Origin of the sequence: Streptomyces sp. AHA2, assembly GCF_036857595.1 — a bacterium.
Classification (GTDB): domain Bacteria; phylum Actinomycetota; class Actinomycetes; order Streptomycetales; family Streptomycetaceae; genus Streptomyces.
Window position 1 is genome coordinate 339634 of record NZ_JAUQWJ010000003.1, and the last position, 57166, is coordinate 396799.

At 69.5% G+C, this 57166-nt stretch carries 53 protein-coding genes, 3 tRNA genes and 1 pseudogene (2 of these 57 running past the window's edge); 14 read left to right on the forward strand and 43 right to left on the reverse strand.

Translation table 11 applies throughout. The annotated features are described in order from the left end of the window. The 23 genes from Q5694_RS08895 to Q5694_RS09005 all read right to left on the reverse strand — a co-directional run. Positions 1-1600, reverse strand: the 5' portion of a protein-coding gene (locus tag Q5694_RS08895) for a hypothetical protein (protein ID WP_333931964.1). It extends 347 nt beyond the left edge of the window; only the first 1600 of its 1947 coding nucleotides appear in the window; it begins with the start codon at positions 1598-1600; its stop codon lies beyond the left edge, outside the window. A 111-nt stretch (positions 1601-1711) separates the two neighbouring features. Further along, positions 1712-1891 (reverse strand): hypothetical protein, encoded by a 180-nt coding sequence (locus Q5694_RS08900; RefSeq protein WP_333931965.1) that lies wholly within the window; start codon positions 1889-1891, stop codon positions 1712-1714. A 2-nt stretch (positions 1892-1893) separates the two neighbouring features. Continuing rightward, positions 1894-2061 carry a hypothetical protein gene (locus tag Q5694_RS08905; RefSeq protein ID WP_333931966.1) on the reverse strand — a complete coding sequence of 56 codons (168 nt, stop codon included), beginning with the start codon at positions 2059-2061 and terminating at the stop codon, positions 1894-1896. 10 nt (positions 2062-2071) lie between these two features. Continuing rightward, positions 2072-2290: a hypothetical protein gene (locus Q5694_RS08910; protein WP_333931967.1), complete on the reverse strand. Its 219-nt coding sequence runs from the start codon at positions 2288-2290 to the stop codon at positions 2072-2074. A 120-nt stretch (positions 2291-2410) separates the two neighbouring features. Continuing rightward, positions 2411-2995, reverse strand: a complete 585-nt coding sequence (locus tag Q5694_RS08915) for a deoxynucleotide monophosphate kinase family protein (protein ID WP_333931968.1) — start codon at positions 2993-2995, stop codon at positions 2411-2413. A 50-nt stretch (positions 2996-3045) separates the two neighbouring features. Then, positions 3046-3225, reverse strand: a complete 180-nt coding sequence (locus Q5694_RS08920) for a hypothetical protein (RefSeq protein WP_333931969.1) — start codon at positions 3223-3225, stop codon at positions 3046-3048. A gap of 97 nt (positions 3226-3322) precedes the next feature. Next, on the reverse strand, positions 3323-4162 hold the full coding sequence (locus tag Q5694_RS08925) for a peptidoglycan-binding protein (protein ID WP_333931970.1): 840 nt from the start codon (positions 4160-4162) through the stop codon (positions 3323-3325). A 79-nt stretch (positions 4163-4241) separates the two neighbouring features. Then, entirely contained in the window at positions 4242-5585 is a 1344-nt protein-coding gene (locus Q5694_RS08930; RefSeq protein ID WP_333931971.1) for a hypothetical protein, read from the reverse strand. 28 nt (positions 5586-5613) lie between these two features. Beyond that, positions 5614-5907 carry a hypothetical protein gene (locus tag Q5694_RS08935; RefSeq protein ID WP_333931973.1) on the reverse strand — a complete coding sequence of 98 codons (294 nt, stop codon included), beginning with the start codon at positions 5905-5907 and terminating at the stop codon, positions 5614-5616. Then, positions 5898-6488 carry a hypothetical protein gene (locus Q5694_RS08940; protein WP_333931974.1) on the reverse strand — a complete coding sequence of 197 codons (591 nt, stop codon included), beginning with the start codon at positions 6486-6488 and terminating at the stop codon, positions 5898-5900. The genes Q5694_RS08935 and Q5694_RS08940 overlap by 10 nt, the downstream gene beginning before the upstream one ends. 19 nt (positions 6489-6507) lie before the next feature. Continuing rightward, complete coding sequence (locus Q5694_RS08945) at positions 6508-7599, reverse strand: hypothetical protein (protein ID WP_333931975.1); 1092 nt, start codon at positions 7597-7599, stop codon at positions 6508-6510. A gap of 38 nt (positions 7600-7637) precedes the next feature. Further along, positions 7638-8630: a hypothetical protein gene (locus Q5694_RS08950; RefSeq protein WP_333931976.1), complete on the reverse strand. Its 993-nt coding sequence runs from the start codon at positions 8628-8630 to the stop codon at positions 7638-7640. Position 8631: 1 nt separating this feature from the next. Then, the gene (locus tag Q5694_RS08955) at positions 8632-9498 is read right to left on the reverse strand and encodes a hypothetical protein (protein ID WP_333931977.1); all 867 of its coding nucleotides are present in this window, start codon (positions 9496-9498) and stop codon (positions 8632-8634) included. Positions 9499-9544: 46 nt separating this feature from the next. After that, the gene (locus Q5694_RS08960) at positions 9545-11731 is read right to left on the reverse strand and encodes a phage tail tape measure protein (protein WP_333931978.1); all 2187 of its coding nucleotides are present in this window, start codon (positions 11729-11731) and stop codon (positions 9545-9547) included. Positions 11732-11940: 209 nt separating this feature from the next. Further along, positions 11941-12222: a hypothetical protein gene (locus Q5694_RS08965; RefSeq protein WP_333931979.1), complete on the reverse strand. Its 282-nt coding sequence runs from the start codon at positions 12220-12222 to the stop codon at positions 11941-11943. A gap of 1 nt (position 12223) precedes the next feature. Continuing rightward, a complete protein-coding gene (locus tag Q5694_RS08970) occupies positions 12224-12655 on the reverse strand; it encodes a hypothetical protein (RefSeq protein WP_333931980.1) in 432 nt (143 codons plus the stop codon). Further along, the gene (locus tag Q5694_RS08975) at positions 12655-13638 is read right to left on the reverse strand and encodes a phage tail tube protein (RefSeq protein WP_333931981.1); all 984 of its coding nucleotides are present in this window, start codon (positions 13636-13638) and stop codon (positions 12655-12657) included. Before Q5694_RS08975 ends, Q5694_RS08970 begins: the two co-directional genes overlap by 1 nt. Positions 13639-13652: 14 nt before the next feature. After that, entirely contained in the window at positions 13653-14090 is a 438-nt protein-coding gene (locus Q5694_RS08980; RefSeq protein WP_333931982.1) for a hypothetical protein, read from the reverse strand. Positions 14091-14100: 10 nt separating this feature from the next. Beyond that, positions 14101-14469: a hypothetical protein gene (locus Q5694_RS08985; RefSeq protein ID WP_333931983.1), complete on the reverse strand. Its 369-nt coding sequence runs from the start codon at positions 14467-14469 to the stop codon at positions 14101-14103. 84 nt (positions 14470-14553) lie between these two features. Further along, positions 14554-15738, reverse strand: a complete 1185-nt coding sequence (locus Q5694_RS08990) for a phage major capsid protein (protein ID WP_333931984.1) — start codon at positions 15736-15738, stop codon at positions 14554-14556. Between the two features lie 9 nt (positions 15739-15747). After that, the gene (locus tag Q5694_RS08995) at positions 15748-16410 is read right to left on the reverse strand and encodes an HK97 family phage prohead protease (protein WP_333931985.1); all 663 of its coding nucleotides are present in this window, start codon (positions 16408-16410) and stop codon (positions 15748-15750) included. Beyond that, the gene (locus Q5694_RS09000) at positions 16373-17617 is read right to left on the reverse strand and encodes a phage portal protein (protein ID WP_333931987.1); all 1245 of its coding nucleotides are present in this window, start codon (positions 17615-17617) and stop codon (positions 16373-16375) included. Before Q5694_RS09000 ends, Q5694_RS08995 begins: the two co-directional genes overlap by 38 nt. 139 nt (positions 17618-17756) lie before the next feature. Then, a complete protein-coding gene (locus Q5694_RS09005) occupies positions 17757-19340 on the reverse strand; it encodes a terminase large subunit domain-containing protein (protein WP_333931989.1) in 1584 nt (527 codons plus the stop codon). A gap of 97 nt (positions 19341-19437) precedes the next feature. Between Q5694_RS09005 and Q5694_RS09010 the strand changes: the two genes are divergently transcribed. Continuing rightward, on the forward strand, positions 19438-19962 hold the full coding sequence (locus Q5694_RS09010) for a hypothetical protein (RefSeq protein ID WP_333931990.1): 525 nt from the start codon (positions 19438-19440) through the stop codon (positions 19960-19962). A gap of 41 nt (positions 19963-20003) precedes the next feature. Here Q5694_RS09010 and Q5694_RS09015 read toward each other — a convergent pair whose 3' ends face one another. The 6 genes from Q5694_RS09015 to Q5694_RS09040 form a co-directional block, all read right to left on the reverse strand. Beyond that, positions 20004-20372 carry a phage terminase small subunit P27 family gene (locus tag Q5694_RS09015; RefSeq protein ID WP_443040844.1) on the reverse strand — a complete coding sequence of 123 codons (369 nt, stop codon included), beginning with the start codon at positions 20370-20372 and terminating at the stop codon, positions 20004-20006. 269 nt (positions 20373-20641) lie between these two features. Then, positions 20642-21007 carry an HNH endonuclease gene (locus Q5694_RS09020; protein WP_333931992.1) on the reverse strand — a complete coding sequence of 122 codons (366 nt, stop codon included), beginning with the start codon at positions 21005-21007 and terminating at the stop codon, positions 20642-20644. Positions 21008-21080: 73 nt separating this feature from the next. Then, positions 21081-21152: transfer RNA gene (locus tag Q5694_RS09025), tRNA-OTHER, on the reverse strand. Positions 21153-21195: 43 nt separating this feature from the next. Then, positions 21196-21270, reverse strand: a tRNA-Thr gene (locus tag Q5694_RS09030). Between the two features lie 111 nt (positions 21271-21381). Then, positions 21382-21455 (reverse strand) — tRNA-Asp (locus Q5694_RS09035). 419 nt (positions 21456-21874) lie between these two features. After that, the gene (locus tag Q5694_RS09040) at positions 21875-23686 is read right to left on the reverse strand and encodes a recombinase family protein (protein ID WP_333931993.1); all 1812 of its coding nucleotides are present in this window, start codon (positions 23684-23686) and stop codon (positions 21875-21877) included. Between the two features lie 37 nt (positions 23687-23723). On the opposite strand from Q5694_RS09040, the gene Q5694_RS09045 reads away from it, so the two are divergent. Next, a complete protein-coding gene (locus Q5694_RS09045) occupies positions 23724-24491 on the forward strand; it encodes a pirin family protein (RefSeq protein WP_443040834.1) in 768 nt (255 codons plus the stop codon). Between the two features lie 6 nt (positions 24492-24497). On the opposite strand, the gene Q5694_RS09050 is transcribed toward Q5694_RS09045, so the two are convergent. Both Q5694_RS09050 and Q5694_RS09055 read right to left on the reverse strand, forming a co-directional pair. After that, on the reverse strand, positions 24498-25256 hold the full coding sequence (locus Q5694_RS09050) for a hypothetical protein (RefSeq protein ID WP_333931994.1): 759 nt from the start codon (positions 25254-25256) through the stop codon (positions 24498-24500). Positions 25257-25385: 129 nt separating this feature from the next. Then, positions 25386-27524: a SpoIIE family protein phosphatase gene (locus Q5694_RS09055; protein ID WP_333931995.1), complete on the reverse strand. Its 2139-nt coding sequence runs from the start codon at positions 27522-27524 to the stop codon at positions 25386-25388. A 157-nt stretch (positions 27525-27681) separates the two neighbouring features. Here Q5694_RS09055 and aspS point away from each other — a divergent pair, with 157 nt between their 5' ends. Continuing rightward, positions 27682-29445 carry an aspartate--tRNA ligase gene (gene aspS / locus Q5694_RS09060; protein ID WP_333931996.1) on the forward strand — a complete coding sequence of 588 codons (1764 nt, stop codon included), beginning with the start codon at positions 27682-27684 and terminating at the stop codon, positions 29443-29445. A gap of 88 nt (positions 29446-29533) precedes the next feature. Here aspS and Q5694_RS09065 read toward each other — a convergent pair whose 3' ends face one another. From Q5694_RS09065 to Q5694_RS09085, 5 genes are all read right to left on the reverse strand, one after another. Beyond that, entirely contained in the window at positions 29534-30412 is an 879-nt protein-coding gene (locus tag Q5694_RS09065; RefSeq protein ID WP_333931997.1) for a hypothetical protein, read from the reverse strand. A gap of 96 nt (positions 30413-30508) precedes the next feature. Further along, the gene (locus Q5694_RS09070; protein WP_333931998.1) at positions 30509-30874 is read right to left on the reverse strand and encodes a PH domain-containing protein; all 366 of its coding nucleotides are present in this window, start codon (positions 30872-30874) and stop codon (positions 30509-30511) included. A gap of 118 nt (positions 30875-30992) precedes the next feature. Continuing rightward, positions 30993-31370, reverse strand: coding sequence for a hypothetical protein (locus tag Q5694_RS09075; protein WP_333931999.1), 378 nt, complete (start codon positions 31368-31370; stop codon positions 30993-30995). Positions 31371-31873: 503 nt separating this feature from the next. Then, a complete protein-coding gene (gene metG, locus Q5694_RS09080) occupies positions 31874-33589 on the reverse strand; it encodes a methionine--tRNA ligase (protein ID WP_333932000.1) in 1716 nt (571 codons plus the stop codon). 149 nt (positions 33590-33738) lie between these two features. Next, positions 33739-35571: a VWA domain-containing protein gene (locus Q5694_RS09085; RefSeq protein WP_333932001.1), complete on the reverse strand. Its 1833-nt coding sequence runs from the start codon at positions 35569-35571 to the stop codon at positions 33739-33741. Between the two features lie 279 nt (positions 35572-35850). Here Q5694_RS09085 and Q5694_RS09090 point away from each other — a divergent pair, with 279 nt between their 5' ends. Continuing rightward, positions 35851-37938, forward strand: a complete 2088-nt coding sequence (locus Q5694_RS09090) for a PhoX family protein (RefSeq protein ID WP_333932002.1) — start codon at positions 35851-35853, stop codon at positions 37936-37938. Between the two features lie 23 nt (positions 37939-37961). On the opposite strand, the gene Q5694_RS09095 is transcribed toward Q5694_RS09090, so the two are convergent. After that, a complete protein-coding gene (locus Q5694_RS09095; protein WP_333932003.1) occupies positions 37962-38921 on the reverse strand; it encodes a LysR family transcriptional regulator in 960 nt (319 codons plus the stop codon). A 172-nt stretch (positions 38922-39093) separates the two neighbouring features. Between Q5694_RS09095 and snpA the strand changes: the two genes are divergently transcribed. After that, a complete protein-coding gene (gene snpA, locus Q5694_RS09100) occupies positions 39094-39765 on the forward strand; it encodes a snapalysin (RefSeq protein ID WP_333932004.1) in 672 nt (223 codons plus the stop codon). A 145-nt stretch (positions 39766-39910) separates the two neighbouring features. Here snpA and Q5694_RS09105 read toward each other — a convergent pair whose 3' ends face one another. Continuing rightward, positions 39911-40912 carry an endonuclease/exonuclease/phosphatase family protein gene (locus Q5694_RS09105; protein ID WP_333932005.1) on the reverse strand — a complete coding sequence of 334 codons (1002 nt, stop codon included), beginning with the start codon at positions 40910-40912 and terminating at the stop codon, positions 39911-39913. A 46-nt stretch (positions 40913-40958) separates the two neighbouring features. Then, the gene (locus Q5694_RS09110) at positions 40959-41798 is read right to left on the reverse strand and encodes an alpha/beta fold hydrolase (RefSeq protein ID WP_333932006.1); all 840 of its coding nucleotides are present in this window, start codon (positions 41796-41798) and stop codon (positions 40959-40961) included. Between the two features lie 77 nt (positions 41799-41875). Here Q5694_RS09110 and Q5694_RS09115 point away from each other — a divergent pair, with 77 nt between their 5' ends. After that, the gene (locus tag Q5694_RS09115; RefSeq protein ID WP_333932007.1) at positions 41876-43222 is read left to right on the forward strand and encodes an aminotransferase-like domain-containing protein; all 1347 of its coding nucleotides are present in this window, start codon (positions 41876-41878) and stop codon (positions 43220-43222) included. Here the strand turns inward: Q5694_RS09115 and Q5694_RS09120 are convergent. Continuing rightward, positions 43119-44087, reverse strand: coding sequence for a hypothetical protein (locus tag Q5694_RS09120; RefSeq protein ID WP_333932008.1), 969 nt, complete (start codon positions 44085-44087; stop codon positions 43119-43121). The genes Q5694_RS09115 and Q5694_RS09120 overlap by 104 nt on opposite strands. 328 nt (positions 44088-44415) lie before the next feature. Continuing rightward, positions 44416-44856 (reverse strand): hypothetical protein, encoded by a 441-nt coding sequence (locus Q5694_RS09125; protein WP_333932009.1) that lies wholly within the window; start codon positions 44854-44856, stop codon positions 44416-44418. 122 nt (positions 44857-44978) lie between these two features. On the opposite strand from Q5694_RS09125, the pseudogene Q5694_RS09130 reads away from it, so the two are divergent. The 5 genes and pseudogenes from Q5694_RS09130 to Q5694_RS09150 form a co-directional block, all read left to right on the forward strand. Next, positions 44979-46139: pseudogene (locus Q5694_RS09130) on the forward strand (PP2C family protein-serine/threonine phosphatase); the annotation flags it as partial. Positions 46140-47126: 987 nt separating this feature from the next. Further along, positions 47127-48188, forward strand: coding sequence for a hypothetical protein (locus Q5694_RS09135; protein ID WP_333932010.1), 1062 nt, complete (start codon positions 47127-47129; stop codon positions 48186-48188). A 169-nt stretch (positions 48189-48357) separates the two neighbouring features. Beyond that, on the forward strand, positions 48358-48648 hold the full coding sequence (locus Q5694_RS09140) for a hypothetical protein (protein WP_333932011.1): 291 nt from the start codon (positions 48358-48360) through the stop codon (positions 48646-48648). A gap of 4 nt (positions 48649-48652) precedes the next feature. Next, complete coding sequence (locus Q5694_RS09145) at positions 48653-51232, forward strand: vWA domain-containing protein (protein WP_333932012.1); 2580 nt, start codon at positions 48653-48655, stop codon at positions 51230-51232. Continuing rightward, complete coding sequence (locus tag Q5694_RS09150; protein ID WP_333932013.1) at positions 51232-52629, forward strand: extracellular solute-binding protein; 1398 nt, start codon at positions 51232-51234, stop codon at positions 52627-52629. Before Q5694_RS09145 ends, Q5694_RS09150 begins: the two co-directional genes overlap by 1 nt. Positions 52630-52711: 82 nt before the next feature. Here Q5694_RS09150 and Q5694_RS09155 read toward each other — a convergent pair whose 3' ends face one another. Further along, a complete protein-coding gene (locus Q5694_RS09155) occupies positions 52712-52888 on the reverse strand; it encodes a hypothetical protein (RefSeq protein WP_333932014.1) in 177 nt (58 codons plus the stop codon). A gap of 128 nt (positions 52889-53016) precedes the next feature. Here Q5694_RS09155 and Q5694_RS09160 point away from each other — a divergent pair, with 128 nt between their 5' ends. Together Q5694_RS09160 and Q5694_RS09165 are read left to right on the forward strand one after the other, a co-directional pair. Beyond that, positions 53017-54360: a helix-turn-helix domain-containing protein gene (locus tag Q5694_RS09160; protein ID WP_333932015.1), complete on the forward strand. Its 1344-nt coding sequence runs from the start codon at positions 53017-53019 to the stop codon at positions 54358-54360. A gap of 241 nt (positions 54361-54601) precedes the next feature. Beyond that, a complete protein-coding gene (locus Q5694_RS09165; RefSeq protein WP_333932016.1) occupies positions 54602-55381 on the forward strand; it encodes a GAF and ANTAR domain-containing protein in 780 nt (259 codons plus the stop codon). A gap of 73 nt (positions 55382-55454) precedes the next feature. Here Q5694_RS09165 and Q5694_RS09170 read toward each other — a convergent pair whose 3' ends face one another. Next, positions 55455-56243, reverse strand: coding sequence for a hypothetical protein (locus Q5694_RS09170; RefSeq protein WP_333932017.1), 789 nt, complete (start codon positions 56241-56243; stop codon positions 55455-55457). 347 nt (positions 56244-56590) lie between these two features. On the opposite strand from Q5694_RS09170, the gene Q5694_RS09175 reads away from it, so the two are divergent. Beyond that, positions 56591-57166: the 5' portion of a nucleoside hydrolase gene (locus tag Q5694_RS09175; protein WP_333932018.1), read on the forward strand. 399 nt of this gene lie beyond the right edge of the window; 576 of the gene's 975 nt are visible here — the first part of the coding sequence; its start codon is at positions 56591-56593; its stop codon lies off the right edge, out of view.

Below are 57166 nucleotides of genomic sequence, written 5' to 3' on the forward strand. Positions count from 1 at the left end.
CCAGCGCCTTCACGCGCCGGTCGTAGCGGGCAAGCTCCGTGCGGCCGTACCGGGGAAGGGTGATCCCGTGGGAGGCGTACAGCTCCCGAATGGCGTCGCTGATCTTCAGCTCCGGGTCGGCTTCCGCACGCTCAGCCACGCCGGGAAAGAGTCCGCGCGCAACGTCGATGGACGTAAGGCGCTCCGGGCCGTCGAACGACTCCAGCCATTCGACAAGAACGTCACTCATCTTGTTCTGAGAAGCGCGAACGAGGGACGCGTGCGCCGCGAGACGCTCAACGTCATCGTCGGCAATGCCCTTCTTCGCCTGCTCGTAGATCTCGGCGGCGGCGTTCTTCGTGGTCTTCCGGTCCGCCATGAGGTCAGGCAGATCGTTCGCGTCCGGGTTGGGGATGCGGGTGCGGACGTCCAGGATCGTGTGTGCGAGCTTCTGACCGACGTTGCCCAGCTTCAGGCCCAGGTCAAGACCTTCGGTCAGGTACTTCACGCCGTCGGTGACAAGCTTCTTCACGCCGTCGTACTGGTAGAAGTCGTCAGCCACTTCGGCGCTGCCGCGAACGGCTACCTCCGTGGACGGCGCGTCGGCGGGCTTCTGGTCGGCCACGACCTTGAAAGCGGCGTTGAGGTCAGCGCGCAGCGTGTTGCGCTTCGCCGTCGGAAGCTGACGGATCTTGTCCTCAGCCTCAGACTTCAGCTTCGAAGCCTGCGTGAACGCGCCCTCACTGCCCGGCTCAATGGCCTTGATCTGGTCGATGGTCGCGTGTACGTCGCTGATCGTACCGTCGACGTCGTTCGTCTCCGCCGTGTCGGTGGCGGGGGCTTCGGCCTTCTTCGCGGCCGTCTTCTTCGCAGCGGCAGGCATGTTCTCTCCCTTGTTGTGAGCGTCGCGCGCCGCACTGGCGCGGTCAGCGGCTTCGGCGTGGTCAGCGCCCAGGGCACGGGCACTCTCGAAAGCGGCGGTGTACGCGGCTTCGGCGCCGTCCTCAACGGGCGTGATCTTCTTCTGAGTGACCGTCAGGTCAAGGCCGGGAACCTGAACCGGCTCTTCGGTCACGATGACGTCGCCAGTCGGCACGACCTTCGAGCAACCGGCGCACAATTCAAGCTCCGGCTTCTGATCCATGGCCGGGCCCCAGTACTGAATGGGTGCCTTCGTGCGAACCGTGCACATCGGCAGGTTGCGCCCCCGCTCATCCACGTCATTGCGCAGCGCGTGAATCGCGTCAGCTCCCGGCACGGCGCCAATGCGCACGTCGCCCCGAACGTCCTTCAGCTTCAGCTTCTTCGCGGCCATGGTCCGCCCCCTCGTTTCGGTCGTGTTGTCCTGCGCAGGCGACTCTACGGCCTGCGCGCTGTCCGTGTCCAGCTCACTCACGTGAGTAGGCTGGATTTCCTCCGCGCCTTCCGGCGTGACTTCCACCGTGGCGACTCGCTCAGCCTCCCAGCCGTGCGGCAGACGCTTCGCGGCGGCTTCGGGGGACATGCTCCAGCGGGCGTCAATGAACTCGCCGTCCCGTTCAATGACAACGACGTGCGTGTACCTGCGGGCGCTGGTGCGCGTGAAGGTCGTTCCCTTGTACTGCGCAGTCTGCTTCGCCATGCCCGCCCCTTAGTCGCTGTCGTTATCCTGCTCCGCTGACCCTAGCCTACTCACGTGAGTAGGCACAACCCGAACACGCGAAAAGCCCCCAGGTTTCCCCAGGGGCTTCGCTCAGCGCTGGTCTAGCCGCACGTCCCAGTCGGTCCCGGGAAGCCGTGCCAGCCATCGGGCCACACATTCGCGTGCATCCTGCACCGGAACGCCGGTCTCCTGCTCATCCCAGTATTCGATCATCGTTCCGGCGGCGTTCAGCAGGTGCCGCGCCACTTCGCGCTTCTGTTCGTTCGTCACGGCTAGGCCACCCAGCCGCCGTAGTTCGACCACACGGGGCCGAAGTCGTCGTTCATCGGGTCATACGGGCGCGGGTCGTGCTCCGGGTTCAGCGCCCACCACGCTTCAAGCGCGTCATACGTAGTGGGGTAGGTCTCGCCGTCGAGTTCTTCGATGAAGAGCGATGACATGTTCGTCTCCCTAGTTGGTCGGGGTCGCCGGACGGGCAACCCAGTCAGCGATTACACGGTGTCGGCGGGTGCGGTACGTGTACTCGTCCCGCAGGGTCCATTCAACCGTCACCAACCCTTCGCGCTCCAACACGGCGATGGTTGCGCGGCTCACACCGTTGTACGCATAGAGAACGCCGTTGCGCTTGATGGTCTCCAGCGCTGCCGCCTGAGTCTTCGTGAGCTTCACGCCGTTCCCCTTCGTTGGTGCGGAGCTTCAACCTAGCCTACTCACGTGAGTAGGCACAACCCGAACACGAGAAAAGCCCCCTACCGGCCAACCCGAAGGTCAGTCAGTAGGGGGCGTGCGTCAGCGGCGCTGCGCGGAGCGGGGGAGAAGGAGACTGTCAACGATCCGGTTCAGGTCGTCCAGCGTCCCCGTGTTCGCGATGGTCAGCGCCGTCGGGTAGTTGGCAAGCTCCGTTTCGCTCGCGTGCTGCGCACCACCGCCACGGACACCCGCACCCGGGCGTGTGACGCGGATCATATGGAATCCCATGTCTTGCAGCGCGCGGGCTTCGTTCTCGTACCGGACGTCGGTCACCACAACCGGCAGGCTCAGCCGCTCCGCCGCTTCGATGGCAGGCAGCGCCGCGCGAACCCAGAATCCCGGGTCAATCTCGCGAACCGTCTGCCCGATGTGCTGAAGGACGCGCCGCACTTCCGGGTACGTGATCTTCGCGTAGTCCCAGCCGACGCCCTGAACGAGCTTCGACAGACGGCCGTGAACGCCGTAAGACAGGGGAATGAGCGGGTCAACCTTCAGCGCCGCACGCTTCAACGGGTCGGCAAACGCCACGCGCTGGTATCCGTAGCGCTGACCGAGTCTCTTACCAATGGAGTCCTTCCCCGACTGGGCCGGACCGATAAGGCCAATGCTCTTGTAATAGGCCACGAAAAAGCTCCCTTCCTGATCTTCTGAAGACCAGGAAGGGAGTCGGTTACCTACACGCCCAGGACGGAATGCGCGAAGCCCAGGACGGCAGCGGCGGGGAAGTCCGGCCAGATGGCAGAAGCGACGCCGATGACGCCAACAACGACCGCGCTCACGACCTTCGGATGCCGCTTGATCCATCCCGGGACGGCGCCCAGGTACGAGCCGCCCGGCTTGCTGTGCTCACCCATGCTTTTCCTAACTGTCAGTTACGATCTTGGGAAATGCCGGCGTGGGGCACACCAGGGTAAAACCGGACATACCCCACACCGCGGAGCTAACGCAGAGTTAGCTAACCTTCGGCACCTTCAGCGCGTCCCACGTGGACTTGCCCGGCCACCCGTCAGCGTCGGAGCCGGTGAAGTTCCGCTTGCGCTGCCACTTTGCGTAGCTAGCACGGTCGGCGTCCGTCCACTGCGGACCAGGGCCGTCCTTGTAGGCGGAGCACCCCTCAGCCACGAGCCGCTTACCCATGGCCGTGATGACCGGCGACTTCGGCTCACGCTTGAAGAACGCGGCGCCGGGGAACGGCTCGTACTTCGGCTTCACGGGAGCGGACGGCTTCGGCTCAGCGGGCTTGCCGGGCGCTGCCACCTTGCCCGTCTTCGCGTGCTTGTACCCGTACTTCGGGGCGTCCGGGTCAGCAGACACGCCCCCCGCTATGTCCGGGTAGCCGTAGCCGTACACGTACGCGTCACGACGACGCCGCGTCTTCAGGTACACACCGTCGCCCTCAGCCCCGCCGGAAGCGTTCGTGTTCCCCTCAACGGTCGTGATCGTGTCGGCGTCATACGCCACCACAAGACCCGTGTGAGTACCGCCACCGTGGCCGAAGAACACCTGCGCCCCCACGGCCGGGTACTCGCTGAAGCGGCCCTTGTTCTTGAACCACGACACGCCCACGGCACACGAAGCCGTCTTCGGAAACAGCGCCTTCATACCGGCCTGATCGGCGCACCATGCAACGAACGCAGCACACCAGGGGTAGCCGTAGCCGTCGCGCGGGTAACCCGGGATCTTGCCCAGCCAGCGATTGTACTTCGAGTCGTTGACCCAGTGGCCACCCGCCCGCGACTCGTGCGTACCGACTTCCGCCTTCGCGACGGCGACAAGCTTTGCGATGCTCACTCGTGCTCCATTCTGTGCAACACAAAGCCCCCCAGTCGGATTACTGAGGGGCTCAGCCTGCTCACGTGAGTAGGCTGGGTTAGGCAGCGGCAATGGTCGTGACGGTGCCGTTGGAGCCGCGCCACTTCAGCGCGCCACCTTCCGCGTACAGCACTCCTCCGCCCGTGATCGTGGCAGCGTTCGGCACGGTGGTTGCGTTGGCGATGCCTAGCACGCCGGATCCGCCACCGAAGGTCACTGAGGTGGAACCAACCTGAAGGCCCGTACCGGCCGCGTATAGCGTCTCCAGCGTCACGAACTGGGCAAGCGGCGTGATGCGCGTGCGAACGGCTCCGTCAGTGCTCCGCTGCCACTCTGTCAGGTTCGCGCCCGTCGTTCCCGCAGCGCGCACAATCAGGGCAGGCACGGCCGTATCCGGCATGCGAAGGTCAACCATCGCCGTAGGGTTGTAGCCGATGGCTGCACCCATGGACAGGCGTCCGTTACCGGCAAGCTTGAAGTCCTCGAAGCCCTTCCGGTTCCGGACGGTGATCAGGTTGCCGGTCGTGCCCGACTCGCCGTCGAGACGTTCGACCGTGGAGTTGATGAAGATTCCCTGCGCGGCCGTACCGGCGCCCACAAGGTCGATACTTAGCGCCGCCGCACCCGCGTCGTTCTCCGTGCCCGGCTTCGCGTGCGTGACCTTGATAGTGCCCGTGTTCGTTTCCTTGCCGCTGATCTGAACAGCGGAGAAACCAGGGTTGTCCGACACCGCGTTGAGCGCGCTACCCGTGCCGCTCGTCGCTGCCATCCATGCCGTGACAGCGTGCCCGTTCGCCGTGACAGTGGACTTGGCCGTGAAGCCGTGCTGAGCCGTGTCCACCCGCAGCGTGCCCGTGATGGTCCCGCCGGTCAGTGCGAGCGCCCCCACGTCGGCAGCGTTCAACGTCACGGACGACGTTGTCTTGCCGTTCACGGACGTGATGGAACCGGGATCGCCCTTAGCGCCCTTCAGGGACGCGACCCACTCAGACTCGGTGCCAACGAAGCCTTCCTTGACGGCAATCTCGTACGCACTCGCGCCCATGACCGGCACGTAATTCGGCGTGGTCGGGTCCGTCGGGGCGACGTCAGCAAGGTCAACGCTGCCGCCGGGCGTGTCCTGGGGAAGCAGCATGGCGTACGTGCGGGTTCCGGTGACGCCGGTCAGCGACTCCTTCACCGTGTACGCCCAGCCGGTCGGATTCATGTTGGGTGAATCCGTCGCCGGAAGGAGAACGCCCAGGTTCCCCGCCGGGTCGATAAGTCGCCCCTGTTCGTCCAGCGTGCACACGACGGCGCCCGCGATGAACAGATCAGCTTCCGGGAAAGTCAGAAGCGGGGGACCGTTGAACGTGACCGAACCCTTCAGCGGTCGCTTGTCCGGACCCAGGTACGTCGCCATAACGCGCACCGTGGGAATCAGGTCGGGATTACTCATCTCCGCCCCCAATCAGCAAATCAATGTGCGCGCGAAGCTCACGATTCTCGGCGCGGAGAAGCGCCACTTCACCCCGAAGCTTTTCGTTCTCGGCGCGGAGAGCGCGCACTTCGTCGACGAGCGTTTTAACGTCTTCGGCCAACCGGTCGCCGCGCGCCGTCTGGGCTTCAGCCTCCTCGCGCCACGCATCACGAGCACCGGTCTTCACCTGTCGGTAGACCAGCATCAAGAACAGGCAGACGCCGCCCGCAATTTCGGCGGCGCCCACCATGTCGGTCAGACCCATGTCACCGGCCCCCCGTCCGTCGGCGTAAGCCCGCCACCGATGCGCGGGTTTCCGTCCCGAGCCTCTTCTTCGTACGTGTCCGCCGGGACACCCGTGATCAGCAGCGGGTTTCCCATGCCGACGGTTAGCGACTGTCCGCCGAAGTCGGCGCGCTTGTTCACGCGGTACTCGACGGCGAAGCCCTTCCACTCGTTCGTGTCGTCGAAGCTGACCGGCTGAGGGTGCTGCCACGCCCACGTGATCGTGCGCGTATTGCCAGGCGTGGACGCGTCGTCAGCGGCCGTCAGGGTGATTTCGCGCGTCTTCGCGCCGCTGATCATGTCCCGAAGCCACACGGTCACCGACACGTCAAGCGCTGCCGTAGTGCCCTGCGGAATGTGGAAGGGAATGAGCATGATCAGCGTCGGCATGTTCAGGCCGGTCGAATTGATGACGCCCAGCGTGTGAGCCGTCGGACCCGGCGTGCCCTCAAGCGACGGAGACTGAAACGAGCCGTACGGCAAGCGCTCATTCACGCTGCCCAGCTTCGGCTTACGCTCCAGCGCAGCAACCCGCCGCTTCAGCTCTTGCAGCTCAGCCACCAGGGAAGGCGGCCGGGCGTTAGCTTGAATCGTCACTGAGAAAGACCTCTTTGCTTGCGAGTGCCAGAGAAATGGATTCGGTGCCGTTCTCGTTCACGTTCACGTGGCGCTCGGTAAGCACGTAATCGTCACTCAGCCGCACGTAACCCGCGCTGGCCTTCACGTAGCCGACGGCACCCGGCATGAATTGAGAAGGCCGGAACAAGCCCGGATAAACGGTCAGCGTAGGAATGGCGATGGGCGCCCTCCCGGCCGCTGCCATCGCAGACGCTTTCGGCTGAAGCTCCGCCGTCCCCTTCACGTCAGAGAACGTCGTCACCTGATGCAAGGTCGGCGTGTCAAGCGCGTTGTCCCTCGTGGCTATCGGCTTCGACCCTTTGCCGTCGTCAGCACCAAAAGCCCATGCCCGGGTCGCTAGCTTCGTGCCGTCGTAGGAGACCTGCGTAACGTCGGCGTTGCTGCGGTGCGTCAGCGTGGGGAACGAGCGCGACAGGCGGGGGCGCGTGCGGATCCGGTTCGCGATACGAGTGCGCGCCGAATTGCGCCACACAGTCTCGTACCAAAAGTCAAACCCGCTGCCTTCTTCGGCAAGCTCCGCAATGCCTTCCGCCATGTTCTTGAATTCGGAGAACGACCAATCCCGCTTCCGGAAAAAGCCCCGTTCCGTCAGCATCGACGTGTCAGTGTCGATACCGCCCGTGCTCGTCAGTTCGTACCAATCGCGCAGCATTTCGGAGCGCTCTTTACGCGCCGTATAGCCGCGCCACTTTCCCAGCGTGACATTCCCCGGCCGGGGGACCCACCGCACCAGAAAGCGCCGGTCGTAATAGCTGTGCCACCCGGACGCGTTCAGCGTCAGCGTCCCGGCAGCAAGGTCAGCGGTAGCGCCCCACAAAAGCCCGCCCCACACGGGTTCGCCGTCGGCCGTCGGAACGAGTGCGCTCCGGCCCACAAGCAGCGTTGAAGGGTCGGCGGCGTCCAGGGGAATGGTCACGGTGGCCGACCCGGCGCCGTTAAGTGCCTCACTGTAGGAAAGGCCCGTGAACGGCAACGACGCTTCAACGTCGCCCGTACGGGCCTCAACCTGAAGGACTTCGTATTTCGTCGACATGAGTAAACCCCCTACCCTCTATGAAGGGAGTCGGGGACTCACGTGTTCGCCGGACTCTTCGAAAGCTGGGCGTTCACGTACAGGGCGGAGATCGTGCCCCCGCCGTCCGCTCCCATTTCCAGCCCGCCCGACGTCGTGTACGCAAGCCGCGCCGCGTTGATGCCCGACGCCGAACTGTACGACTGACCCACCACCGTGTACGTGTGCGCCGTCGGCCGGGAAATGGTCGACGGAACCGACCCGATGGACGACACAAGCCCGTTCGGAGTGAAGCCGGGGGAGAAGTCCACCCGCCCGGAGATCTCCCACGCAGCGGACGACTCCCGTGCCCACAGCTCACCCGACGTCGTGACGTTTGTCGAACCAACCGTGAAGTTCAACAGCGACACGGCAGCCCACGGCCCGTAGTCGGTCGTGTACCAACTCTGGTTAGCCCGCCGTACCCATCGCTGATTCGTGCCGTAGTCGTACAGCGTGAAGCCCGTAGGAAAGCCCGACGCCGACGGCAGAACGCCCGCCCAGTCGATAGCCGCGAAACCGTCGCACAGCGCCGCCTGATCCGCGTACTGCCCCGTAGTGCGGACCGGCGTCAGCGTCCACGTGGCAGACGACTTCGGCACGTCCAGCACCAGCAGCGCAACGGCGTTATCCGGCCGTGCGGGCGCCACGGGGGCAGCGGCAGGAGTGCCTTCGAGAAGCTCAATGGAAAGGCCGTTCGCGCCCTCAACGGCCGTCGTCGTGAGCCGGGCAATGATCAGGTCCTTACGCGGGTTCAGGTTAGAAGCCGCCGGGACGTTCAGCGTCACGCCACTAGACCACGCCCACGTGGCGCCGCCGGTAGCGCTGCCCACGAGCACGCTGCCCGCAGCAACAGCAACCGTACGAGCCACCGTGTCCGACGTGCCGCGAAACTCCTCCGCCGTACGGAACAGATGACGGAAGGTGCCGCGCGACTGAAGAAGCGCCTGCCACGTGGCAAGCTCCGACGCGCCGTACCCCACGCCGTCCTGAAACCATGCAAGGGACGCCATATCAAACCCACCTATCCGACCATGTAAGAGTTGCCGTCGCTGCCGTGTACTCGTCCCGACTCCGCAGACGAAGCCGATGCTCACCCGGCGCAAACTCCGGCCACGACGAGCCAACCGAAATCCGGCCGCTCATATCCGTACCGGCCGCATTCGTAACCGTCTCCGCAGCGCAATCCACCAGCAACGTGCCGTCGTAATCGACACCGAAGAACAGCCCCGTGACGTCGTCGATAAGCACGGGGGAAGCCGCATTCTCAATGATGATGAACGGGCGCGCAGCGAAAGATCCGTACTGCGTGAAACGCGTAACCGGGTCAACCGGCTGGGCGCCCTGCGTGCTGATATTCCACGGCACCACAGCGGGCGGCACGAAGCCGTTCGGGGAAACCGTGCGCCGATAGCTCCGCGCCGTGATCGTGCGGGGCGAGTCCGCATAGATGTACGGCTGAGTAGCGAACAGCTCAATGACCATGTTGCACGTCAGGTACGCAAAGTTCAGATCCAGCGGAGCACTCCGCCGACGAACCCGGGCGTTCACGTACCCGGCGCGGTCGCCCGCTACGCCAGGAAACAGGAACCGAAACGGGCGCTCATCCTGACCCGGCATGAAAGCCGCCTGAAGGGCGTTCAGCGCCGCCGTGAACTCTTCCCGCGTACTGCCGTAGATCTCCAGCGTCAGCGTGACCGTGCGGCCGTTCAGGTAGTCGTCACCCGGCCATAGCCCGTCCCGCTGCACCAGGACCAGATCCGAAGAACGGACTTCCGGCAGCGACAGAAGGCCATCGACGCCGACGATTGAAATGGCGGAGTCCGGCAGACCCATAACAAGTCCGCCGTACTCGCACGTCCAGTCGCTCAACTCCGCCACTTCAACACCCCTCCCAGCCTACTCACGTGAGTAGGTTGAAACGTCGTCATCCGCTAGTCCGCAGCGCCCACGCCACTTCGCGGCCGATCTGCCACGGGTCCGCGTTCGTCTGCACGTTAACCACCACTCCGGCGTTACCGCTGAGTCGGTGATTCGGCACGACCGTTGAGCCGTTCGGCAAAATGACTTCCTCCGGTCCACGCTCGCCAACGCGCACACGGCCCGACGCCGGACCACCCATGGCGCGAATCTTCGGAATCGGATTAGCGGGAAGATCAATGCTGAGCTTGCCCCAACCCAGCTTGTTCGGAATGGCGAAGTTCAGCAGATCAATGACGCCGTTGATCGCACCCTTCGCTGCCCCCGCCACCGAAGCCGACAGTGACGACGCGAAACCGCCCAGCCGCGAAAGCCCCGACTTGATTCCGTCGATGACGTTGCCGCCGATGTTCCGGCCCGCCTGCACCAGCCGCACCGCAGCGGACGCAAGCCGGGAAGGCAGGCTGCGAACGAAGTTCACAACAGCGTCCAGCGCGTCACTCGCGAACTTCCGCACGTTGTTGAACGTGCTCCGCGTGGCCGACCAGATCTTGTCCCAATGCCTGATCAGGATGCCCGGCCCGGAAAAGTTCAGGAACAGGTCTCGGAGCCACCCGAAGATCTTCTGAACCCAGCCCCACAGCCACCCGAACACCTTCTGCGTGTACTTCCACACGGTGTCCCAGTTGGCGACAATGACGACCACGAGCCCCACAATGGCAGCGATCAGCAGACCAATCGGGCCCATGGCGATAAGCCACGCCCCAGCCATGCGCGCCGCGTTAGCCACTGCCTGAGCGCCCATGAGCACCCATTGGCCGACAATGACGGCACCCGCCCACACGGCACGAGCGGCGGCAGCGATCCACCCGCCGATGGTCGCCCACGACGACGCAACCTGAGTCGCTGCCGAAGTGGTGGACGCCGTTGCCGTGGTCACCCAACCGGCCACGACGCCCGCCGCAGTAACGCCCTGTTGGTACAGCCACGCCACGAGCGCCGGAAGTATCAGCGTCATGATCAGCCCGCCGACCACGCCGAATATCGTGCTGTGCTGAGACACGAAACCGGCAGCCGTAGCGAAGGCCGCGCCCACGGCCCCAAGCTTCCCAATCAGGAACTCGACGGCCGGGATAACCGTGCCGCCCAGGAAATCCGTAAACTCCGACTGAAGAGCGCGCGTGAATTGCTTGACGTTCGTTGCGGCATTGTCGTGCATTGTGTCGCCCGCCTTTTTGGCGGCGCCGTCCACCTTGCCCAGCGCATCAACGGCCGACTTCGGGTCCAACGCAAGAAGGGCATCCTGCATATCCTCTGCCTGCGTACCGAAAAGCTTCACGGCAATGGCGCTGCGCTCGACTGGATCCTTCACCTTACGAAGCCCGTCAAGCGTCTGTTCCAAAGCCTTCGCGGCCTTCGGTCCGCCCTCAGCGACGGCCGCCGTCATTTCCTTACCGGAAAGGCCAATCTGCTTGTACGCGGCGTCAACGTCGTCTCCGCCCGCTCGGACGATAAGACCGAATTCCTTCAGCGAGTCGGCCACGATATCGGCGTCCCGCGCGCCGCCCTGAAGACCCTGGGAGAGCAGACCCATTGCCGTCTTACCGTTCAGGCCCAGCGAACGGAACTGAGTGCCGTACTCATTGAACGTGTCCAACAGGTCTTCCGACTTGTTGGCCCCAAGCTGGGCGCCGCGCACCAGAATGTCGAAGGCTTCGTTGGCGTTAGCGGCAAGGCCGGTCTTGAGCATCTGACCAACGGCGGCAGACGTAGGCCCGACTTCGTCGCCCAGGACCGTAGCTACGTCCATTGCGCGCTTCGAAATGTTGGCCATCTCGTCAGCCGTCGCGTCCGCAGGCACGAGCCCCTGTTGCCAAAGCCCCTTCAGTGCTTCATTGGCATCAGCCACGGACTCTCCGTAACCCGCCGAATAGACCGCTCCGGCCGCTTCCCCCAGCTTCTTAGCCTCAGCGGGAGACGCGCCCAACTGAGCCGCGAGAAGGTCACTACTGACTTCCTTCTCCAGCGCCGAAGCAATGCCCATACCGATGCCGACGGCGATAGCGCCACCCGCAGCAAGGGCAAGCCCCTTCGCCGTCTCACCGAACGCGCTGACTTCTTCCGACGCTTCGTCAAGCGTCTGTGACAACTGGTCAGCGTCGCCCATGATCGTGACCTGAATAGGCTGAGCCACGGCGCCCCCTTACGTCATGACCGGCGTGCGCCGTTCGCCACCCTGGGCGCTTCCGCCCCTTCCACGGGACGCGCGACGAAGTTCCTTCTTCTCCGCCTCAACGTCCTCAGCCATCTGTTCAACCAGCGCGTTGAAGTCGCGAAGCTCCATGCTGCGCACGTCCGACCACGTCAACCCCTTGAAGTGACCGATCAGACGCGCGCACGCAATCACGCGCTGGCTTCGGTAGGGTCCGGCTTTCCCTTGCCCTTCAGGTTCAGCTTCAGCCGACCGACGTCTTCCGGCGTAATCTCCGGGTACTTGCGCTTCATGACCACGTACGCCATAGCCCGCAGCATGGGTGCGCGCCGGGAACCGGGCTTGTTCAGCATGTCAAGCGGCTGACCCGTGATCTCCTCAATGGCGTCAATCTCGTCGATGCTCAGAGAATCAAGCTTCAGGTCAAGAGTCAGGTTCTCGGGAAGGGTGAACTCAGACTTCTTCGCGGGCATATCAACTCTCCAAGTATTGGGCGACGACAGCGCGAATACGGCGCTCGTACGTCTCAGCCACCACAGCGGACTTACGCGCCATGGCACGGAAAAGGAACCGGTTCGGCTTGATGTTTCGGCGCTTGAAGCCGAAGTGAATTGCTGCGGCATATGGCACGCGCGCAGCGGAACCGGCCTTGATGACAGCGCCCTTCGCGGACGCCGTGACCTTGATGGACTTGTCCAGCTTGCCGGGACGGTACTTCTTCGACGACTTTGAGTCGCGATGCCCGTCCGGGCTTTCTAGCTTCGCCTGCGGAACAAGGACTTCACCCGATGCCTTATTGGCGGCACGGACAGCCTTGTTCAGTTCCTTGTTCCGCAGGGTGCGAACGTTCCGCTGAAACTCCCGAAGTCCCTCAACGCGAACCGTGTAAGCGGACCGCTGAGCCACTACGGACCGGCAACCGTGCCCGGCTCAACGTACGTGAGCTTGATGGCTGCCTTGCCGTCGCCCGGGTCAAGCACTCGGAACGGCAGGTTGTGAACGGTGACTTCGTCAGTGGCCGCTTCAGGAGACTCGCCGGTGAACTGAATAGCCGGGCACTCAACGGTGAGCGACGTCCCGGGAAGCAGCCCGCCGAACGTGAGCTTCAGCGCGCAGATTTCACCGGCAACGAACGCGTCGTACAGCCCCAGCGAAGCGGCGCTGAACTCGCCCTCAAGCGTGCCTTCGTACGTGGGCACGGCATTGCGAACCGGCTTCTTCTTCAGCGCGTTCGACCGCAGGAAGCGCCGGTCCGTCTTCATGCCCAGTTCGCCGGTCAGCTCAACAGACGTTGCGTCGAACGCCACGGCCACGTCATCCCGCTTCAGCTCGATGGCCGTGCGGGTCCAGTCGTACGGGTACGCGGCAGCGGGGTACGTGGGCGCCACGATCTGAGCCGGGTTCGTCGTGTGCGTCACGTCCTGGAAGTCGAACGAAACGCTGAGCTTCACCGCTTCTTCAACCTCAGCCGTCAGGCTCCATTCGGTGGCCACGCAGCCCAGGTGCTTATACGCGACCTTCGTGCCGTCGGTGCCCGGCCGGACCATCTGCGCTGAGAAGCTCGGAGCCTGCGTGACGTCCGACGTCTCAAGCACGGTGGTCTTCACGCCGCCGGTGTCGGTGACCGTGGTCTTGTCGAAAGCAGCGCTCAGAAGCGAACCGGCTCCGGCGTCGAGAAGGTCTACTTCAAGCTCACCTTCCCCGCCCATGTTGACGATGTTTCGCCGGTCGGCACGCGCTGTCTGCATGCCCGCGCGGAAGCCGACAGACTCAATGAACTCGCGCGTGGTCTTCCATGAGTCGGCCTGTCCCTCGTACCCCTCAACGACGGCCGACAGGGACCCGTACGAATCCTCACGGCCAATGCCAATGCTTGCGTCCAGCGCCATGCGTGCGCCCCCTCCTATTGGTAGACGCGCCCACGAACACGGACGCGAAGTGTCAGCGCCGCGTAAGCGCCGTCTGTTGTCTCAGTGGATTCGACGCTTGCCGACTCCGGCCGAACGTCGAGCAACCCCGGCACGGAAGTCAGGTTGGCGTTCAGTGCCGCGCAGGCAACCCGCACGCTGTCCCGAATTTCGTACACGGCGCGTTCGGCGTCGACAGGGTTGCCGGGCGTCGTCACAACGGCGTGAGCCTCTACGTAGCCGGTCACGTTCGTCGGCTTCGCCCCGGCACGCATAGCCACGGGCGCAAGTTCATCGTCCGTCGTCGCCCCCAGCCAAACCGACTTGCGCCGGGCCGTGTCGCCCGTCTCAGCGAAGGTGCACTGCACGCCCGCAGGAACAGCCGCCTTCAGGGCACCGAAGAGCGCCACCTTCGTATCAAAGATCAGTGCCACGCCCCGCCCCCTACATGAAGATGAACGGCAGGCGGGCGCGATACAGATTCAGCTTCGCGTTCACTTCAGGCAGCGACGTCGGGCGCCAGTTGCCCCCGGCCTGCGCAAGCTGAATTGACCCGAATTCCGACTGGAGCTGAAGTGCCCTATCGGGAATGCGCGATACGCCGTCAAGGACGTACTGCCGCGCCAAAGTGCGGACGCACCACCGAATGGTTTCCGGCGTGGGATTCTCCGCCGTCTCCCACTTCTGCCCGCAGTAGACCTCAACGGTTTCAACAGCGAAGTCGATAGCCTCAGACAGAAGGGTGTCGGGAAACAGCGAAGAGTCTTCAAGCCCGTCCAGCGCGCGAAGCTCATCAATCGTTGCGTATGCCACGCTGCGCCCCCTTTCAGGAGCCCAGGGCGGGGCACCCCAACCTACTCACGTGAGTAGTCTGAGACGCCCCGCCGCTGGGAAGGATCAGGCTCCGGCGCCGACCGTCAGCACCTTCGCGCCACGAGCATCGACAAGCAGCCCGTCCGCACGCTGAAGGAACCGGTAGACGATCTGATCCGTCGAGAACTTGGCGTCCACCGAACGGTCAACGCGGAGCGAACCGGCGAAGCGGACCCGGTACTTCGACAGGTCTGCGAACAGAACCTTGTCGGCGGGCATGCCGTCGTCCGTCTCAACGACCTTGCCGTTGAACGTGGACGGGGCGCCGACCGTAAGGCCCGACTGCCAAAGGTACTGGCCGTTCGCGTCCTTGAGCTTGCGCATCTGTGCGGCGCGAAGGTCGTTTACGACGTACTTCGCGTTAGCGCGGTAAGCCGACGGAACCTCGTGGAACAGGTCAATCAGCGCGTCCGAAACGGAGCTGTCCTCTGCCGTAGCGGTGAACGTAGCCGTGGCCGGAGAAGCGTCGGTCAGGATGCCGCGCGGCTGACCCGTACCCGTACCCGTGATGAAGTGGCGACCCATGGCGTCACCGATGGCCGGACCCGCGTCGCTGACCAGGAAGCCGACAAGGTCAAGCACCTGATCCGTGGCGAACTCGTACGACACGACCGAAGCGAAGCCGTACTTGAACCCGCCCATGCTCCGCTGCGTGGTCGAAGGGTACGACTCCGGAACCGGCGCCGTCTCGCCAACGATGGACGCCGAAGAGCGACCCGTGATGACGGTGAAGTCCAGCGGGTTGGCGTCGGACGTCGTGAAGGTCGTAGCGCCGCCGCGCATGATGGCCGAACGCTCAACGGCCTGCGCAATGAGCTGACCGTAAAGGGTGCGGGACAGGACGTTCGGGTTACCGGCCTTCGTGCCGTCGCGCTTCTCGGGGGCGAACTCGAAGGAACGAGCCTCGCCCAGGTTGCCCGCCCGAAGTACGGCTTCGTCGTCCGCGTCGGCCGACCGCTGCGAACCCGTGCCGGAGCCGGAACCCTGAAGGCCGGACAGCAGAGACGTAACGGCGTCGGTAGCCTTGATGGCCTCAATGCCACGCTTGATCCGGCCGTCGTAGTCGGCCACGGCCGTGAGAAGGCGCTCTTCCTTCTCGCGCGCCTCAGCCGTCATCTCCCTACCGGCGAACTCCTCGGTAAGGGTGCGAAGCTCAGCGGTCGCACGCTCGCGCGCCTCAAAGTTCGCGCTAAGGGTAGTGGCGTCCATGTGGACTCCTTACTTGTTCAGCGCGCGGATAAGGGCACGCGCGTCAGGGTGAGAAGTCGGGGGCGTTGCGCCTGCCGACTGGGAATCGCGCTCTTCGGACTTCGGGGGCGCGAACTCCCCAATGGCTAGCGCCTGCTCAATGGAGCGAAGCGAAGCCTGCGTGGTCAGGTACGCCGGATTCGTGACCGGCCCCAACTCCCGAACGTCCATGGCCGTGATCTCCCGAATGGGAAGGCCGGTTTCCGGGTCGTCGTCGTCCGCCCGCCGCTGTCCGCCGTCCAGTACGCGGAATGTGAAGGACGAGCCCTTAAGGTCCCCGCGCTTCAGAAGCTCAGCAACGTCACGACCCACCGAAGTATTCGGAAGGTCGATTTCGTACCATCCGCCTTCGCGGTCTTCACCAACCCGCAGCGTGCCGGACGACGTACGCCCAAGCAGTGCGGACGAATCGTGATTGAACGTGGCGTACACGTCGTTCTGCCGCAGCGACGGAGCACCCGCCCCGGGGACAATTCGTTCCCGGAAGCCGCCGAGATCCTGACTCAGTTCGTTGAACCGGTAGGCGTACCCGCGCATAGAAATGCGCCCGTCATCCGACGCGCGCTCTTCAAGTGCTCCGACGGCTACGCGAAGTTCACGCGTCTCCGTCATCTTCAGTTGACCCTTCTTCATCCGGCTCCGTGGCCGGGTCCGGCATTGCAGAAGCCGGGGGAGTGGGCGGGACTTCTTCCTTCGGCTCAGCGCCGACTTCGCCCAGATTCAGCGGGACGCGGTACTTCTCGCCCAGCCCGCCAGGAAGCGGCGGCATGTCCTCAGCCGCGCGCACTTCGTCAATGGAATAGATGCCGTTCTGAAGCCCCAAGCTGTAAAGCTCCATACGGTCCTTCGGGGCGCCCCGCTGAATACCGTCAAGGTTGAACTTCACGAACTTGTGCCGGTCGGCCGTCTCCGCGAAGAGAAGCCGGTTGAACCCAGACTCGATTCGCTCAAGCCACGGCCGAAGGCTGAACATGCTGAAGGCAATGTTCTGCTCAGCAAGGCCCGAACCCCAAGACGTCGAATTCGTTGCGTCGGCAATCAGGTGCGGAGGGACGCCAAAAATTCTCGCGATTTCCGGAACCTGAAATTGCCGCGTACCAAGGAACTGCGCTTCGTCCGGGGAGATAGCGACCTTCGAGAACTTCGCGCCCTCAGTAAGAAGCGCGACCCGATGCGCGTTGTCCACGCCAGAGTTAGCGAGTCGCCACGCTTCACGAGCGCGGGCAAGCCCTTCTTCCGACATGGCGCCGGGCACTTCCACCACAGCGCCGGGCATGCCGCCGTTCCGGTAGAACGTCGCCCCGTACTTCTGCGCAGCGAGGGAAAGACCGATGGCCTCACGCGCATACGTGATCGGGGAACACCCAACGAAGTCACCGGGAAGCATCATGCCCGGGACGTGCAGGACGTCTCTCGGCGTGAACCAACCCAACAGCACTTCGTTGCCGTCGTCGTCCACGTCGAACGCTTCGAAGACCTTCCGGCGCAGGCCGTCCACCATGACCATGTGAACGTTGATCTTCGTCGGGTCAAGCACGTCCAGGCCGACAATGTTCGGCCCTACCCAGCGAATCGCAAGGAAGGCATTACCTTGAAGAAGCAGGGACAGCACAAGCTGAGACAGAATGTCGATGCGCCCCATGCCGCCCGGCTCAGCGTTCGGGTACTCCAGCCAATCCGGCGAATCAATCTCCCGGCGCGATCCGCCCCGCTTGCTGTACGTCGTCAGCGGAAGCGTGGCGATAGTCTCGGAAAGGAGCCGGACCGACGCGAACACGGCCGACACCTGAAGCGCATCCCGGGGCGTGACCCGCTCACCAGACGCCGCAGTAGCGCCCATCGTATAGACGGCCGGGTCGTATGGTTCCCACGCACGCGCGGCTTCCAGTGCAGGGGACGAGCCCCGCCCGAGGAGTGCAGACCAAAAACCCACCGTGCCCCCTTCGGGTCGTGCAGCCTACTCACGTGAGTAGGCTGGGCTAGAAGTCGTTCAGAAGGTCTTCCGTGCCGGGCATACCGGCATTGAATACGCGGCCGTCGGCGTCTTCCCACGTGGCGACAATCGCCGTATCCACGTGCGCGCCGTTGTCTTCGCGCCACATCACAGCGCCCCAGACGGCAAGGATCATCGCGACGGCAAGGTCAATCTTCCGACGCGACGATGCGTGTTCCTTCGTGATGCGCGCACCGTTCTTGTCTTCCTTCAGCACCGCGTTACCGACGTGCCGGGCGAGTGCCGGATTGCCGTCATGCGACATGCGCCCATCGCGCGCAGCGTCATAGACGGCCTGCGTTGCGGGCACCATGCGCTTCAGGGAGTTGGTCGGAAAAGCCTCAACGGGGAAGCCGTCAGCCTCCAAGTTGTCCAGCGTCTCTTCCCACCGGTAAGGGTCGGCAACAAGGTTCCGCACCCGGTACACGTCCAGCGCGGTATGGAGCGCTTCGCGAACGTCGGCCATGGGCACGCGCCAATGGATATCGTCCGCCGGGGCTTCCCAGTGGCCGACCACGAAGACGCGAAGGTCTCGGATGCGGCAAGCCACGAGCGCCGTACTGTCGCCCTTCCACGAGCCATCGAAGCCAAGAACGACTTCGTCACCCGGCTCCAGCGGATCGCCCTCAGTGGCGAGTGAATCCCACAAGCCATGCGGCAACCACGTGGACGCGCCACGCACGAACTGACTTAGCCGGTAAATGCGGAAGCTAGCTTCCGTGCTCCGTTGCGCCGCTGCCTTGAAGTCGTCCGGATTCAGAATGTCGTACGACGGGTTGCATGCCCGCCACACTTCCGGGTCAAGGTGGTCAACCGTCTCGCCCATCTTCGGTCCCCAGGACCGATAGAACAGCGTTGGGTCATCCGCTTCGCCGGAGTTGACGCGCTCACCCTGCTCGCAGAGTTGCGCGAACGGGCCGTCAGGATCGGGACCGGCCGTCGAAATGATCAGGAAGAACGGTTGGTTACGTGCGGCGGAACCCAGCGTCAGCGCGTCGAACAGGTCCGGGTTCTTGCTGAACGCGTACTCGTCGAGCGACACGGCGCACGGGTTCAAACCTTGCTGCCGCCCGGCGTCGGCCGACACAACCCGGTAGGTGTTGTCCTTGTACCGGATTACGTCACGCTGGACGTTGCAAACGGCGGACAGCTTGGGGGAAGCGTTCACCATTTGCTTCGCAGCGTCGAACACCATGCGGGCTTGATTCCGGTCGTTGGCCGCAGCGATGATCTGCCGCTGTGCGTCGCCCCGGTCGGCAATCAGGTGATACAGCATGATGGCTGCCGCAATGGTGCTCTTGCCGTTCTTACGCGCCACGCACACGACCACCGTGCGATGCTTCCGGCGCCAACGGCCGAACGTGTCTTGCGTCAGCTCATACGCGTCAATGAGAAGTTCCCGCTGCCACGGGAGAAGCCGGAAAGGCTGACCGGCGAATGACCCCGTCAGAAAGCAGAACTCTTCGATCCACTTCGCAACACGGTAGCCCTCAGAAGGGAACGGAGCGTCAGCGGGAATATGCCGGGCAATAACCGGGTCGATGCCTTCGGCGGGCAGTCGCTTCGCCACGGCACCCCCCGGAAAAATCTTCGCTGAGACTACTCACGTGAGTAGGCACCTGTGTTAGGATCGTGCCAACGGCACGACGACGACAGGGGCGGAAACGATGGACATGCAGACGGCGAAGGTCAAGGGAAAGTTCTTCACGGTGGTTCGGGACGGCGCCCCGGTTGTTCACATCACCGGTAAGTACCTGACCCGGCGCATGGCCGAAGCCGCCGCGAAGTGCTGGGTAGCCTTCCACGTCTCGCGTGAGCCGAAGCGCATTGCCTTCGAGCGCGAGAACTGTGACCGGTGCGGCGGAGCCGGGACCCGGACGGAAGGCGGCTGGAAGTTCAACGACCAGGGCCGTTGCTTCAAGTGCAAGGGCTCCGGGCGGGCACTGACGAACGAGGGTTACCGCGCCGCTCAGGCGTACCAAAAGATGCGGGCGGAGCGGCTCAACACCACGTGGGGTGAGCTTGCCGACGGCGACGGCTTCAAGTACGACGGCGAGTACTTCATCAAGGGGCAGCACCCGACCCTGTTCCTGCGGCACGAGTCGAAGGTTCAGCGGCACGACGGAGCGGCAACCCGCCAGATGTGGAAGGAGATTGCCGCCCGGTACAAGGGCGCCACGCTCGAATACTGAGAAGAGGTAAGGGCGAGCCCCGGGGAAACCCGGGGCATTCCCTAGAAGTCCTCTGGACCGGCGGCCACCTTCCGAGCCTCAGCGGCCACGAGACCCAGCCTCAAGCGCGCTTCCGGCGTGAAGCCAATGGCCGTTTCGATGCTCCGAAGTTCCTTCTCCGTCGACTCGACGAAGCGAAGCATCGGATGCGCGACCGGCTGACCGTTGTACCCCTCCGACATGTAGCCGTCGGCTTCGATCAGCGCGAGGAGATCCGCACGCCGGTCGTGAAGTTCGCAGTACCGGAGAATTACGTTCCGGTCCGTGTCGGGGGAGTACGCACCCATGCCCGCCGACCACACGTTTCGCCATACGTCCTTGCCCGTGTCCTTCAAGTGACTGGGCACCCTGGGCGCTCGACCCTCGTACACGACGGGGGCAGGCTCAGCGACGGCGGCAGTGTTGGCGTTCCCGGTACGCATGTCCGGGGCCTTCGCTCGACTCACTTAGCACCCCCTTAACGGGTCGTTAACTGACCCATTCTCAGCGTGCCGAAGTGGCGCTAGGCCAGTATTAGCAAGGGTTCAGGTCGCTGGGGGGCCGGGGTCCGGCGTCACACCTAGCGTGCGTTTTCCGAGCTGGGGCCGGGATCGCTGAGACGTACGGCTGGGAACTTCGGAGCCGCATCCCCCTACCCCGATCAGAACGGGGGAGAGGTACGGGCGAAGTCCTCACGCGTCTTGGCCTTATGGCAAGCCTTGCAGAGCACCTGAACATTGCTGGCCACGTCTTCGCCACCCTTGGCAAGGGGGATGATGTGGTCAATGTCCACGCCACTCGCGAGGAACTGACCAGGACAACGCGCACAGCTCACGTACTCGCCACGCTTAACCGCAGCACGGACAGCGCGCCTCAGCTTCGCCGCAGCGTTGTTGCCACGAGCGATAGCAGCACGCCGCTTCGCATGGCTCTTGATGCTGCGCCGTGCCGTGTAGTCGGCGTGGTGCTGAGCGCATCGGCCCGCGTGGGTAGCCCACTCCCTACAGTCCAGGCAGCGGGTACGCATAGGGCATACCCCCTTGCCGATTGGATGTGGACATGCGCGGCCCAGCCTGCTCACGTGAGTAGGCTGAGCATTGCTGGCTAGGCAGGATTCGAACCTGCGACCTTCCGGGTACAGCCGGACGCTCTGCCCTCTGAGCTACTAGTCATGGAAGGTGCGCCGTCACGGGCAACCCCGCCGTACGCACCACGAGCCCCCCGACGGATTCGAACCGCCGACCCCCTGATTACGAAACAGGTGCTCTAACCAGACTGAGCTAGGGAGGCATTCGGAGCTACTCGCTTCCCGCTTACCCGATGACTAGTCGGGCAGTGAGGGCCGGTTTCACTCCGGGTGCATATCGTCGCGCCAGTCACGGCCCTATTGTCTGCACCCTGCGCCCCCTACCGGATTTGAACCGGTGTCCTTCGCCATGACAAGGCGACGTCCTAGGCCGCTAGACCAAGGAGGCAACGCCGGTGCTCAACTCCGGGAGAGGCGGAGGAGCTACCGGCAACAGAGGGGCGCACTCAGTCCGCCGTATGCGTTCCGCTACTAGATGCGCGGTGCGCGTTTCCCTCTACCTATATGAAGGGAGTCGGTGACCTGGTGGGCGGGTTCAGCGCAGGCGGGCCGGGCGTGACGTTGTGATGATGGGACGGCGATCCTGGATTGCCTATAGAGAAGTCTTATGTGATTCCAGAAAACGAGTCACAGCGTCTCATCATCACAACTGGCAGGTCAGACGGCCTGCGCCTGCGCGCTGTGGTGACGAAGGAACATGTAGTTAGGCTAACTAAACATCCGTAGCCGAAAAGGGAGGCCGGACCCTGGGGGAGTCCGGCCCTTCCCGCTGCCCTTCTAAGGGCCCTGTGCGCTCCGCTGAGCGCCTTACTCGTCGCCGTCGTCGTCCTGGTCGTCGTCGTCCGTCTGAGGCCGCGCAAACTCGATTGTGGCTCGCTCTTCAATGGGGGTCGACTTGCCCTTGCCTGCCCATGCCTTGCTGACCGTGATCTTGTCGACGAAGAGCGCCACGAACGCCCGCTTGTCGTCCACGTCCGCCTTCCCCCACCAGGACTCCGGGCCGGTTGGGTCGGCGCTCGGATCTTCGGGGAACCACTCCTCAATGGGAAGCCGTGGCGCGTCCGCTGCCGCCAGTTCGGCCAACCGCTCTTCCGCGCCCTGAAGCCTGAGCTGAAGTTGGGCTTGCTGCTTCCTGAAGTGCTTCCGGCCAACGGGTCCGTCGTACGCACCCTCTGCACGGTCTTCGTACAGCTCTTCAAGCGCCTGAAGGGCGTCTGCCCGCTCCGCGACTAGGGACGCGCGTTCTCCGGCCTTCTCGGGCGATTCTGTGAGCTTCCCGAACCGGCGCGCTGCCTCCCACAGCATGGCCATGATCTCTTCGTCGCCTTCGGCGTGCCGAATCCGGTTGAAAATGCGCTCAGCAACGAACTTGTCCAGTGCCGCCTGAGACACGTTGCACTCGCCCGGGTGCCATCCTGGGGCGCCCTTGGGTAGCGCCTTCCGCCGACGGCAGCGGTAAGAGTCCTTGACTGGGTTTTCGCCCTTCTTCGACGTCATGACGGCGCCGCACTCGCAAAAGAGCTTGTCCATGGCGCTCAGGATGGCCTGACCCCGGGAAAGCCCCTTGCCGCGCCCTCTGCCTTCTAGCCATGCCTGAAGTTCGTGCCATTCGGCGGGCGGGATGATCGGGCCACAGTCGAGTGCGACCGGCCGGAGCGTGATCGGGTCGCGCTGAATTCGGTAACCCTCGATTTTGCTTGTGCGGGTGCCGTCGGCTTTGCGCTTATACACGACTTCGGCGGCGTACCCGGCAATGCGCGGGTCCATAAGAATGCGCTTCACGGTTGCCGGGTCCCATGCGCTACCGGCAGTGCGTTTGCCGATTGTCTCGCCCCGGGTCGGCACGCTCATTGCCTCCATGCGCTTGCACAGTCCCGTGATGCTGCCCGGGTGCATGTCGGCATTACTGCCCGGCTTAAATGGAAGGTGCTTGTGCGTCTTAATCTCTTTCCACCACCAGCGAATCACTTCCGGCTCAGTGTCGAAGGGGCCGGAGAGTTCCGCGTCGGCGTGCGCAAGCTTCTGAACGACGACAATGGACGTCTTGCCATTGCGCGTGATCTCAACGGGCGTCGGAACAAGCTTGAAGCCGTAAGGCGCCTTCCCGCCGACGTATCCGCCCAATTCCCGGGCGAGGTTCTTCGTGTCGAGAATCTTGGCCGACTTCGTCGACGATTCCTTGTGCGCCTGATCCAGCCGCATAATCAGGTGGATCAGATCCATCACGTTGCCCTTACGGAAGGTGCCTTCCATAACGGAAATGATGGTAACGCCCAGGTTCAGCAATTCCGTAACGATAGGGATTGCGTCCATGACGTCGAGTCGGGAGAAGCGTGAAACGTCATACACGATCAGCGCGTTGATTCGCCCGCAACGGCATTCGTTCAGAAGCCGCTCAAACTCCGGGCGCTCAGCGGTGCCGAAGGCTGACGTGCCGGGTGCTTCGCTGAAGTGCCCGACGAACCTGAACTTGCCGCCTTCGCGCTCGACTTCGTGCCGAAGGTCGGCCGCCTTCTCTTCGTTGGCGCTACGCTGAGTGGCTGGGCTTGCAGCGCTTCGGTTCTCGCGCTCCGCCGACTGCCGGTCATACGCCGCTGCGTACGTGTCCACGCCGGTCACGACTCCTAGTGTCATGGGGGCGACCATACGCCCCTAAGTGAGAGAACTCAAGGGCACCCCCTGGCACCCGCACCGCGGCTTCGAGACCGTCACCTACATCATCGACGGCATCTTCGACCACCAGGACTCCAACGGAGGCGGCGGCACGATCACCAACGGGGACACCCAGTGGATGACCGCCGGCTCGGGGCTGCTGCACATCGAGGCACCACCGGAGCACCTGGTGACGTCCGGCGGGCTCTTCCACGGCCTGCAGCTGTGGGTGAACCTCCCGGCCAAGGACAAGATGATGGCCCCGCGCTACCAGGACATCCGCGGCGGCTCGGTCCAGCTGCTGACCACCCCCGACGGCGGCGCGCTGCTGCGCGTCATCGCCGGTGAGCTGGACGGCCACCAGGGCCCCGGCATCACGCACACGCCGATCACGATGATCCACGCGACGGTGGCGGCGGGCGCGGAGCTGACCCTGCCGTGGCGCGAGGACTTCAACGGCCTCGCGTACGTCCTGGCCGGGCGCGGCAGCGTCGGCACGGACCGCCGTCCGGTCCACACCGGCCAGACCGCCGTCTTCGGTGCGGGCTCCTCGCTGACCGTGCGCGCGGACGAGCAGCAGGACTCCCACACCCCGGACCTCGAGGTCGTCCTGCTCGGCGGGCAGCCCATCCGTGAGCCGATGGCCCATTACGGCCCGTTCGTGATGAACACCAAGGACGAGCTCATGCAGGCCTTCGAGGACTTCCAGAAGGGCCGGCTGGGCACGGTCCCGGCGGTGCACGGAATGACCGCGAGCGGCCCGCAGGACTGACGGACGTCACTGCGCCTCGGACTTCTCCCAGAGGGTGACGTCCATGGTGACCGACGACAGGCCGTTGTCGTCCTTCTGCCAGCCCAGGACGGTGATGGCCGCCACCCGGTTCTCGTCCGTGAGCACGCACGCGGTGAGGCCCTTGGCGATGTTCTTCCGGTCGATGGTGAAGCCGAAGTCGGTGGCCGCCGCGCAGCTCTCGGCGGTCGCCGGGCCGTCGACGGTGGCGAGGTCGCCGGCGGCGCCGGCGAGCGTCCAGCCGTTGCCGCCGGTCGGCATGGTGAAGGTGATGTCGGAGACGGCGTCGGTGAAGTCCAGGTCCACGGTGGACGAGGACCGCAGCACCACCTTGCGGTGCTCCCGCACCACCGCCGCGCCCGCTCCGCCGTCGGCCGCCGGGGTGGCGCGGCCGGGCCCGCTCTCGGCGGGCGGCGCCGACGTGGCGCCCGGGGCCGCGGCCTGCGGGCTCGTGCCCGTGCCGTTCGAATCCGCCCCGCCGGCGTCCTTCGCCGCGTCGGCGCCGGACGACACGCTCGTGCCCGGCCCGGTCCCGGTGCCACCGGACCCGTCCTGACCGGCGAGCAGCTGGTACCCGACCACGCCGCCGGCGGCCACCACGGCCAGGGCCACCACGGCGGTGGCCGGGCCCTTGTACGACAGACGTCCGAGCTCGACGTGGGTGGAGGGGTCGCGCCGCCCGCCCTCGTACGACATCGAGAAGGAGGACCTCTTGCCCCGGTCCTCCCGGGATGCGGACTTGCCCATGCGACTTCCTTGCCTGCGGTCGGAATCGGCCAGGGCACGCATCGTGCAGGGGGTGTGAAGGGCGTCGTCGTCACTCACCCGGCGGTCACACGAAAGGGTGCACTGGCGCCGGGTTGACGCCGGGGGCCGTCAGGGCGTCCAGGAGCCGCCGTCCGAGCCGTTCACCGACTCGTAGAGCTCGAACCAGATGCTCTTTCCCTCGCCCCGCGGCTCCACCCCCCAGCCGTGCGCGAGCAGTTCGATCAGGACCAGGCCGCGGCCGGAGGACGCCAGTTCGCCCGGCCTGCGCTTGTGCGGCAGATCGTCGCCGGCGTCCGTGACCTCGACGCGCAACCGCCGCTCCCCGACGGCGCCGGTCAGCTCGACGACCAGCAGTGCGTCGGAGTCGGTGTGCACCAGGACGTTCGTCAGCAGCTCCGACAGCAGCAGTACCGCCGAGTCCACCTGGTCCGGCGAGGACCAGTCGTGCAGCAGCTCCCGCAGCTGCTGCCGGGCGACCGCGACCCGTTCCGGCTCCGCCTGCGCCACCGTCAGCACCGATCGGCGGACCGGCGGCGTCGCGGTTCGGGTGTCCCCGCAGCCGCAGCCCCCGCCCTCCCGGCTCAGCAGCAGCATGGCGATGTCGTCTTCGCGGCGGTCGGCCAGCGGGCCGGTGGTGTGGTGCGACGACGGCCCGTGCACGGCCTGCACCAGCGTGTCGGCGAGCTCCTCCAGATCCCCCCGGTGCTCCTCCAGGATCGCCCGCAGCCGCCGCCAGCCGGTGTCCAGGTCGTGACCGCCCGTCTCGATCAGGCCGTCCGTGCAGATCAGCATCGTCTCGCCGGGCTCCAGCACCAGCCGGGTCGTCGGGTAGTCGGCGTCCGGATCGATGCCCAGCGGCAGGCCGCCCGAGGTCGGCCGGGTCAGCACCGTGCCGTCGGCCATCCGGATTGCCGGGTCCGGATGCCCCGCCCGGGCGATGTCCAGCACCCCCGACGACGGATCGACCTCGACGTACACACAGGTCGCGAACCGCGGGTCGTAGGGGTCCTCGTCGCTGACGCCGTGCAGGAAGCGGGAGGCCCGGGACAGCACGGCGTCGGGGCGGTGCCCCTCCGAGGCGTAGGCGCGCAGGGCGATGCGCAGCTGTCCCATCAGACCCGCCGCCCGCACGTCATGGCCCTGGACGTCCCCGATGACCAGGGCGAAGCGTCCGCTGGGCAGCGGGATCACGTCGTACCAGTCACCGCCGACCTGGAGACCGCCGCCGGTGGGCACGTACCGGGCGGCGACGCTCATGCCCGGGATGCGCTGGGGGCCGAGCCTCGGCAGCATCGTGCGCTGCAGCCCGTCGGTCAGGGCGCGCTCGCTCTCCGCCAGCCCCGCCCGGGTCAGCGCCTGCGCCAGCATCCGCGCCACGGTCGCCAGCACGGACCGCTCGTCCGGTGTGAAGGCCACCGGGTAGGCGAACGCCGCCATCCACGCGCCCATCGTGCGGCCGGCCACGGTCAGCGGCAGGAACGCCCAGGAGCGTCGCCCGAACCGCTCGGCGAGCGGCCACGTCAGCGGATAGCGGGCCTTGTACTCCTGGGCCGACGACAGGTACACGGCCCGTCCCGTGCGCACCACCTCGGCGGCCGGGTAGTCCGTGTCCAGCGGCATGTCCGAGAAGGGGTTCTCGGTGCCCCGCTGCTGCCCGTGGTGGCCGATGACCGTCAGCCGGTCCCCCTCCACTCCGAACACCGCCAGTCCGTCCGGTGAGAAGCCCGGCATCGACAGATTGGCCGTGACCCGCAGGACCTCCTGGGTCGAGCGTGCCTCGGCCAGCGCCCGGCCGGCGTCCAGCAGGAACGCCTCCCGCGAGCGCCGCCAGTCGCCGGTGACCGCGCTGCGCCCGGCCGGGGTGCCCGGCGTCGGCTCGGTGACCTCCTGAAGGGTGCCGATCAGCAGATACGCCTTGCGGGCCCGGTCGAAGGTGGGCTTGGAACGGCTGCGGACGACCCGGATCACCCGCCCCTGCTCGTCCATGATCCGGATGCGGACCTCGGCCAGGGTGGCCTCGGCCACGGCCAGCTGGACCACACCGGTGATCTCGTTCCAGTCGACCGGGTGCAGCCGCGCCCGGGCCTGGGCCTCGGTGAGCGTGACCTGCTCGGCGGGCAGCCCGAGCAGCCGTGCCGCCTCGGCGTCGACCGTGACCAGCCCGGTGGCGGTGTCCCAGTGCCACAGGCCGGTCGCGAGGGCGGCCAGTGCCTCCCCCACGGCGGGCAGGGGCTCGCCAGTGCGCATTGCCCCACTTTAAGAAGAGGCGCTCGAACACTGCCACCGAAGGCGGACCCGTGCGCGGGGAACAACTGGGGAGAGCCGATCTTCACCTGCCCGGTACGCTGGGTCCCAGTTTCACGTGAAACACAGACCCCGATCAGCGAAGACTGGATGAACGACGATGCATCGGTACAGGTCCCACACCTGCGGCGAGCTCCGCTCCTCTGACGTCGGCACCGACGTCCGGCTGAGTGGCTGGCTGCACAATCGGCGCGACCTGGGCGGCATCCTCTTCATCGATCTGCGCGATCACTACGGCATCACGCAGCTCGTGGCCCGTCCCGGCACCCCCGCCTACGAGGCCCTCGACAAGCTCTCCAAGGAGTCGACCGTCCGTGTGGACGGCAAGGTCGTCTCCCGCGGTGCGGAGAACATCAACCCCGACCTGCCGACCGGCGAGGTCGAGGTCGAGGTCGGCGAGGTCGAGCTGCTCGGCGCGGCGGCCCCGCTGCCGTTCACGATCAACACCGAGGACGGCGTCAACGAGGAGCGGCGCCTGGAGTACCGCTTCCTCGACCTGCGCCGCGAGCGCATGCACCGCAACATCATGCTGCGCACCGCGGTCATCTCGGCCATCCGGCACAAGATGACGGCCCTCGGCTTCAACGAGATGGCGACGCCGATCCTGTCCGCGACCTCCCCCGAGGGCGCCCGCGACTTCGTCGTCCCCTCCCGCCTGCACCCGGGCAAGTTCTACGCCCTTCCCCAGGCGCCCCAGCAGTTCAAGCAGCTGCTGATGATCTCCGGGTTCGACCGCTACTTCCAGATCGCGCCCTGCTTCCGCGACGAGGACGCCCGTGCCGACCGCTCGCCGGGCGAGTTCTACCAGCTCGACATCGAGATGAGCTTCGTCGAGCAGGAGGACGTCTTCCAGCCCGTCGAGAAGCTGATGACCGAGCTGTTCGAGGAGTTCGGCGGCGGCCGTCACGTCACCTCGCCGTTCCCGCGGATCCCCTTCCGCGAGGCGATGCTGAAGTACGGCTCCGACAAGCCCGACCTGCGTGCCCAGCTCGAACTCGTCGACATCACCGACATCTTCGAGGGCTCGGAGTTCAAGGCCTTCGCCGGCAAGCACGTCCGTGCCCTGCCGGTGCCGGACGTCTCCGCGCAGCCCCGCAAGTTCTTCGACCAGCTCGGTGACTTCGCCGTCTCGCAGGGCGCCAAGGGCCTGGCCTGGGTCCGGGTGGGCGAGGACGGCTCGCTGTCCGGCCCGATCGCGAAGTTCCTGACGGAGGACAACGTCGCGGAACTCACCAAGCGGCTCTCGCTGGCCGCCGGTCACGCCGTGTTCTTCGGCGCGGGCGAGTTCGACGAGGTCTCCAAGATCATGGGCGCGGTCCGGGTCGAGGCCGCCAAGCGCGCCGGGCACTTCGAGGAGGGTGTCTTCCGGTTCTGCTGGATCGTCGACTTCCCGATGTACGAGAAGGACGAGGAGACCGGCGCGATCGACTTCTCGCACAACCCGTTCTCCATGCCGCAGGGCGGTCTGGAGGCCCTGGAGACCCAGGATCCGCTGGACATCCTGGGCTGGCAGTACGACATCGTCTGCAACGGCGTCGAGCTGTCCTCCGGCGCGATCCGGAACCACGAGCCGGAGATCATGCTCAAGGCGTTCGAGATCGCCGGCTACGACCGGGAGACCGTCGAGGAGAAGTTCGCCGGCATGCTGCGCGCCTTCCGCTTCGGCGCCCCGCCGCACGGCGGCATCGCCCCGGGCGTCGACCGCATCGTGATGCTCCTCGCCGACGAGCCCAACATCCGCGAGACCATCGCCTTCCCGCTCAACGGCAACGCTCAGGACCTGATGATGGGCGCGCCGACGGAGCTGGAGGAGGCCCGGCTGAAGGAACTGCACCTGACGGTGCGCAAGCCGCAGCCGAAGTAGTACGCGGAGCGGCTTCACAACGCCGAGCAGCACAGCGGCCCGGAACCGGAAACGGTCCCGGGCCGCTGCGGCGTCCAGACCCTCGCGCTCAGCCCTCGGCGAAGAGGAGGGCTGCCGAGGTGGCGGTCAGCGCGCGGTCGAACCATCGGGTGAGGGTGTCGAGGTCGGTGCAGGTGGTGATGCGTTCCCGGTCGTCGGGGGAGAGCGGAACTCCGCGCTTCTCGAGCACGCGGAGGAGGGACACAACCGTGCCCTCGGCTTTGCCTTCGAGGTAGGTCTGCTCGAAGAGGGTTCCCCTGCCCGGGAAGTAAGTGGCGACCATCTTCTCCAGCTCTCTCCACGTCTCCTGGACCGGAGTGTTCTCCAGTCCTACTTCAAGCCATTCGCACCAGTACTTCGCTGTGGCCTTGTCGAACGACCGCATTCCGCGGGCCAGCATGTCCAGTATGGCGGGGGCGTTCTCGCTTTCGCTGTGCACGATGGCCGAGAAGGTGGCCATCGCCGGTGCTCTGGCGACGAGGGACTCGTCGGTGATCTCAGGTACGTTGTCCGGGCCGAGGACGAAGGGCCGTGTGGCCTGGGACGTCCACGTACCGACGCGGCACTCGAAGGGCCCGGCCGCCCAGGCCGCCGTCGGCCGGTTCCTGCACACCGCGACCAGCAGCACCGGCAGGCCGAACTTCGCATGCAGGTAGGCCACGTAGTACGACCAGCTGAGGCCCTTGCCGCGGACCTTGCCGGTCTGGGCCTCGATGGCGATGAGGAACCCGTCGCCGTCCGACGGCTCCACTCTCAGCACCGTGTCCACCCGGCGTTCCAGAGGCTTGATCTCCGTGGCGTCGGGTGTCAGCGCCTCGATCGTCGCCTTGGCGGGCGGCGGGAGTCCCAGCGCCTCGAAGACGGGGAAGAGAACCTCCGGATGGTCCTGGAAGATCCGGTGCGAGGTCTCATGGGTTGAGGTGACCATGTGGGCAAAGTAGGCCCGCCTCTCGCGGTGAGGCGGGCCGTCCGGCATGCGTTCACCCTTTCGGAAACAGCAAAAACGTTCCCGTGATGTGAAGGGCTACCTCGCCACGAACTGGGTAAGAATCGCCTGGACTTCGTAGATGTCGACGCCCTTGGTGAAAGTCTTCTCGATGGGGGTCGGGGTGCCGGAGATCCAGATCTTCAGTTCGGCGTCGAGGTCGAAGGTGCCCGCCGTCTCCACCGAGAAGTGGGTGATGCTGCGGTAGGGCACGGAGTGGTACTCCACCTTCTTGCCGGTGATGCCCTGCTTGTCGACGAGGATCAGGCGGCGGTCGGTGAACAGGATCGTGTCGCGGATCAGCAGGAACGCCGCGTGCACCTGCTCGCCGTGCCCGAGGAGACGGGCGTAGTCCTGCTGGGCCGAGGACGGGTTCACGGTGTGCGCGTTGCCGAACAGTGCCATCGGTGTCTCCCTCACGTGTGGTGCCATGATTGTCTCGGTCGAACGCACCCCTGCGCACCCGATTGAGCGGATCCTCTGCCACCGGCCCCGGGCCGCAGTGGTAGTGGTCCGCAGCAGCTCAGGAGCCGGCGGGCCGGGCGTGGTCGGGCTCTGCGGTGATCAGTTCCTCCGATGTGTCCATCGTGACGGCGCGGTCGAAGCAGCGAGTGAGAATGTCCGGGTCCGGACACACGTGCAGGGGCCGGAAGACCTCCTTGGAGACCGCGATGTCCCGCAGGTTCAGGAGCCGCAGCACCGCTCCGGCCCACGCCGCCGTGTATCCGGCGGTGTACCCCCGGACCCATTCCTCGTCCTCGTGCTCGTCATCGGGCCGCTTGTCCATCCTGGCCCGGATGCGGGCCATGTCCCCGAGGGAGAGGGAGCCTTGTTGCCTCAGCATCTCCAGCTCGGAACGGAAATCGCCGACCACCTTCTCCGGCGGAATGCCCAAGCTCATGCATGTCAGGGTGAACCGCAGCAAGTCATGAAGTGCTGGTGTGGCGTCCAGATCGTCGATCATGATCGCTCCGTGGTCAGGCTGCGGTCCGGTCCGCGGTGGACCCCGCATCTTGGCGAAGAAGTCGTCGACGCTCGCCACGTGGGGCGTCCGGTCCAGCCAGCGGTTGGTGTCCCAACGCCGAGTCGAGAAGCGGAAAGAAGTGGCAGGGGTCCGGCCTCGTCCACGTCGGAGCCGATCGCGCAGACGGCCGCCTTCTCGGGAAACGCGATGCCCGCACCGAGAGAGATAAGGAAAGGATGTCTGGCCGCTCCTGGAAGATCCGGTGATTGTCTTCATGGGCTGAGGAGACCATGCGGGCCATGTAACCGAGCAGACAGCCGCATTTCCGGCGGATGGAAGACGTTCACCCGTTCGGGGGTGAGCAAAACGTTCGCGCTCTGCCCCCGGTGAGAACCGGGGGCAGAGCGCGTTGGCGGAGGCGTCGCGGGTTACGCCCGTGATTACGCCGGCTCGCCGCCGAAGCGCTCCTTGTAGGACTCCAGGTCGTCCTCCGTGAGCTTGGCGAACAGGACGGGCGGGATGGTGAACGGGGTGCCCGCGGGGACGGAGTCCAGCGACTTCGCCTCCTCGGAGGTGACCCAGCGCGCCGTGTCGTTCTCCAGGGAGAACGCCTCGCGCATCCGCTTCGCCGACGTCGGGATGAACGGCTCGGAGACCACCGCGTAGAGGTGGATGAGGTTCATCGCCGTACGGAGGGTGAGCGCCGCGCCCTCCGGGTTGGTCTTGATCTCCAGCCAGGGGGCCTTCTCCTCCAGGTAGGAGTTGCCCGCCGACCACAGGGCGCGCAGTGCTGCCGCCGCCTTGCGGAACTGGATGGCCTCCATCTGCGACTCGTACTCCGCGAGCAGCCGGGCGATCTCCTCGCCCAGCTTCGCCTCCGCCTCGCCCGGTGCGGCACCGGCCGGGACGTCGTCGCCGAAGCGCTTGCGGGAGAAGGACAGGACGCGGTTGACGAAGTTCCCCAGGGTGTCGGCGAGGTCCTTGTTCACCGTGGCCGTGAAGTGCTCCCAGGTGAAGGACGAGTCGTCCGACTCGGGGGCGTTCGCCATCATGAAGTAGCGCCAGTAGTCGGCCGGCAGGATGTCCAGGGCGTCGTGGGTGAACACGCCCCGGCGCTGCGAGGTCGAGAACTTCCCGCCGTAGTAGTTCAGCCAGTTGAAGGCCTTGATGACGTCGACCTTCTTCCACGGCGCCCGGGTGCCCAGGAGGGTCGCCGGGAACATCACGCTGTGGAAGGGTACGTTGTCCTTGCCCATGAACTGGGTGTAGCGGACGTCCGCGTCGGACTCCCACCACCAGGAGCGCCAGTCGCGGTTCTCCGGGTCCTGGTCCGCCCACTCCTTCGTCGCACCGATGTACTCGATCGGGGCGTCGAACCAGACGTAGAACACCTTGCCCTCGGCGGCGAGGTCCGGCCAGGTGTCGGCGGGGACCGGGACGCCCCAGTCCAGGTCGCGGGTGATCGCCCGGTCGTGCAGGCCCTCGGTCAGCCACTTGCGGGCGATGGAGGAGGCCAGCACCGGCCACTCGTCGGCGCGCTCGTCGACCCACGCCTCGACCTCGCCGGCCAGCGCCGACTGCAGCAGGAACAGGTGCTTGGTTTCGCGGACCTCCAGGTCGCTGCTGCCGCTGATCGCCGAGCGGGCGTCGATCAGGTCCGTCGGGTCCAGGACGCGGGTGCAGTTCTCGCACTGGTCGCCGCGGGCCTTGTCGTAACCGCAGTGCGGGCAGGTGCCGATGATGTAGCGGTCCGGCAGGAAGCGGCTGTCGGCGTTCGAGTAGACCTGGCGGATCGAGCGCTCCTCGATGAAGCCGTTGGCCTTGAGCTCGCGCGCGATCTCCTGCGTGATCTCGTGGTTCTGCGGCGAGGAGCTGCGGCCGAAGTAGTCGAAGGCCAGGTCGAAGCCGTCGTAGATCGCCTTCTGCTGGTCGTGGGCCTGGGCGCAGAACTCGTCCACGGGGATGCCCTGCTCCTTGGCGGCCAGCTCAGCGGGGGTGCCGTGCTCGTCCGTCGCGCAGATGTAGAGGACCTCGTGGCCCCGCTGGCGCAGATAGCGCGAGTACACGTCCGCCGGGAGCATGGACCCCACCATGTTGCCCAGGTGCTTGATCCCGTTGATGTACGGAAGGGCGCTGGTGATGAGGTGTCGAGCCATCGCGGGCTGCTCCCAAGTCGCTACGCGGGGTGACGATCTCGTGGTCTCGGTCGTCTACGGAACCTTGAAATCGTAGCCGACACGGATACGCCGCCCGCCTCCCCTTTCACGGGGTGGGAAGCGGGCGGCGCAGGCCGGTGCCGGGAGGGTCAGGGGCGCCAGTTCGCCAGGACGCCCTCGTAGAGTTCCTTGTCCGTGAGCTCGCGGGGGGTCTCACCGGCGAGGAAGTGGGACGTGTTGGGGCTCTTCAGCTTGCGGAGGTAGTCGAAGGCCTTGTTCTCCGGGTCGCCGAAGGCGACGAACGAGAAGTGGACGGCGGGGTGCGTCTTCGCGGCGTCCGTGAGGGCCTGGGTGGCCGGGGTCTTCGCGTCGGGAGCGCCGTCCGTCTGGAAGATCACCAGGGCGGGGGAGGCGGACCCGGCCTTGTCGTGGTGGGCGAGGACGGCCTCGACGGCGACGTGGTAGCTGGTGCGGCCCATGCGGCCGAGGTCCGCGTGCAGGTCGTCGATCTTGTTCTCGTGCTCGGTGAGGGTGATCTCGCCAGTGCCGTCGAGTTCGGTGGAGAAGAAGACGACGGGGACGGTGGCCTCGGGGTCGAGGTGGGCCGCGAGGGCGAGGGTCTGCTCGGCGAGGGCCTGGGCGGAGCCGTCCTTGTAGTACGGGCGCATCGACGCGGAGCGGTCCAGGACGAGGTAGACCTTGGCGCGGGTGCCGGTGAGGTCGTTGTCGTCCAGGGCGGTCGCGGCGGCCTTGTACGCGGTGGCGAGGCCGGGGGCGTCCGACTTCAGCCGGGTGAGGGGCAGGGCGGGGCCGGTTCCCGTGCGGGTGTCCGTGCCGGTGCCGGTGCCGGTGCCGGTGCCGGCCTTGGCCTCGGCTTCGCCTTCGGCCTTGTCGCCGGTGGCGGCCGTGGGGCTTGTCGACGCGTCGGACTTGGTCTTGGCCGCCGGCTTGGTCGTGGCCTTGGCCGCCGGCTTGGATGCAGCCTTGGTTGCGGTCTTGGGCGTGGTCTTGGCCTGGGTGGTCTTCTTCGCCTTGGCCTCGGCTTCGCCTTCGGCCTTGTCGTTCCCACCCGCACCACCCGTGCGGGTCTCGTCGGCGGGTGCGGGTGGCCCCTGTGGGGCCTTGTCGCCGTCGGCGGCCGCGGACTCGGTCGTCGCGTCGGCCTCGGGCGCTGTCTTCGCCTCAGCCTCGTCCTCGCGCTCAGCTTCAGCTTCCGGCTTGTCACCGGCCTCGGCCTCCACCGCAACCTCGGCCTTGCCCTCGCCCTTGCCCTCGCCCTCGGCCTCGGCCTCGGCCTTCGGCTCGTCCGTCGCCTTCGGGGCCGCCTCGGGTTCTTCCCGGGCCTCGGCTGCCGACTCGGGCTCCGCCTTCGTGCCGGCCTCGGCCTCGGCCTCCACCGCAACCTCGGCTCCGCCCTCGGCTTCGCCCTCGGCTTCGCCCTCGGCCTCGGCCTCGGCCTTCGGCTCGTCCGTCGGCTTCGGGGCCGCCTCGGGTTCCTTCCGGGCTTCGGCTGCCGCTCCCGGCTTCCGCTCGGCGTCGGCCTCGGCCTCGGCCTTGGCCTCGGCCTCGGTCCCGGCCTTGGTCTCGTCCGGAGCCGCCGGCTTCTCAACCGGCGTCTTCGCTTCGGGCGCCTCCGTCGGCCTCTCGGCAACCGCAGGCTCGTCGGGCTCCGTCCGCTCCGACTCCGTCGAGCGTGTGGGCCGGGGGACCGTCACGTTGTCGAAGGCCGCCGAGACGAGGTCGTGTTCGTCCCGGGACGTGGGGGACACCGTGCCCGGGGACACGCGGGGTTCCGGGACGCTCGCCGTCCGTGTGGGGGCCGGCTCCGGGGACGGGGAAGGGAGTTCGGGGTCCGTGGTGGGGGACGAGTCGGTCGTGGTCTCCGGCTCGGCCGCTGTCGTGCGCGCCGCACCCTCCGCCTCGGCGGTCCGTGACTTGCGGGACCGTCCGAACGCGTTCCGCAACCGAGTGAGAATGCCCATGTGCGCGCAACCCTTCGCGTGAGTTGAAGCCCGTCAATCCCTGGCCAGGACGGACACGTAAGGTTAGCGGCCCTCCTGGGTGATCTTGGGCAGGGTCTGGTGTGGGCGGCCCGGTCTGTCAAGGGCGCATCCGGTCCGGGTGGGTGTCGGCGGCTTGAACAGGGGCAACACCCGTACATCTGCCACGGGTTCACTCGTTGTTCATCAGGGCGCCCGGCTACCGCACATATGTGCCCCTACGGTCGCGCTGACACCACGGGCATCCAAGGAGAGAGCAAAGTGCGCAAGCTGCTGCCGTTGATCGGAACGCCGTCCGGTTCGCACCCCGGTGGCCGGTCCGCCATGACCTGCCGATTCCGGTGTGGTGACGCCTGTTTCCACGAGGTGCCCAACACCAGCTCCAACGCCTACGTCGGTGACGTGATCGCCGGGGCGCTCAGCCGGCGCTCGATGATGCGGGCCGCGGCGGTCGTGACCGTGGCCGCCGCGGGCGCGGGCGCGGTGGGTGTCGCCCAGGCGCCCGGGGCGAGCGCCGCACCGGCCGCGTCGGAGGGCGCCGCCTCCGAGGCCGCCCGGCACAAACACAAGGGCGCCCGCGGCCTGCGGTTCACCCCCGTCGCGCCCAACACCGCCGACGCCGTGACCGTGCCGGAGGGCTACCGGCAGAACGTCGTCATCCGGTGGGGCGAGCCGATCCTGCGCGGTGCCCCCGCCTTCGACCCGGAGCGGCAGAGCGCCAAGGCGCAGGCCGGGCAGTTCGGGTACAACTGCGACTTCCTCGCCCTGCTCCCGCTGCCCGGGGAGCGCGGCCGGCAGCTGCTGGTGGCCAACCACGAGTACACCGACGAGATCCTGATGTTCCGCGGGTACGACCCCGCGAACCCCACCCGCGAGCAGGCCGAGATCGCCTGGGCCGCGCACGGACTGTCGGCCGTCGTGGTGGAGGAGGACCGCAGGAGCGGCAAGCTCACCGCCGTCTCCCGCCACCAGCTCAACCGGCGGGTCACCGCCACCACCGAGTTCCGGCTCACCGGCCCCGTCGCCGGGTCCGATCTGGTGAAGACCTCCGCCGACCCCAGCGGCACCAAGGTGCTCGGCACGCTCAACAACTGCTCCGGCGGCGTCACCCCCTGGGGCACGACCCTGCACGGCGAGGAGAACTTCAACCAGTACTTCGCCAACGCCACGCGCGCCACCGACAAGCGGTACGGGATCGGGGCCGGGGCGACCGAGCGCAAGTGGGAGCGGTTCGACAAGCGCTTCGACGTCGCCCGGGAGCCGAACGAGGTGCACCGGTTCGGCTACGTCGTCGAGTTCGACCCGTACGACCCCCACTCCACGCCCCGCAAGCACACCGCGCTCGGGCGGTTCAAGCACGAGGCCGCGACCGTGCGGCTGACGCACGACGGCCGGCCGGTCGTGTACTCCGGCGACGACGAGCGGTTCGACTACTTCTACAAGTTCGTCGGCAGCAAGCGGATGAGGCACGGCCACAGCCGTGCCGCGCGCGAGCACAACCTGTCCCTCCTCGACGAGGGAACGCTGTACGTGGCCCGGCTGACCGGCGATTCCCCGGCCATCGAGATCGACGGCACGGGCAAGCTGCCGAACGACGGCGAGTTCGACGGCAGCGGCGAGTGGATCCCGCTGGCGACGGCCACCGCCAAGGGCGCCGTCTCGCACGTCGAGGGCATGAGCGCCGAGGAGGTGTTCGTCTTCACGCGGCTGGCCGGTGACAAGGTCGGCGCGACGAAGATGGACCGGCCCGAGGACATCGAGCCCAACCCGGTCACGGGCAAGGTGTACGTCGCGCTGACGAACAACTCCAACCGCGGGATCGGCTCCAACGCCAAGGCGGACGAGGCCAACCCGCGCCACGCCAACAAGCACGGGCACGTGCTGGAGCTGACCGAGCGCTGGAACCGGCCGGAGAGCACGCGGTTCGCCTGGTCGCTGTTCCTGGTCGCCGGTGACCCGGAGGACCCGGCGACGTACTTCGCGGGCTTCCCGAAGGACGGCGTGAGCCCGATCTCCTGCCCGGACAACGTGGCCTTCGACCCGCACGGCAACCTGTGGATCTCCACCGACGGCGCCCAGCTCGGCTCGCACGACGGCCTGTTCGGCGTGGCGACCCGGGGGGAGCGGCGCGGTGAGCTGAAGCAGTTCCTGACCGTGCCGAAGGGGGCGGAGACCTGCGGGCCGATCATCCAGGACCGGCGCGTGCTGGTGGCCGTGCAGCACCCGGGCGAGATCGACGGCGCGTCCGTGGAGAAGCCCGCCAGCAGCTGGCCCGACGGACCGGGGAAGTACGTCCGTCCGGCCGTCGTGGCGGTCTGGCGCGCCGACGGACGCGACATCGGCGTCTGAGGGCCGCACCGGACGGCGGCACGTCAGGGAAGGGCCGGGCTCGGGGGTCTGCAGGGGCCGTCGGGCGCCGGCCGTCCCGGCCGGCGCCAGTCCCGGTAGGCCGGGGCCTGCCGCGCCACCTCCCCGTACGCCTCCTCCAGTGCGGGGTAGACCCCGTCGAGGTCCGTCTCCGTACGGGCCGCGGCGAGCAACCGTACGCCGAGCGGGTCGCCCTTGAGCCGGCGCACCGCCATGTCGGGGCGGGGGGTCCGGGTCGGCTGGCAGACGGTGACGACCTCGCCGGTCGCGACCAGCACGTCGGCCGTGTGGTAGTCGCCGTGCAGCAGGCGGGGGCTGACCCCGGCGTCGCGGAACATCCGCAGGACGGCGTCCCACTCGCCGTCGACGGTGGGGTCGATCATCCAGCGGTCGCCGGCCAGGTCGGCCACGTCGACCTCCTGCTTCACGGCCGCCGGGTGGTCCACGGGCAGGGACACGCACTGCGGTTCGCGCTCCACCAGGACACGCAGCCGCAACTCCGGGGGGATGCGCAGCGGGCAGCCCTCGACCTCGTGCACGAAGGCGACGTCGAGCTGGCCCGCGGCGACCATGCGCAGCAGGGCGTTGGGGGACACGTTCATGTGGAGACTGGGGTTCTGGCCGCGGGCGCGCAGCCGGCGCAGCCAGCCCGCCAGGGCCTTGCTCGCCGTGGAGCCGATGCGCAGTTCGGCGCCGCCGGTGGCCGCGGCCCTCGCCTCGGTGACCAGCAGGTGCAGGTCGGTCATCAGCGGGCGGGCCCGGCTCAGGACCAGGCGCCCCAGCGGGGTGGGGCGGCAGCCGGTGTGCGAGCGCAGGAACAGCGGGCCGCCCAGCTCCTGCTCGATCCGGCGCAGTTGTGTGCTCAACGACGGCTGGGAAACGCCCAGCTGCCGGGCGGCGCGGTGCAGACTGCCGGTGTCGGCGATGGCGCACAGCGCGCGGAGGTGCCTCACCTCGAGCTCCATGCACAGTGAGGCTAAGGCGGAATCGCAGCGTTAACCAGCCACATAATTCACCGCTAAATCAGGTGAATTGGGCAGCCGATAGCCCCGTCCTATCCCCGGTTGCCATCATCACAGGCGCTGCACAGGCATCGAGACTCACCGGTGAGACTCAACCCCCACCGAGGAGTCATCGATGCGAAAGTACACGTCCGCCCTGGCGGTTCTCGGCCTCGGCCTCGCCACGGCCGGTCTCGGCACGGCTCTGCCCGCCTCGGCCGCGCCGGTCGCGGAGCCTCGCGCCGGCTTCGTCGCCGAGTCGTCCGCCCCGTCCGCCGGCCCGGACGCGAGCAGAGCGTTCTTCCAGGCGGTCCTGAAGTCCGTCGCGGAGAAGCGCGCCGAGAACCCGAGCGCCACCGCGGCGGTCACCGTCGTCTACGACGCCTCCCGGGCGCCGTCGTTCGCCACCCAGATAGCGCGCAGCACCCAGATCTGGAACAGCTCGGTGACGAACGTGCGGCTCCAGTCGGGCTCCGCGTCGACGGCCGACTTCAGCTACCGGGAGGGCAACGACTCCCGCGGCTCCTACGCCTCCACCGACGGCCGCGGCAACGGCTACATCTTCCTGGACTACCGGCAGAACCAGCAGTACGACTCCACGCGGGTCACCGCCCACGAGACCGGTCACGTCCTCGGTCTGCCCGACCACTACTCGGGTCCGTGCAGCGAGCTGATGTCGGGCGGCGGTCCCGGCCCGTCCTGCACCAACGCCTACCCGAACTCCACCGAGCGGTCCCGGGTGAACCGGCTGTGGGCCAACGGCCTGGCGGCGGCCATGGACAAGGCGCTGGAGAAGTCGGCGCGCTGAGACCCCCACGCGGATACGGCCGTCCCACCGGCGTGGGACGGCCGTATCCGTGTGCGGGCCTTGAACGGCCGTATCGCGTGCGGGCGTTGAGCCACCGTGCCCGGGTGCGGGCTTCGAGGCAGGGCCGCTCGTGCGGGGGCGGGCGTCAGCTCCCCTCGTGCAGGGTCAGGTCCGTGACCACGGCGCGGTGGTCGGTGCCGGACAGGTCCAGGATGCGAGTGCGGTCCGCGGCGAACTCCTCGGACACCAGGACGTGGTCGATCTGCGCGCCGAACGCCGGGGCGGTGAGGGCCGGCCAGGTGGCCGTGCGGTCGGCGCCGTCCAGGCGGGAGGCGTCGCGCAGCCCGGTGTCGAGGATGCGGCGGAAGGCGGCGTGGTCCTGCGAGGCGTTGAAGTCCCCGGCCAGGACGAGAGGGGTGCCGGGGTCGGTACGGGCCGCCTCCCGCAGATCGCCCAGCTCGCGCTTCCACAGGTCCACCTGCCCGGGCAGCGGCGGCATCGGGTGGGCGAGCTGGAGCCGCACGGCGTGGCCGCCCACGTCGGCGACCGCCCCGGGCATGCCCATGGTGGCGCGGACGCCGTCGGCGGGCCGCAGCGGGAAGCGGCTGAGGATCACGGACCCCTCGGAGCCGCCGCCCTCGACGGCCCGGCGGTGCGGGTAGTCCCGCGCCAGGTCCCGCTTCAGCCGGGCGTCGCAGGCGTGGTCGCACTCCTCGACGAACACGATGTCCGGTTCCTCACGGCGGACGGCGGCGACCAGGGCGGGCGTGCCCTGCCCGAACTCGACGTTGGAGGTGAGCACCCGGAAGTCGGCGACCGGCCGGCCGACGGGCTCGTCGGAGGTGCCGTACGGCTCGATGTACCAGGCCAGCACACCGAGCAGGGCGACGCCCCAGAGGGTGCCGGGCCACCAGCGGGTCAGCAGGGTGAGCAGCAGTGCGACGGCGGTGGGTGCGAGCATCCAGGGCAGGAAGGCGAGCAACTGCGGGACGGGGGTGATGCCGTCGCTGTCGGCGGCGCGGAAACCGGCGACCACGCTCACCCCGGCGAGCAGCAGGCCGGCGCACCAGGCGCCGGACCGGCCTCCGGCGGGGCGGTGCCCCCGCCCCTCGTCGGTCGCGGTCCACTCGGCGGCTGCGGTGCCCAAGGCCCGGCCCCTTCCGTTCGTGCGGGTGGGTTGCCCGAATCCTCCCTCAAGGACGGGGTGGGGCGGAGGAAGGTTGCCCCGCATCGACCCGGTCGAGGAACGCGGCCAGCGCGCGGTCGAACTCCGCGGGGCGTTCCAGGTTGGGCAGGTGGGCCGCGCCCTCGACGATGTGGAGCGTGGAGTCGGGCAGCGCCGCGTGCATCGCGCGGGCGTCGGAGACGGGCGTGTAGGTGTCGTCGGCGCCCACCACGACCAGGGCGGGGACGCGCACGCGCGGCAGCAGGGCGGTGAGGTCGGGGCGCCGGGCGCGGGCGCGCAGGGCCGCCGCGGCGCCCTGCGGGGAGGTGCCGGTCATCATGGCGTGGACGTGCGCCTTGACCCCGGCGGACGCGTACGGGGCGACCATGCGCTCCAGGACCTCGTCGGCGTAGTTGCCGAGACCCTCGGCGAGGAGGCGGTCGGCCGTGGCGTCACGGGAGCGCACGCCCTCCGGGGTCTCCGCCGCGGGGAAGGTGTCCGCGAGGACCAGTCCCCGCAGGCGCTCGGGGAACAGGCGGTAGCAGTCCAGGACGATCTGGCCGCCCATCGACAGGCCCGCCAGGACGCAGGAGTCCACGTCCAGCTCGTCCAGCAGCGCCTCGACGTCCCGGGCGAACCCCGAGAAGTCGGTGACGGGCGGGGTGGCCGGGGAGGCGCCGTAGCCGCGCAGGTCGGGGGCGACGACGCGGCGGCCGGGGGAGAACGCCCCGATCTGCGGGGACCACATCGAGCGGTCGAAGGGGTGACCGTGGACGAGGACGAGGGGAACCGGAGAGGCGTGCGGTTGCCGGGAGGAGGCGGGACCCCGCGTGGGGCCTTTGTCCTCGTACGCGAGGAAGGGTGCCATGCGGCCGACCCTAGGCGGCCCCACTACTCGGTGCAATAAGATCTTTGCTCTCGGTGCAATCCACAGGGGGACGGACGATGGGTGACTACCGGCGGATCGCCGACCGGATCGCCGCGGACATCGCCGACGGGCGGCTCACACCGGGCCAACGGCTGCCGCCGCAGCGGGTCTTCGCCCGGCGCAGGGGCATCGCCCCGTCGACCGCGGGCCGCGTGTACGCGGAACTGGTCCGGCGCGGACTGGTCGTCGGTGAGGTCGGGCGGGGCACGTTCGTACGGGCCGCCCCGCCCCGGCCGGGCGGGCGGGCACTGGTGGAGGCCGGGGAGGGCGCCCCGTCCGTCAACCTGGAGCTGAACTACCCGTCCGTGCCGGGCCAGCCGGAGCTGCTCGCCCCGGTGCTCGCACCCCTGCTGCGGCCCGACGTGCTGGGCCAGGCGCTGGCACCGGCGGCCGCCACCGGCACACCGGAGGCACGCCGGGCCGCGGCAGCCCTGCTCGCCACCCCGCACTGGCGGCCCGCCCCGGAGCACGTGGTGTTCACCGGCAACGCCCGGCAGGCCATCGCCGCCGCCCTGGCCTCCCTGGTCCGTCCGGGCGGCCGGGTCGGCGTGGAGCAGTTGACGTATCCGCTGGTCAAGGAGATCGCGGGGCGGCTGGGCATCACGCTGGTGCCACTCGCCGGGGACGGGGCGGGGCTGCTCCCGGAGGCCGTCGCCGCCGCGCACCGCTCGGCGCCGCTGTCCGCCCTCTACGTGCAGCCCACGCTGCACAATCCGACGTCCCTCACCACGGGCGGGCCGCGGCTGTTCCAACTGGCGGAAGTAGTCGGTCACTTGGAGCTCCCGGTGGTGGAGGACCGCATCTGGTCCTTCCTCCGGGAGCCCGGTGACGCGCTGGCCGTGCACGCCCCGGCCCTCACCCACGTCGTCGACGGCCTGTCCAAACGGGTCGCCCCCGGGCTGACGGCCGGATTCCTCGTCGTGCCGCCGCACCGGGTGCCCGCCGTGGCCGACGCCGTGCGCTCGGGCGGCTGGAGCGCGGGCCGGTTCGCGCTGGAGGCGGCCGTGCGCTGGGTCGCGGAGGGCACCGTGGCCCGGCTGGTGGCGGACAAGCGGGCCCTGGCGGCCCGCCGGCAGCGGATCCTCGCCGAGGAACTGGCGGGCTTCGCCGTACGGTCCGCTCCGGCGTCCTGTTTCGCCTGGTGGGAGCTGCCCGGGCCCTGGCGCGCCGACACCTTCACGGCCGCCGCGGCGGCGCAGGGCATCGCCGTCACGCCCGGGCCGGCCTTCGCGGTCGCCCCGGGGCACACCCCCGACGCCGTCAGACTCGGCCTCGCATCGGCCCCGGAGCCGGATCTGCGGCGGGCGCTGCGGACGCTCGCGCGGCTCGCCGCGCAGCGCGGCGGGGACCGTAGCGGCCCGTGAGCCACGCGGTGAGCGCCACCGCGAGACCCAGGGCGCACAGCAGCCAGGACACCGTGCGCAGCGTGGCGGTCAGCGCGTCGTAGACCGCACCGGCCGCCGCGCGGTGCAGGGGCTCGGGCAGGTCGGCGAGGGTCAGGTGGCGGCCGACCGCGACCGCGACGACGAGCAGCGCGCCGCCCAGGGCCGTGCCGAGGCCGAGGGCGGTCAGCGCGCGGCGGCGGCACGCCGCGAGGGCGATCCCGGCGACGGCGAGGACGGCGGCGGTGAGCGGCAGCCAGAGGGCGGCGGTGTCCAGCACGCGGTACCCCTTGCGCAGTCGGTCCGCCTCGTCGGCCGGGAGCAGCGCGATCCGCGTGTGCGTGACCGGGATGCGGCGGGCGAACGGCACGTGGTCGTCGGTCAGTTGCTGCTTGACGCGGGCGATGACGGGGGCCGGGTCGACGGTGACCGGGGCGCCGTGCGCGCCGTCGTCGCGCAGGGCCCGCACCAGGGCGTCGTGGACGGTCCGGTTCCCCGCGTCCCAGGCCGCGCGGAACGCCTCGGTACGGGTGAAGGAGCGGGCCGCGTCGTGCACGAAGGGGGCGACCGCGGCGCGCAGGGACCCGCTGTCGCGCTCGTGCGCTCTCCCGCGCAGGACGCCGTCCCCGAGGGCGTCCGCGGCCGCGCGCCGCACGTCCGGGTCGGCGGACAGCGGGGCCATCGCGCGGACGTAGCGGCCCGTGTCGGTCAGGCCGTGGGCCGCCCAGGACGCGACCGCGCCGAGCGGCAGGAGCAGGCACGCGAGGAGCAGCGCAACGGCCGTCAGGGCGTTCCGCAGGCGCGAGGGCGCCTGCGCGGCGGCGGGCGCCCGGTGGGGTTCGGGCACCCTTCCAGGCAAGGCGTCCCCGTGCCGGTTCGCGACCGCTGCACCGGTCCCCGGCCCGGCCCGCCGTGCCGGGAGGCTGCCCTCACCTGCGCGGACGGGGACCGGGCGCACCGCCGCCGGGCGCGCCCGAACGGGTGGCCCGGCGGCTGCCGGTGCCGGGGTCCGGCCCCGGCGCCGGGTGGCGGGGCGAGACCGGTGCCGCTCCGGCGCCGGGTGGCGGGGCGGGGTCTGTGCCGGTGCCTGTGCCGAGCCGGGGGCCTGTGCCGGTGCGGGTGCCGGGCGGCGGGACGGGTGCCCGGGCCGCGGCGGGACGGGACCCGTGCCGGTGTCAGGTGCGGTCGAGGCCCATCGGGTCCTCACGGCTGTAGAAGCGGTAGAAGTTGATCAGCAGGATGCCCACCCCGGTCGCCAGCCCCACTCCGGCCGAGCTGAGCACGGACAGGTTGCTCTGGCTGACCAGGAAGCCGGCCGCACAGCCGGCGAACGCGAACCACACCAGGGCGTGCGGGCCGCGCCCCAGCCGCGGTGACATGCGCCAGAGAACGGCGAACACCACGGCGAAGACGAGCGCGGTGAGGAAGCCGAAGAGCAGGTTCCAGCCGGTGATGGGCCCGCCGAAACGCCGGTTCGCCGCGGCCCAGAAGCCGTAGATCAGCCCCAGGGCGACGGGGAGCGCCACGTTCAGGGCGGAGTGGGCGCGGGCGCTGAACACGTCGGGCCTGCGCCGCTGCCGGTTCATCCTGCGCGGAGCGGGTGCCGCATGAGCCATGAGAGCTCTCCTCTCTGTCCCTGCCCCTGCTCTCCAGGGCACACCGGCGCGCCGCCCCGGGCAAGTCGGCGGCCGGGGGCCGACGGGATGCGGCCGGTGCGGGCCCGTGATTCGCTGATGCGGTGAGCCGCCAGCGCACGGGGCACGGCCCGTTCGACCGGTACGCCCGGGCCGGCCGCGGGGACGTCGTGCGACGGCAGGAGCTGCTGCGGGTGCGGGGCCGCAGCGTGGCCTGGGTGCCGCCGCTGCTGCTGCTCGTCGCCATCCTGCTGGGCGACTGGAACACCACCGGCGACTTCCGCATGATCTCCTGGATCGTGCTGGTGCCGGGCATCGCCGCCGCGCTGTGCGGGGCGTGGGGCACGGCCGTGTTCGCGCTGCTCTCCCTGGTCGCCTACGTCCTCGCGGACGGCGCCTGGCCGCACGAGTACCAGGCCGGGCTCGCCGACTTCGTCCTCGTGGCCATCGGCGGTGTCCTCGCCGTCCTGGCCTGTGTGATCCGGGTGCGCGACGAGCACCGGGCCCGGCACATGGGAGACGTCACCGACACCATCCGCCGCACGGTGCTGCGCCCGCTGCCACCGGGGTGGGGCGGCCTGGACCATGCCGGTGTCTACCTCACCGCCGACGCCCACGCCCGCGTCGGCGGCGACTTCTACGACATCCAGCCGGGCCCGCACGGCACCCGTGTGCTGCTCGGCGACGTGCAGGGCAAGGGGCTGGGGGCGGTGGAGGCGGCGGCCGCGCTGCTCGGCACGTTCCGGGAGGCCGCCTACCACGAGGCGGACCTGGTGACGGTCGCCGAGCGCCTGGAGACGCGGATGCTCCGGCACCGCCGGCACACGGTCGCCCTCGGCCGCTCGGACGGCGACCGGTTCGCCACGGCCGTCCTGCTCGGCATTCCGGAGGACGACGCCGAGGTGGTGGACCTCATGCTGTTCGGCCACGAGGCGCCGCTCGCCGTCGGCCCGGGCGGGGTACGACGCCTGGCGGCCGCGCCCGGGCTGCCGCTCGGCCTGCGGGAACTGGCGCCCGGCCCGCCCCGGGTGCGGCGGGTGCCGGTCGCCGCCGGTGAGACGCTGCTGCTGGTGACGGACGGGGTGACGGAGGCCCGTGACGGCACGGGGGCGTTCTATCCGCTCGACGAGGCGGTGGCCCGGGCCGTCGCCCGCGACCCGGGCGTCGCCGAGCCCGCGCGGCTCGCCGCGTTCGTCCGCGACGGCACGCTCCGGCACGGCGGCGGGCACCTGGCCGACGACACCACGATCTTCGCCCTGCGCCGCCACCCCGCACCCGCCGCGCGGGACAAGGAACCGGCACCGGGCGCACGGGGCGAGGAACCCCGGCCCGGTGGGCACGGCGAGGACCCCCCGCGCGGTGGGCACGGCGAGGAACCCGCACCGGCCGGGCGCGGCGAAGAGCCCGCACCGGGCGGGCACGGCGAGGAACCCCCGCGCGGTGGGCGCGGCGAGGAACCCGCACCGGCCGGGCATCGCGAGGAACTCCCGCGCGGTGGGCGCGGCGAGGAACCCGCACCGGCCGGGCGCGGCGAAGAGCCCGCACCGGCCGGGCGCGGCGAGGAGACCCCGCGCGGTGGGCGCGGCGAGGAACCCCCGCGCGGTGGGCGCGGCGAGGAACCCGCACCGGACGGGCATCGCGAGGAACTCCCGCGCGGTGAGGGCGGCGAGGAACCCGCACCGGACGGGCATCGCGAGGAACTCCCGCGCGGTGGGGGCGGCGATGAACCCGCACCGGCCGGGCGCGGCGAAGAGCCCGCACCGGGCGGGCGCGGCGAGGAACCCCCGCGCCGTGGGCACCACGCGGAACCCGCACCGGGCGGGCACCGTGCGGAACCCGTACCGGCCGAGCGCGGCGCGGAACCCGTACCGGCCGAGCGCGGCGAGGACCACCGGCCCGGCGTGCATGGCGAGGAACCCCCGCTCCGCGGGCACGGTGAGCAACACCGGTCCGGGGTCCGTGACGAGGAATGGGCACCGGGCGGACATCGCGCGGAACCCCCGCGCAGTGGGCACCACGCGGAACCCGCACCGGGCGGGCACCGTGAGGAACGCCCGCGCGGTGGGCATCGTGAGGAACCCCCGCCCCGCGGGCGCGGCGAGGAAACCGCGCCCGGTGGGTGTCGTGACGGCTCGGGGCGCGGGGGGCGCGGTGGTGCCACCGGAGACGGACGTTCGTGGGCCTGACGCCCCCCGGGGCCGCCGCAGCGGCTACCGTGCTGCCGTAGCTGATCCACACGAGGGGGAGGGGCGATGCCCGGAACCGTGCTGCTGCTGGCGGCCTCGCCGGTGGGCAGGGGGCGTCTGGTCGACGCCGCCTCCGTCCTCCCCGTCCTCGCGGCCGTGCCGCCCGCCGTGCTGGCCGGCACGGACACCGCCAACGTCGTCGAACTCGCCGACCCGCTGGAGCCGCAGGCCGTCCTCACCCGGCTGCGCGCCGCCGCCGCGGCACCCGGCCCGCTGACCGTGTACGTCACCGGCCAGCTCCAGCTCGACCGCCGCCAGCGCCTGCCCCACCTGGCGCTGGCCCGCACCACCGCATCCACCGCCCGCTACACGGCGTTCCCCTGGCACTGGTTCCGCGAGGAGCTGCGGCTGCGGCCGGCCGGTGCCACCACCCTCCTGATCGACCTGCACGCCGACGCCGAGACCTGGGCGCTGCTGCGCGGCACCCCCCTGGACTCGGGGCGCGGCAACGCCGTCCACGGCCGTATCGCGCCGCCGCCGTCCCGCCGCACGGTCGCGGCACCCACCTACATGAAGGCCGTCGCGACGATCCTGCGCAGCGGGTTCCGGCCGCCCGCGGCACAGTTGCACGAGCAGGCGCTGGACCGGATCGCGACCGAGAGCGCGGGCCGGGACCTCGTGGTGAGCACGCCCGGCCCGGTGGGCGGGGACCCGCACGCCGCCCTGGCCGCCGCCGTGCAGGCCGGCCGGCACGCCGACGCCGACGCGCTGGCCGCCCGGCACGAGCAGGCCGCCGTCGCCGCGCACGGCCCCGCCTCCGAGGAGGCACTGCACTGGGCCGAGGTCCGGGCCGATCTGGCGATGTTCGCCGGGGACGCAGCCCGCAGCTGCCGCACCTGGCTGACCGTCGCCACGGCCCGCCTGAACGCCGGGCAGGCACCCGACGCCCCCGCGGTCGAGTCCGCCGCGGACCGCGCCCACCACCAGTGGGGTCAGATCCGTGACACCGCCCGGGCCCGTGAACTGGGCGCCGCACTGGCCGTGTTGCGCAGCCGGGTGCCGGGCAGGCGTGAAGGGGCGCTGGACCATGTGCAGCGGCAGCTGAGGCAGTTGCAGACCCAGCCCTGAGTACGCCCGCGCCGCGCGCGCTCGGCGTGGAGGGGGCGTGCGGTCACCTGCCCGGGGCACGTCACGGGTCTGCCGCCGGGGCGGGGTCGGGTGTCATGATGGCGGGATGACAGAGGGGGACCAAGTGGCTGTCTTAGGTGTGAGCGTCCGGCTGGGTGCCGGCGCGACCATGGAGGACGTCAGAGCCCTGCGGGCGTGGCTGGAGCGGGACGAGCCGCTGGAGGAGCTGCTGTCCGGCGGGCACCTGCGCATCGAGGAGCGGACCACGGCCGACGGGCCGAAGGGACGCCTCGGGCCGGACGTCGAACTCGTCCTCCAGCTGCTCGGCGACGTCGCCACGATCGCGGCGCTGACCGAGTACACCGCCCGCGCGGTGAAGACCTGGAAGAACAACCGCCGCAGGCTCCAGGGCGGCGAACCCGATTCGGACATCCGCCCGTTGGGACCCGACGGGGAGTAGCCGGGTGAGCCGCTTCGACCCGCGCGGCAGAGCGAACCGGGCGCTGCTGGTCGGCGTGTCCGAGTACGACCACACGGCACCCGACCCCCAGGGGGTCAGCGGTCAGCTGCCCGCCGTGCGGCACAACCGCAAGGTGCTGGAGGACGCCCTGCACCGGGGCGGTGTCTTCCGCGCCGGCGAGATACGGGTGCTGGCGTCCCCGGCGCCGGACGACTTCACCGGCGAACTGCGCCGTGCCGTCCGCGAGACCGACGGCGTGCTGCTGCTCTACTTCGCCGGGCACGCCGTCGTCACCGACACCTCCGTGCACAAGCTGCACCTGCAGATGCGCACCGCGCGGATGGTCGCGGGCGAGGAACTGCCCGGTGCGGTGAGCTTCGCCGGCGTGCTCGGCGAACTGTGCGCACCGGAGAGCCGCCCCGAGAGGGTGCTGGTGATCCTGGACTGCTGCTACGCGGGTAACGCCGCCGCGATCTGGCACCGTTTCGAGGCGCCGCAGGAGCGCAAGGAACGGGTCCTGCTGCTGATGAGCGTGCAGCCCAACCGGTACATCCTGGGCGGCGACGCCGACGGGCCGACGCCGTTCACCCACGAGGTGGCGCGCGTCCTCCACGAGGGCGGCGAGGTGTGGCTGTCCACGCTCTACCCGGCGCTGAAGCGGCGGATGGCCGCGGCGGGTCACCGGGCGGAGGACGACGACCTGCAGAAGCCTCAGGCCCTGGCCCCGCCCTGGAACCCGGACGCCGACGTGCTCCTGGCGGCCGGACCGGCCCCCACGGCCCCCGCGCCGGACACGCCCCACCCCGGTGCTCCTCCGCGGCCCGTTCCGGGCCCGGACCCCGGGCGCGACGGTCCTTCGCGCGAGTCCCGGCTCGCCAGGGCCGCCCGGGCCCTCGCCGGCCGCCTGGGCCCCACCGCGCTCACCCTGCTGCTGGCCCTGGCCGCCACCGGCGCCGGCGGCTACGGCCTGTACTCCCTGATCGGCGTCACCGAACCCTGCGCTCCGGCACTGGAGTTGCGGGTGCTCGTCGACCCGGACCTGGAACCGGCGATCAACACCGCCCGCGACGGCTTCCTCGCCTCCGGCGCCAACCGCACCGGTGACGGGTGCCGGCGCAGCGGCATCACGGTCTACAGCGCTGCCGCCGCCGACGTGGTGACCGCGCTCGGGGAGCGGACCGACGCCTGGCAGAAGCCGCGCGACGACGTCAACCCGCAGCGGGACATCGGCCCGCAGCCGGACGTGTGGATCCCCGCCACCCGCGCCACCGCCCAGCGGGCCGTCGTCTCCGCCGCGCGCCAGGACCGTGTCTTCGCCGAACTGCAGCCGGACACCGAGCCGTTCGCGCACTCACCGGTCGTGCTGGCGGTGCCGGACGGACTCGGCGCGGGCGTCGAGCGGACCGGGCAGTCGCTGACCGGACTGGTCGACGCCCTGGAGAAGGCCGACCCGGCCGCCGAAGTGCACCGCCCCGACCCGGACTTCACCGATGCGGCCCTGCTGGCGACGGTCGGCCTGTACGGCGAGGACTCCCCCGCACGGGACGCCGAGCGACTGCTCACGCGCACCGGGCGGCCCGAGCCGTCGGCCGTGCGGCTGCTGTGCACGCTGCCGGACGCCGACGCCGTGGACAACCGCGGTGCGGCCCTCGTGCCGGAGTTCCTGCTGAAGAGCGGCACCGGCTGCGACTCGGCCACCCGCGTCGCGCGCACCGCCGCCTACCCCGCCGACGTGGCCCCGCTGGAACCGACGTTCGTGCGGGTGCGCTGGGAGGACGGCGACCGGGACGCGGACGCGCGGGACGACGCGGTGCACCGCTTCCGGACCTGGCTGACCGGCCCGGAGGGCCGGGCCGAGCTCGGCGAGCAGGGCTTCCGCTCGCCCTCCGGCGCCCACGCCCTGCTCGACCCGGGGCGCGTTCCCGACGGGTTCACCGCGTCGGTCCGCCGCCTGAGGTCCGTGGCGGCGACGGCGATGGACCGGACACTGGAGCGGTACCGCGACGCCCACGGGCCCGGCCGGGTCCTGTACCTCCTCGACAGCTCCGGCTCGATGGCCCGCGTCTGGAAGGGCACCAGCGGCGGTCCCGGCATCCTGAGGCAGACGCTGCCGGGGCTCGGTGGCGAGGACGAGTACGGCGTGTGGGCGGTGCACGGCACGGGCAGGACCACCCACACCCCACTGCTGGGTTTCGGCCCGCACGCCCGCACCGAGGCCGAGGACGAACTCGACGGCGCGCGCTGGCGGGACGCCGAGGCCGACCCGGCCGCGGCCCTGAAGGACGCCCTGGAGTTCATGCGCGAGCGGGGCGGTGGCGACGATCGTCCGCAGCTCGTCGTGTACCTCAGCGACGGCGAGGACGACAACCGGCTGACCGGCAAGGCCCTCGCCGAGGTCGAGAGGCAGGCCGGCACGGCGGGCGTCCCGGTGGTGATGGCGTCCCTGAACAGCTGGGGCTGCGACCGGGACCGCCCCGCGCGCAGGATCGCCGACGCCGCCCGGGGAAGCTGCCTGGACACCGGCGACGACCTCGTGGCCGTGCTGCACGACGAGGTGTCCCGCATCGGATCGGGGGAGGAATGATGGCCCGCCGCCTGACGGCCGCCGCACTGTCCCTGCTGTCGCTGGCCGCGCTCGCCTCCTGCACCGGCGGGGGCGCGGGGGAACAGCCGCCGGAGAGCGACCCGCCCCGGATCGTGGTGGCCAGCGGGCAGGACGTCACCGGCAAGAACGGCATCCGCCAGCAGCTCATCGACGTGTGGAACGCCCGCCAGGGCGAGCACGGCTACCGGGCCCGGCTCGTCGAACTCCCCGGCTCCGCCGACCAGCAGCGCAGCCAGCTGCTCGGCGCGCTGCAGTCGGGCAGCGCCGAGTACGACGTGGTGAACCTGGACGTGACGTGGATCCCCGAGTTCGCCGCCGCCGGGGTGATCCGTCCGCTGACCGGCACGGCCGTCAAGGCGCCCGGCGACATCATCCCGTCCGTCGACAGCACGGCCCACTGGGACGGCAAGCGGTACGCGGTGCCCTTCAACAGCGACGTCGGGCTGCTCTACTACCGCAAGGACCGGCTGCGGGAGATCGGCGCCTCGCGGACCGACCTGAGCGCCGGCGTCACCTGGGACGAGGTACGGGAGTGGATCAACACCCAACCCGCGGACCCCGGCCCGGAGGACTTCGAGGACGGCTGGACCACCCAGCTCGCCCCCTACGAGGGCCGCACCGTCAACGCGATCGAGGCGTTCGCCTCGGCCGTGCCGGACTTCGCGCTCACCGACGACCGGGGCCGCTACGCCGCCGACGCGGCCCGGCTGACGGCCGGCGTGACCGAACTCCGCCAGCGGACCGCGCAGCCCTACACGCTGGAGGAGGCCGCCGAGTCCCGTGAGGCCGAGTCCCTCAGCGCCTTCACCGAGGGCCGCGCGTTCTTCCTGCGGCACTGGCCCTACGTCTACCCGGCCCTGCGCGAGACGTTCGGCGACGACCTCGGCGTGACGCAGCTGCCCGGCAAGGCGGTGCTCGGCGGACAGAACCTCGCCGTCGCCTCCTCCGCGTCGCAGCGGCGGGCCGAGAAGGCCGCCGAACTCATCGCGTTCCTCACCGACCCCGACAGCGAACGCTGCCTGCTGCGCGCCGGGTTCGCCGCGACCCGCACCTCCGCCTACCGGGACGCCGGGTCCGCGCCGGAGTGCCGGCACGTCGCCGCCTACGCGGAGACGTCGCCGGCCTCCCCCACCGGCGCGAGCGCCGAGCGCGCGGTGCCCGACCTGTTCCCGGCCGGGGGCGGCTACTTCCGCCACGTCCTGCGGCCGGCGCTCCAGGAAGCCGTCCACCGTCCCCGCACCCCCCTGTACGGGGCGGTGACCCAGACCCTCATCACCGGCCTGGACCCCCTGTACGACCGGACGAAGGACCGCCCCTCCGACGCGGAGATCGGCCGCCGGCTCGACGAGGCCCTGCGCGGGGTCCTGCCGGACTGACTCATCCCGTTCCCGCCACCTGTGCCCAGCCGCGCGGTCACTCGCATCGAGGAAGGACCCCCGCGCCGGGATCCTCGGCCCGTCAGCGGAGGCCTGCGCCGCCTTCGTCGGTCACGTCGCTGTGCAGTGACGGCTCGGGGCGGTGCTCCCCCGCCCTCGCCGGGCCCGTGTTCGCGGCCAGCAGCAGCGTGGCCACGGCGACGAGCGCGGCGGTGAAGCCTCGGGCGTACCGCTCGGCGGTGCGTGTGCGTTCGAGCACGGCGACCTCGCAACTGGGGCGGCTCCTGCGACGGCGACGTATTAAGCAGGTTCGGCAATTCTGCTTAACACTCCGTTTAACCTAGGGGCTGTTCCGGCCGAACGGCAAGAGGCACAAGGGGAGTTGGCGTGGGGGAGCGTGACGACCCGGGGACCATCGGTCGCCGGGTGCAGCGGTTGCGTGTGGAGCGCGGACTGACCCAGCGGCAGCTGGCGGAGCCCGTGTACACGCCCGCGTACATCTCCACCCTGGAGTCCGGCCGGGTCCGGCCCTCCGACGACGCCCTGCGGCATCTCGCCGGCCGGCTCGGTGTCGCCTTCGACGAGCTGGCCACCGGCCACTCCGCCCGGCTCGTGACCGAACTGCGGCTGCGGCTGACCGAGGCGCAGCGGACCCTCGCGCTGGGCGAGGCCGAGGCGGCGGCGGAGCTGTACACCGGGCTGCTGGCCGAGGCCGAGACGCACGGCCTGGCCGCCGAGCAGTCCGCCGCGCTGCTCGGGCTCGGCGAGTGCGCCCTGGAGACGGGCGAGCTGGTGACCGGCCGGGAGTACTTCGAACGGGCCGAGGCGTGCCTGGCCGGCGCCCCGCTGCCCGCCCGCGTACCGGCCCTGCGCGGCCGGGCCGTCGCCCACTACCTCGCCGGTGAACTGCGCTACGCCGTCTACCTGCTGGAGACGGCCCTGGACGAGCTGAACCGCGGCGGCCTGCACGACCCGGACGCCCTGCTGCTGCTCTACGCGAGCGCCATCGGCCCGTACATGGACATGGGCGCGCACGCCCGGGCCGCCCAGGCCGCCGAACTGGCGCTGGCGCTCGCCCCGCAGTCCGGCGACCCGGCCCTGGTCGCCCGGATGCACCGGTCGGTGGCCCGCACCCTGGTCGCCGAGGGCCGTCTCGCGGAGGCCGACGCCTCCCTGGCCAAGGCCGCCGAGCTGTACCGGGGCCTGCAGATCCGCACGGAGCTCGCCAACTGCCACTGGATGCGCGGCTACGTCTACGCCCAGGACGGCCGGCTTCAGCGGGCGGAGGAGGAGCTGCGGGAGGCCCTCGGCATGCTGTCGGCCCGCCGCGCCGCCCTCTACAGCAGTCAGGTCGCCGTGGAACTGGCCGACGTGCTGCACCGGCGCGGCAGGTCGGCCGAGGCGGAGGCCCTGCTGCACGACGTACTGGGGCACCTGACGTCCGAGCGCGGCGCCGTCCACTCCGCCGCCGCGCACCGGCTGCTCGGCATCATCGCCGAGGACGCCCGCCGCACCGAGGACGCCGAGGAGCACTACGTGCGCGCCCTCAGCCTGCTGGAGCGGGCGGGCGCGGCCGGCGACCTGGCCGACCTGTGCCGGCTCCTCGGGGACCTGCTGCGGCGCACCGGGCGGGTGGAGGCGGCCCTGGACGCGTACCGGACGGGACTGGGCCACCGTACGGCCCCCGGCACCACCACCCTCGGGCCCGCGCCCGCCCAGCCCCCGCTGTGAGGGAGCCGGGGCGGCTGTGCGGGAGGTGCGGCGGCCGGTCCTTCGCTGTGGCACACGCGGAGGGTTTTGCCCCACCGGCACCGGGTAGTCGGGCCGGGATCGCGGGATGAACGCACCGGCCGGGCGGCGGCGGTGGCGCACCGGCCGCTCCGGTGGGCCGCGCACAGCGGCCCGGCGCCGGGGCGGCCCGCCCGTGACCGTCGACGGTGTGTGCCGCGGTGATCGAAGGAGGCGGTGGCCCGTGCGGCCCAGGGACGACCCCCGAGGCGCCCCCGACGGCGAACCGGGCCATGGCGCGGGCGGCGACCTGGACGTGGACGGGCTGCGGGCGGTCGACGCGATCGCCCGGGGCGTGCGCGGCGCGGACCCCGTCGAGGTGCCGGGGCGGTTGTGCCGGGTGGCCGTGGAGCTGCTGCCGGTGACCGGCGCCAGCGTCTCGCTGCGCAGCGACGGCATGCCGGTCCAGCTCAGTGCCAGCAGCGCCGAGGCCGCCCACATGGCCCACATCCAGGCCACGCTGGGCGACGGCCCGTGCCAGAGCGCGCTGGAGGACGGGGCACCCGTGCTCGCCTGCGACCTGACCACCGGCCCGGACGCCGGACGCTGGCCGGTCTTCGCCCAGCAGGCCACGGCGGCCGGGGTGCGCGCGGTGTACGCGGTGCCGCTCGGCAACGAGTCGGTGTGCGTCGGCACGCTCGACCTGTACCGCGACCGGCCCGGCACTCTGTCCGAGCGGCAGCTGCACGTCGCCCGGATCGTGGCCGGGGTCATGACCGTGGCCCTGATGTCGCTGCCCCGCGGAGACGAGCCCGAGGTCCCCGGCGGCGAGGCCTGGCTGAGCGGGCTCGGCGCGGACCACGACGCGGTCTACCAGGCCGTCGGCATGATCATGGCGCAGCTGGGGGTGTCGGCCGACGAGGCGCTCGCCCGGCTGCGGGCGGACGCCTTCGCACGCGGCCTGACGGCCCTCGACGCGGCCCGCGACGTGATCACCCACCGCAAACGCTTCGACCGGGACTGACGATCGCCGGGACGGCCCGGGCGGGGTGGACACGGCTGGACGGACGCGCGGCCCGGTGTCGGTTCGCCGCCGCTCAGATCTGTGCCCGCCCCGACCTCCCCAGGTCCGCCAGCCGCTGCGCTCCGGTCTGCACGGCGTGCCGTGTGACCTCCTCGTACACCTCGCCGAGGCCGGCGTTGGTGACGGTGACGGCCTGCTCGCCGACCCGGACGCCCGCGATGTCGAAGGTGAGGTGGGTCGGTTCGCCGTCCTCCGTCTCACCGGCCAGTGTCACCCGCAGGGCCCGGCGGGCGTCCCCGGCCGACGGCAGCGGCAGCTCGGAGACCTGCACCTCCTGGACGCCGCCGCGGGGGGCCGTCGCCGTGAACCGGCCGCACCGGTCCGGCAGCGACCCCAGCCAGCCGAGGGCGCGATCGGCGTCCGCCGGGCGGTGGACGGCGACCTGGTAGCGCAGCTGGGCGTCGGTCTGGTCGTCGTCCAGCGCCGACTGCGCACGCGGTCCCCGGGGAGCGCCGAACAGCTCCTCGGTGTAGAGGACGTCCAGCAGCCGCCGGCACTCCGGGTCCTCGGTGGTGCCCTTGAGCAGCCCGTCCCGCCACGTCCGTGCGCCCCGTGTCGGCACCCACGGCTCCCCCAGGTCGGCCTCGGTGATCAGCGCCGCCCGGACCAGCGCCTCGGTGGGGTCGCCGCCCGGGGCGACGGGCTGCTTCCCGGCCGGTGAGGCGCTGGTCGCCGAGGGCGAGACGGTGAACCACCTGGGCCGCGGCTCCTCCTGGAGGGAGCAGCCGGCCGCGGCGGGCAGGACGGTCAGGGACAGCGCGGCGAGCAGGAGGGCACGGGCGGCGGCCGCAGAACGGGTCATCGGGTGCCTCCTGACGGGTGGGCCGGGCTCGGCCGGGATCCTCGGTGCTCTCACGGCACCACCGCGCCCGCGCGTTCACCAGCGTGACGGTCCGTCCGGGTGAGGGACGGCGCGGGAGCCGCGCGCGGCGGCCCCACCCGGGTCTCGGCCTGCGCACCGACGTCGCCGGACCGGACCGGGGCGCCCTCGCCGCCCGCGTCCGCGCGGCCCGGCTGGTGCGGTACCACGCGGTGACCGGCGCCCCGGAGGCCGAGGGACCGGCGTGTGGGCCGCGGGTGAGGCGCGCCCCGGACGGCCGTAGGGTCGCCGGTGGAGCCTCGTGCGGTACCAGTGGAAGGAGCCCCGCCGTGACGGACGGTCAGCGCATCCCGGTGATCATCGACTGCGACACCGGCGTCGACGACGCCCTCGCCCTGCTGTTCGCCGTACGGCATCCGGCGCTCGACCTGCGGGCGGTCACCTGCGTGGCCGGGAACACGGACGTCGACGGGGTGGTCCGCAACACCCTGACCGTGCTGGAACGGGCGGGCGCCGCAGACGTCCCCGTCGCCCGCGGCGCCGAACGGCCGCTCATCGAGGCGCCCCGCTCGGCCCGGCACGTGCACGGGCACGACGGCATGGGCGACCTGGGCCTGCCGGCCCCGACCCGCAGGCCCGCCGACGTCGACGCCGTCACCCTGCTGCGGCGCGAGATCCTCGCCTCCCCCCGGCCGGTCACCCTCGTGCCCACCGCGCCCCTCACCAACATCGCGCTGCTGCTGCGCACCCACCCCCACGTGGTGCGCAACATCGAGCGGATCGTCTTCATGGGCGGCGCGGCGGCGACCGGCAACGCCACACCCGTCGCCGAGTTCAACGTCTGGCACGACCCGGAGGCCGCCGCGATCCTGCTCACCGCCGGGGTACCGATCACGATGTACGGG

What these genes read in the sequence shown, in the direction of transcription:
- Q5694_RS08905 (WP_333931966.1), bottom strand. Translation starts at nt 2,061, where the DNA reads ATGTCATCGCTCTTCATCGAAGAACTCGACGGCGAGACCTACCCCACT.
- Q5694_RS08920 (WP_333931969.1), bottom strand. Translation starts at nt 3,225, where the DNA reads ATGGGTGAGCACAGCAAGCCGGGCGGCTCGTACCTGGGCGCCGTCCCG.
- Q5694_RS08930 (WP_333931971.1), bottom strand. Translation starts at nt 5,585, where the DNA reads ATGGCGACGTACCTGGGTCCGGACAAGCGACCGCTGAAGGGTTCGGTC.
- Q5694_RS08935 (WP_333931973.1), bottom strand. Translation starts at nt 5,907, where the DNA reads ATGGGTCTGACCGACATGGTGGGCGCCGCCGAAATTGCGGGCGGCGTC.
- Q5694_RS08945 (WP_333931975.1), bottom strand. Translation starts at nt 7,599, where the DNA reads ATGTCGACGAAATACGAAGTCCTTCAGGTTGAGGCCCGTACGGGCGAC.
- Q5694_RS08950 (WP_333931976.1), bottom strand. Translation starts at nt 8,630, where the DNA reads ATGGCGTCCCTTGCATGGTTTCAGGACGGCGTGGGGTACGGCGCGTCG.
- Q5694_RS08965 (WP_333931979.1), bottom strand. Translation starts at nt 12,222, where the DNA reads ATGCCCGCGAAGAAGTCTGAGTTCACCCTTCCCGAGAACCTGACTCTT.
- Q5694_RS08975 (WP_333931981.1), bottom strand. Translation starts at nt 13,638, where the DNA reads ATGGCGCTGGACGCAAGCATTGGCATTGGCCGTGAGGATTCGTACGGG.
- Q5694_RS08990 (WP_333931984.1), bottom strand. Translation starts at nt 15,738, where the DNA reads ATGGACGCCACTACCCTTAGCGCGAACTTTGAGGCGCGCGAGCGTGCG.
- Q5694_RS08995 (WP_333931985.1), bottom strand. Translation starts at nt 16,410, where the DNA reads ATGAAGAAGGGTCAACTGAAGATGACGGAGACGCGTGAACTTCGCGTA.
- Q5694_RS09000 (WP_333931987.1), bottom strand. Translation starts at nt 17,617, where the DNA reads ATGGGCGCTACTGCGGCGTCTGGTGAGCGGGTCACGCCCCGGGATGCG.
- Q5694_RS09010 (WP_333931990.1), top strand. Translation starts at nt 19,438, where the DNA reads ATGGACATGCAGACGGCGAAGGTCAAGGGAAAGTTCTTCACGGTGGTT.
- Q5694_RS09020 (WP_333931992.1), bottom strand. Translation starts at nt 21,007, where the DNA reads ATGCGTACCCGCTGCCTGGACTGTAGGGAGTGGGCTACCCACGCGGGC.
- Q5694_RS09050 (WP_333931994.1), bottom strand. Translation starts at nt 25,256, where the DNA reads ATGGGCAAGTCCGCATCCCGGGAGGACCGGGGCAAGAGGTCCTCCTTC.
- Q5694_RS09055 (WP_333931995.1), bottom strand. Translation starts at nt 27,524, where the DNA reads ATGCGCACTGGCGAGCCCCTGCCCGCCGTGGGGGAGGCACTGGCCGCC.
- aspS (WP_333931996.1), top strand. Translation starts at nt 27,682, where the DNA reads ATGCATCGGTACAGGTCCCACACCTGCGGCGAGCTCCGCTCCTCTGAC.
- Q5694_RS09065 (WP_333931997.1), bottom strand. Translation starts at nt 30,412, where the DNA reads ATGGTCACCTCAACCCATGAGACCTCGCACCGGATCTTCCAGGACCAT.
- Q5694_RS09070 (WP_333931998.1), bottom strand. Translation starts at nt 30,874, where the DNA reads ATGGCACTGTTCGGCAACGCGCACACCGTGAACCCGTCCTCGGCCCAG.
- Q5694_RS09075 (WP_333931999.1), bottom strand. Translation starts at nt 31,370, where the DNA reads ATGAGCTTGGGCATTCCGCCGGAGAAGGTGGTCGGCGATTTCCGTTCC.
- metG (WP_333932000.1), bottom strand. Translation starts at nt 33,589, where the DNA reads ATGGCTCGACACCTCATCACCAGCGCCCTTCCGTACATCAACGGGATC.
- Q5694_RS09085 (WP_333932001.1), bottom strand. Translation starts at nt 35,571, where the DNA reads ATGGGCATTCTCACTCGGTTGCGGAACGCGTTCGGACGGTCCCGCAAG.
- Q5694_RS09095 (WP_333932003.1), bottom strand. Translation starts at nt 38,921, where the DNA reads ATGGAGCTCGAGGTGAGGCACCTCCGCGCGCTGTGCGCCATCGCCGAC.
- snpA (WP_333932004.1), top strand. Translation starts at nt 39,094, where the DNA reads ATGCGAAAGTACACGTCCGCCCTGGCGGTTCTCGGCCTCGGCCTCGCC.
- Q5694_RS09110 (WP_333932006.1), bottom strand. Translation starts at nt 41,798, where the DNA reads ATGGCACCCTTCCTCGCGTACGAGGACAAAGGCCCCACGCGGGGTCCC.
- Q5694_RS09115 (WP_333932007.1), top strand. Translation starts at nt 41,876, where the DNA reads ATGGGTGACTACCGGCGGATCGCCGACCGGATCGCCGCGGACATCGCC.
- Q5694_RS09125 (WP_333932009.1), bottom strand. Translation starts at nt 44,856, where the DNA reads ATGGCTCATGCGGCACCCGCTCCGCGCAGGATGAACCGGCAGCGGCGC.
- Q5694_RS09135 (WP_333932010.1), top strand. Translation starts at nt 47,127, where the DNA reads ATGCCCGGAACCGTGCTGCTGCTGGCGGCCTCGCCGGTGGGCAGGGGG.
- Q5694_RS09140 (WP_333932011.1), top strand. Translation starts at nt 48,358, where the DNA reads ATGGAGGACGTCAGAGCCCTGCGGGCGTGGCTGGAGCGGGACGAGCCG.
- Q5694_RS09150 (WP_333932013.1), top strand. Translation starts at nt 51,232, where the DNA reads ATGGCCCGCCGCCTGACGGCCGCCGCACTGTCCCTGCTGTCGCTGGCC.
- Q5694_RS09170 (WP_333932017.1), bottom strand. Translation starts at nt 56,243, where the DNA reads ATGACCCGTTCTGCGGCCGCCGCCCGTGCCCTCCTGCTCGCCGCGCTG.